This is a genomic window from Agrobacterium tumefaciens (assembly GCF_031801495.1).
Taxonomy (GTDB): domain Bacteria; phylum Pseudomonadota; class Alphaproteobacteria; order Rhizobiales; family Rhizobiaceae; genus Agrobacterium; species Agrobacterium tumefaciens_K.
Window position 1 is genome coordinate 1,511,546 of the sequence record NZ_JAOEGC010000001.1, and the last position, 56,569, is coordinate 1,568,114.

Here is a 56,569-nt window from a genome sequence, read left to right on the forward strand (position 1 = left end):
TGGCTGGACCTGGGCGGCCGGGAAACTTTGCGCTCTTACGGAATTGATCCGGATACGTTTCCGGATCGAGGAACACGCCCAAGTCATGAATTGAAACATGCTTTGTCGGAAGCCATTCCCGCCGAGCATGAATATTTTCTTGCCAGTTTACCCATAGCGCTGAGTGTCGGACGATATCTGTTTGTCCATGCCGGCGTGCGCCCGGGCGTGCCTTTCGATGCGCAATCTGACGAGGATCTGATGTGGATTCGCGAGCCATTTCTAACTCAGGGCCCAAGGTTGCCTGTGACCGTGGTGCACGGGCACACACCGATAGAAGCGCCTCGGTTTGAAAGTGGTCGAATCGGTATCGATACGGGAGCTTTCATCACAGGTCGCCTGACAGTGCTGAAGATCAAGGAGAGCGGCCCGGTCCTCCTCATTTAATATATCCTGCCCTTTTAGGTGGATTGGTAGTGTGAGGATTGTGGAGTAAAGTAAGTCTCCCAAAACGATTTCGGTAAAGGAAATCGAAGCAAAGACACGATCAGGTCGGCAATTTGCTATGTCGGCATCATGGTGAGTTCTGCGTATTTATGGTGCTTGCAGCAGGGCTGTTACGCCGCTTCATTTATAGGCTTCACAATCCTGTAACAACGGCCCTAATATATGAAGTGCAGATGCCGAATCGGTCAGGAGACGCCCTTGACGATTGCAGTTTCACCACAGGCCCTGCCGGCGCTCGTTCTGAACGCAGACTACAGGCCACTGAGTTATTACCCCTTGTCGTTATGGTCCTGGCAGGACGCGATCAAGGCCGTATTCCTAGACCGTGTGAACATTATTGCCGAGTACGATCACGCGGTTTCATCCCCCAGCTTTTCCATGAGGCTGCCGAGTGTCGTCAGCCTCAAGACCTATGTGCAGCCAACCCGCAACCCCGCCTTTACGCGCTTCAACGTATTCCTGCGTGACAAGTTCGAATGCCAGTATTGCGGCTCTCGGGATGACCTGACGTTCGACCACGTCGTTCCGCGCGCCCATGGCGGCGAAACCACCTGGCACAACGTCGTTGCGGCGTGCTCCCCCTGTAATCTGCGGAAGGGCAGCAAGCTTCCGAGACAGGCAGGTATGTTCCCTTACCAGAAGCCTTTTCAGCCGACGGTCCAGGATCTGCACAATAACGGGCGGCTGTTCCCGCCGAACTATCTGCATGAAAGCTGGATGGACTACCTTTACTGGGATACCGAGCTACAACCTTGATTTTTGAGCGTTTCCTTTCGGGAAACGCTCCGGGTTGCAGTCAGGCTTATCCGATCAGGCTATTTTCCGGCTCGCTCCGAAGAATGCGACGGCTGCGAGAGCGACGCTTGCGATAACGTTCCATCCCGCGAAGGACAGGCCGAGCACCCGCAGTGCTGCTTCGTTGCAGGACGGAGCCTTGATGGCATTCAGATTGCCGAGAAGGTCGCCTGCATTGGTGGTGATCGAGGGCGCGCCGGTCGCGCAGGTGATCGGTCCGGCCCAGAAACCCCACTCCACGCCAGCGTGATACACGCCCATACCCGCGCCGATCAGCATAGCGATGCCGATGAGAACGAGGAGCACGCGGGTAATTTGGGCGGGAAGCCTGAAGATGCTTGCTGCGACCGTAAGAATGCCGACCGGGATGGCATAATAATAAGGATCGCGCTGCAAAAGGCAAAGCGCGCAGGGCGTATAACCGCCAATATGCTGGAAACCGAGTGCGGAGCCCACGGTGAAGATCATTCCTGCCGTGACAGCCAGTGCGGCGAGCGTGCGGATGTTGTCTGCGGACGTTGCATTTGCCATGTAATTTTCCTCAAACTTCGCGAAGAAGCGATACCCAGAACGGGATCAAAGAAGGCGGGCGCGATGGCGGAATTAAGTCAGTCATCGACTGGCGCGTCTCCTTGCTAAGTGGAATTGTTTTGCCGGGCATCTTCCCGCCAGGATCGGAAGCGATTGCCTCGACCGTGCCTTCGGGTATGCCCTTCGCCAATCGCCTCTGCCCTGTCGAAAATCGGCTCCGGCAGAACGATTCCATTTAGCAAGGATACGCCCTAGCCGTCTAATCCAGTCTGAAGCCGCTTGCAAACGAAAGCCCCATGACGGTTCGTCGCAGCGTGAGCAAAGTTTCGTGAAGTTGCCGCTTGGCATCGCAAGGCCGCCGGATTGAAGGCGTCATATATTGCTGCCGTGTTCGGCAATGATCGCCATGAACTGCGCGCCGTATTGTGCGAATTTTCGAGCGCCCACCCCCGATATCGCAAGCATTTCCGTTTCGTTTGTGGGCCGATCGGTCGCAAAGGCGATAAGCGTCGTATCCGGGAACACGACGTAAGGTGCGACACCCAGAGACTTGGAAATCGCCAGCCGCTCTGCCCGCAATAGCTGGAACAGCGCTTCGTCTTCTGCCGCCATGCTTGCCCTCGCCGCGGAAGCGGCAGGCTTGCCACGTTCGCGTTTGCGAACGGCGTCGACCGTGTCCCGGCGGAGTATAACCGCGACTTCCTTCTTGAAGACACCATGGGCCGACGGCTCCAGTTTCAGCGCTCCATATTCGTCATGAGCAACGCGGATATAGCCGAGCGCCAGGAGCTGTCTGATGACGGACTGCCATGCATGAACAGACAGTTCCTTTCCAACCCCGAAAACGGCAAGCTCATTGTGTCCGAATTTTTGGGTCCTCTCCGTTTCCTTGCCCAACAGAACGTCGATGACATGTGCCGCGCCGAAGCGTTCGCCCGTGCGATAAACGGCGGCCAGGGCTTTGATGGATGGCTCGCTGCCGTCCCAGGTTTCGACGGGATTGTTGCAGGTATCGCAGTTCCCGCAGCACGCAGAGGTCGCTTCCCCGAAATGCGAAAGGATGGCCTTCCTTCGGCATCCGGCAGTTTCGCAGATGCCTAGAAGTGCGCTGAGTTTGGCTCGCTCGATGCGCTTTATCTCGTCTGTCGCCTGTCCTTCATCGATCATTCTCTGGCGCTGGACGATGTCCTGCATGCCATAGATCATGAATGCTTCCGAGGGCAGACCGTCGCGACCGGCACGGCCCGTTTCCTGATAATAGCCTTCGACGGAGGAGGGGAGGTCAAGATGGGCGACGTAACGCACGTTCGGTTTGTTGATGCCCATGCCGAATGCAACTGTGGCGACCAGGCAGAGGTCTTCCTCCATCCTGAATGCATCCTGATTGTCCGCCTTGATGGCCGGATCCATTCCCGCGTGGTACGGGCGCGCCTTGATGCCGTGATCGTTCAGCCACGCCGCTGTCTCTTCCACTTTCCGGCGTGACAGGCAGTAGACGATGCCACTGGAGCCATCGTGACGCTGAAGGAACCGCAAAAGCTGGGCGCGCGCATTGTCCCGTTCCGCAATATGGTAGCTGATATTGGGACGGTCGAAGCTGTCAACGAACACTGCCGCATTATCGAGGTCCAGTTGGCGGATGATGTCATCACGGGTATGAGGATCGGCGGTTGCCGTAAGCGCAATGCGCGGCACGCCGGGATACAGTTCCTTCAGCTTTCCGAGGCCAAGGTAATCCTTGCGGAAATTGTGACCCCAACTGCTGACACAGTGGCATTCGTCGATTGCGATCAGGGATATCGGTACATTGCCGAACAGATCGGCGAAACCGGGAAGTACGACACGCTCCGGTGTCACGTAGAGAAGCTTGAGCTTTCCGGCGCGAAGCCTGGATCTGACCGCGCGTGATTCCTCCTCGGATTGCTGCGACCAAAGGCACTCGGCCTCGATGCCCAAAGCCTTCAGCTCTTCGACCTGATCCCTCATCAATGCGATGAGCGGGGAAACAACAACCGTCACGCCGGGAAGGCACACACCCGGCAGCTGGAAGCAGAGCGATTTGCCTTTGCCGGTGGGAAAAAGCACCAATGCATCGTTGCCAGCCATGACATGGTGGATCACATCCGCCTGCTTCCCCCGAAACGCAGGATAACCCCAAATCCGCTGGAGTGCATCGAGAAGCTTATCGCTCCCGTTTCCATTGAAAAGAGTATCGGTTGCGGGCGGTCTTTGAGCGTTTTGCATCTGTATGCCATCGAAGGGGTGGTTGCCGGAGCGGCAAGCGAGAAGCCTCGCGGGGACGCGTGGTTTAGCGATCATTCAAGATGGCGCATTTATCACGATTCGGGGACGGAAGCAGTCAAGGAAAGCTATTGCAGGTCGCCATCAGTTTGATCCCGGTCGCCGCAATCTTCTTTGATTTTCTGAAAAATCCAGTAAAATCAATATGATTTCCTGGTAATGGTACCCCAAGCCGGGATCGAACCAGCACTCCTTTCGGAACCGCATTTTGAGTGCGGCGCGTCTACCAATTCCGCCATTGGGGCAACGGTGGTAATGCAACGGCGTCTATCACGCTCCGGGGGCGGCGCGCAACCCCAAAGCGGGTTTATCTGCGCGATTCCCTTTGTTTCTACAGGGCGAAATGAGCCGTCGCCTTATGGCGAAAAAGCAGGGCATTTTATGCCCTTTGTCCATATAGGGACAGTCGCAACCTCGGGTTAATACTATATTAGCAACCATTAATAAATTGGAATATGCGCAATCGCTAATTGAAGTATTATGGTGTTGTGGATTGTCCATGTGGGGGCGCGGGACGGCCTTAAACGCATTCAAGGAGGAAAAGATGCGGTCGCTTTCTCGCAATTTGATGTTGTCCGTCTGTTTGATGCTGCCTATCAGCGCTCACGCGCTCGATATCAGCGTCGGCGGCGAAAATGGAGTGAATGCCAGCGTTGGTGGCAATGGCAGCGGTGGGCTGGGCGTTGATGCCTCGGTTGGCGGCAGCGGTGGCGTCAACGCCAGCGCCAGTGTCGGCGGTAATGGCGGTGGCGGCCTTGGCGCGGATGTGAACGCTTCCGTCGGTGGCAGCAACGGAGTGAACGCTGACGTCAACGCCTCTGTGGGCGGATCGGGTGGTATCAATGCCGGCGTGAATGCCTCCGTTGGCGGCTCCGGCGGCCTTAATGCCAACGTTGGCGCCAATGTCGGTGGATCGAGCGGCGTTGGTCTGGGCGTCGGGGTTGGCGTCGGCGGCACGACGACACCAGGTACTCCGGGAGCGCCGGGATCGGTCAATCCGGGTGGCGTTCCTCCGGGCGTCATTCGCGAAGCCATCCGCTCCTATAACGACATGTCGCGCACCGACCAGATCAAGCTGGCGCGCCGGTGCGTCGATATTCTGGGTGGCGGATACGATGCGGCGCTCACGCAACTGTGCAAGATGATCCGTACGGCATCGCGGTAACGACGGTAAAACCCCAGGATGGGATGGAGGGCGCCGCAAGGCGTCCTCCTTCTTTTTGGGTCCCGGTTACTTGCGACCGAGAGACAAGATTTTCTGGCGAAGACTGCGGGCGAGATTGCGCGTGCTGCGATACATCTCGACATGGCTCGAAACCTGCCGCACGTCGCGGTCGCTGTTCTGGGTCAGGCCGACGATCAACGTGCCCATCTCCTGCCGCTCCTTCCAGAAACGGCTCATGATGGGGTGGTCCGGAACCGCGCAGCTGTCGCTACGAAGGATGTTGGCGTCATCCAGATGCCAGTCGGTCAGTTTCTGGATCAGCAGCTTGCCGGGCGAGTACTTCGCATAGGATTCGTCGAATGCCGTTTTCCACGTGTAAGCCTCCCCCGCCGTCAGGAATACGACGATGGACGCAATGGCTGTACCGTTCAGGTCGATGGTATGGATGCGCACCGCATCGGCTTCGGCAAGGTTGTTGACGGCTTCGCGTGCGAAGGCTGCGCGGTAACGGTCATTGACCAGAGCTGTGCGCTTCTTGCCCTTCCAGCCGCTTGCCTCCAGCGCCAGAAACTCTTCCATCCGGTAACGGATGTCCTTGACCTGTCGGCTGACCGTATAGGAAACCGCCCCCAGCTTTTCGAGCTGCCGCCATTGGCGCCGCATTTCACGCAGGTGATGCGGTGCAAGCGCCTCCTGCAGATAGGTATCTCCGTCCTGCAGGCTTTCCAGCATCGGTCGCTGGTACGTGCCAGTCATGGTCAGAGGCAGGTTGCGGCTCATGGCGATGGCCTTGACGAGCCGCGAGAAGGGGCCGTCGAGCCGGATATCCGGAAGCACCAGCACGTTTGGAAGCCGCATTTCCTTGTCGGAGAGAGCGTCGAACAGATTGTCGATGGTTTCGGGCGCACCTTCAGTGTCGACCAGCGGCGTGCCAAGCGGGCCGAAAGGGTTCGCCCAGATGCGGATGATCGAAGGTCCGATGGAGAAGCCCGGCTTCTCAACCGTAAATGGCATCAGGAGCCGCATGCGGCTTCGAAGGCCGTTCTCGTCCCGGATCAGCGCAAAGCGCACCGATTTGTCTTCCAGACGTGGCATCGCCGGCGCCAGAAGGCGTCCGGTGAAGAAGACATTTGCTTCCATGACACGGTTGGAAAGGTAATCGAGTTCCTCCTGCATCTCGTAGCCAAGCTTGCCCGGATAGATGCAGAACTCCCGTCCGTCGCGTCCGACACGTTTGCTACTGTCCGCCGTTGGTCGATCCCTCGCAGACGAGGCCACAAGCGTCGCGATTCGCGGGTCTTCGAGATCCGGATTCTTGGGGTCGCTGGACATGGCCACCGTTAAACCGCCTTCCGCGTGTCGTTATTCGCCCGAAGATCGCTGAAGGCAAAAAGCACGATCCCGAGTGTGCGGCGAATAGCGACATGCAATAGCACAGCTTCGATCAGCATGGCCATTGCCGCGGCAGCCGCAGCCCCGTCCAGACCATAGACCGGAATGAGTAACATGTTGAGCGCAATGTTGCATCCGAAGATAAGAATATAAAGAAAAACACACAACTTCTGTTTGCCGGCCATGTTGAGCAGCGTTTCTCCCGGTCCTATCGCGGCCTTCGCCAGAAACCCCGCAAACAGGAAGAACATCAGCTCATATCCTTGGGTGAAGGCGGGGCCGAACAGGGATAGAAGAAATGGACCGGCTGCCAGCACCACGAGCCCCATGAAAAGGGAAGGCCAGAAGGCCCAACGCGCGGCCTGGCTTGCAAAGATTGCCAGTCCCGCCTTGTCGTTTGCGGCGATCAGCGCGGCCAGACGCGGGGCGGCGGCGGCCTGCACGGAAAAGAACACGAACTGCATCAGCACGATGGTTTTCGCGGCGGCGAAGTAGATGCCCACCTGATCCGGCGGCAGATAAAGGCCCACGATCACCACATCGGAATTCGTCATCAGGAAGCCGATGCCGTCGATCAGGAACATCGGAAAGGCGAAACGCAACCAGTGACGGAAATGAATGATGCGCGTCGCACTGCGAAAATGCCTGTTGAGGCGCCGGTTCATGAAGATGAAATGGCTGATCGTGGTGACATAGGTTGCCGCCAGCGCCGTCAGCATCGCCGTCGTTGCTGTCTTTTCTGCGCCAAGGCCAATGGCGGCGAGCATGAAAACGAGGATGAGGACCGGTCGGACGATATAGGTCGGGCTGAGAGCAGAGATGGCCCAGCCGTTTGCCCGCGCAGTTCCGTTCAACACGTCGCCGAGTGCCACCATCGGTAGCGTGAAGAGCGCAAGAAACACCGGCACGACGTAATAGGCGGCGATTGTTTCGCCGAAAAAATACAGAAAGGCGACACCGACCAGCGCCACCACACTGGCGGAAAGCATAGCGAAGATGCGCGCCGTGGAGGTAAGGCCCATGATTTTGTCGTTGGCGTCCTCCAGCCGGTATCCCGGAAGGAAACGAATGACCGTGGCGTGGAAGCCAAGGCAGGAGAGATTGCCGAACAGAATGACCAGCACCCAGACGAAGGCGAATATGCCGTATTCGAATTCACCCATCACGCGGGCAAGAATAATCTGGGAAAAGAATGCGATCCCGGCACTGGCAATACGGACGGCGAAGGCGACCAGCGCCATCCGTTGCGCGCGGGCGACGTCGTCCCGGCCAGAGACAATGGCGTAAAGCTTTTCCAGAACCGGCGCGAGTTTTTTCCGCAGGCCGTCTGGCAGGGCTTTTTCCGCCTTGTTCAGGATAGCCAACATCCGCACGCCATCAGTTCCAGTTGAATGGTGGCTCACTGTAGCAGGACCATCCTTAACGAAGGGTTTGGGGGGCTGACTGCGGCGCTGGACGCCTCCTGTCGGTTGGTCTTTGCACGCCGTTGAACAGGAAGAGTGCCATGTCGCTTTTCCGCAGCGCGCCATGCAGCAACAAAGCGATGCCGATCGTCACGATCACGATGATCGCGAATTCGAAAACGGGCGGCAGGCCGACCATGATGAACAGGATGCCGAGCGCATAGATCAGCGGGTGATGCACGAGGTAGATGGTGAAGGACGCATCCGCCAGCCGTTTCACGAAGCGGTTGGGTCTGTCGAGGTAACGGCAGCAGAGGTCCAGCAGGACGCGACTGGTCGCAATCGCAGCGATTGCCGATGCCAACACCTTCCATGCGGAGGTGCCGAAAGGATGCTGCAGCTGCAACACGACCGACGTCGCGATTGCGGTAATGGCGACAATCGCGGTCAACACGCCCGTCTGCCGATAGCGATGGAAAAGCGCCTTGTCACGGTTCAGCATTGCTCCGATCAGAAAGAACGGCAGATAACGCGCGTAAGGGTCCGAAGCGCGATCGTAGAAATCCAGAATGGCGTTGTTCCGGCCTGCGGCCAGCAGCACGGTGCCGTAGATGGCGAGTTCCCACAGAATTGCGAGCAGGCACACAGCTGTGAGAAACGGCACCGGATATGTGTTTTTGACGTCATCGAATGCCTGTCTGATGAGACGGCCGGACCGTCGCTCCAGCACATACATCAGTGTGGCGAGAAGGGCGGAATAGAAGAGAAGGGCAGGCAGGAACCACAGGTGCATGATCCATCTGGAACTTGGACCAAGCCTCTGTGGCAGGCCGGAAATCGCCTCGCCGAACTTCGCCTGTCCTTTCACGACAGCGGCAATGTCCAGCAGGACCAGTTGCAACGGGCCAAGAAGCAGGATGGCGGCGATGAAGGGGATGCCGAGTCGAAGGAGGCGCGATTGCAGCCACGGGCCATTTCCCTTCCGGTCGATGGCCATGGCGGAAAAATAACCGGCGACCAGAAAAAAGGTCGGCATGCGGAACGTGGCGAGCGCGATGCCGAGCGTGGTCAGAAGCGGGCTTGCCTCGAAATCCTTGAGGCTCCAGGGGAGGGCGTCGCTATAGAGCAGAGAGGCGTGGTAGGGAACCCCCAGCAGCATGAGGCCGGCTCTCAAGGGATCCCAGTAGTGTTCGTGCTGTGTGCTGCCCGCCTGCATTTTCACCCCGCGCTGCAACCGGTCTCGCGCGACCGGCGGCATCTCTGCGCGACTATTGGTGGAAAATACTAATAAACAATTCATGCGCCGGATGCAGCGGGAGGTTGTTTCTGGCCGGGAACCAGTCCGAGAACGAGTGCACATCCGGCAATGATTACCACCGCGCCCAGGAGCTGCATGGCGGTGAGCGGTTCGTTCAGGAAAAAGGCACCGACAAGTACGGCAACGATGGTGACGACGAACTCCACGCTGATCGCCTTCGTGGCGCCGATGCTCGATACCAGACGAAAATAGGTGATGTAGGTCAGGCTGCTCATCATCACGGCCAGAAGCACCAGATACCCGTAGTCCGCGAGGCTTGGCGCGACGGGGACCGGAACGGCGAACAGCAGCGGCAGGGTCATCAGGCCACCGGCCAGAAAGGCGCCGATGGTGATCTCCCACGATCCGATGCCCTTGAGGTGATGGCTGGCGTAGTTGCTGCCATACGCGGCGCAGAAACAGGCCGCGATGGCGGCGGCGCAGCCGAGGAGGAAGGGTGCGGTTATTGGAACGGCGGGAAAACCGACAAGCAGAACGATACCGCCGAAACCGAGAACGAGGCCGATCAGACCCTGCGACGTCATGCGCTCCAGACCCCAGACCTGCGAAATCAGCATCGAGAAAAGAGGAATGGTTGCGACGAGGATCGCCGCCATGGCCGTGCCGATCAGCGGCGTGGCGTAGGAAAGGCCGATAAGCTGGCCCGCCACGGTTGTGGCTCCCACAATTGCGAAGGCCTTCCAGCCGGCGGAAAACTGCAGTTTGCGGCGCGTAAGGCGTGCAATGAGAACGAGCGTCAGGCTGGCGATCAGGCAGCGAAGGGTAACCGCGCCGATCCAGCCGAAGGCTGACACGACGTGCAGCAGGAGCAGGAAAGACAGGCCCCAAGCGAGCGCCAGAAAGATGTAGGCTGCGAGATCACCCGGCTTCATGCTTGAACGGTCCGAAAGTCTGTTTCAAAGGGAAGGCGGACGTCTTGCCGCCGGTAAACATTGCAAAAGAAATCGCCCGCAACCAAGGTTACGGGCGATAAACGTTTCGCAGGGCATCAGGCCTGCTCGTAAACACCGTGGCAGTGTTTGTATTTCTTGCCGGATCCGCACGGGCAAAGCTCGTTGCGGCCGATACGGCCCCACGTCACCGGATTGTTCGGATCGCGATTTTCTGCAGGCACGAACGCCGCGGAACCCTGCGCAAGTTCATCTTCGCCCGTCAGCGGGTCGAGATGATGCGCGGTCATTTCCGGAAGCTCGGGCTGCTGCGGCTCCTGCTGCACCAGCTCGACGCGCATCAACTGTGCGGTGACGGCTTCGCGAAGATTGGTCAGCAGCGCCTGGAACAGTTCGAAGGCTTCGGCCTTGTATTCCTGCAGCGGGTCGCGCTGGGCATAACCGCGGAACCCGACGACGGAGCGCAGGTGATCGAGGTTGACGATGTGCTCGCGCCACAGGTGATCGATCGTCTGGAGAACGACGGAGCGCTCCACGTAGGTCATGATATCCTGTCCGAAGCGTTCGGTACGCTCGGCGGCGTATTTGTCGGCCGCCTCGGTGATACGATGCAGGATATCGTCTTCGGCGATGCCTTCTTCCTTAGCCCACTCGTCGACCGGCAGATCGAGATTGAGGAACTGCGCCACGCCCGCTTTGAGGCCCGCGATATCCCACTGTTCGGCGTAGGCATTTTCCGGAACGTGCTTGGCAACGAGCGCTTCGATGACTTCGTGGCGCATGTCGGCGACGGTTTCGCCGATATTGTCGGCTTCCATCAGTTCGAGACGCTGCTCGAAGATCACCTTGCGCTGATCGTTCGTCACGTCGTCGTATTTAAGAAGGTTCTTGCGGGTTTCGAAGTTACGGGCTTCGACCTTCTTCTGAGCGCGTTCCAGAGCCTTGTTGATCCACGGATGAACGATGGCCTCGCCCTCCTTCAGGCCAAGCTTGGTCAGCATCGAATCCATGCGGTCGGAGCCGAAGATACGCATCAGGTCGTCCTGAAGCGACAGATAGAACTTAGAACGGCCGGGGTCGCCCTGACGTCCGGAACGGCCACGCAGCTGGTTGTCGATACGGCGGCTTTCGTGGCGCTCGGTGGCGATGACGTAGAGGCCGCCTGCGGCAAGCGCCTTTTCTTTCAGAACCTTGATCTCGGCGCGGATCGCCTGTTCCTTCGCGTCACGCTCCGGTCCCGGCTCCATGCCTTCCAGCTCGCGCTCAAGGCGCATGTCGACGTTGCCGCCGAGCTGGATGTCGGTACCGCGGCCAGCCATGTTGGTGGCGATGGTGACGGCGCCGGGAACGCCGGCCTGCGAAACGATATAGGCTTCCTGCTCGTGGTAACGGGCGTTCAGAACCTGGAAGTTTTCAAAGCCGGACTGACGCAGCAGGTTTGCCAGCAGTTCGGATTTTTCGATGGACGTCGTGCCGACCAGAACCGGCTGGTTGCGCTCGTGAGCCGCCATGATCTCCACGATGATGGCTTTGTATTTTTCCTCACCGGTTCGGTAAACCTCGTCGTCCTCGTCGATACGCTGGATCGGCAGGTTCGTCGGAACCTCGATAACATCAAGACCGTAGATGTTGCCGAATTCTTCAGCTTCCGTCGATGCCGTACCTGTCATGCCCGCAAGCTTTTCATACATGCGGAAGTAGTTCTGGAACGTGACGGAGGAAAGCGTCTGGTTTTCCGGCTGGATCTGGACCTTTTCCTTGGCTTCCAGCGCCTGATGCTGACCTTCGGAGTAACGGCGGCCCGGCATCATGCGGCCGGTGAATTCGTCGATGATGACGATTTCGTCGTTGCGGACGATGTAGTCCTTGTCGCGGGTGAACAGCTTGTGGGCCTTCAGCGCGTTGTTGATGTGGTGAACGATGGCGACGTTTTCGACGTCGTAAAGCGATTCACCCTTCAACAGGCCAGCCTGGCGCAGAAGGTTTTCCAGCTTTTCGGTGCCGTCTTCGGAGAAGTTGGCAGAACGCTGCTTTTCATCGATTTCGTAGTCTTCCGGTGTCAGCAGCGGAATGAAGGCGTCGATGGTGTTGTAGAGGTCGGAGCGGTCATCCAGCGGGCCGGAGATGATCAGCGGTGTACGCGCTTCATCGACCAGGATGGAGTCCACTTCGTCGACGATGGCGTAGTTGTGGCCGCGCTGGACCATCTGCGCCTTGTCGTACTTCATGTTGTCGCGAAGATAATCGAAGCCAAGTTCGTTGTTCGTCGCGTAGGTGATGTCGCAGGCATAAGCCTCGCGGCGCTGGTCGTCATCCAGACCGTGCACGATGACGCCGGTAGTGAGTCCGAGGAACCCGTAGAGACGGCCCATGATGCCCGAGTCGCGCTTGGCGAGGTAGTCGTTGACGGTAACGACGTGAACGCCCTTGCCCGACAGGGCATTGAGGTACACGGCGAGCGTCGCGACGAGCGTCTTGCCTTCGCCGGTCTTCATTTCGGCGATGGCGCCCTGATGCAGGATCATGCCGCCCGTCAGCTGCACGTCGAAGGGACGCATACCAAGCACGCGGCGCGAGGCTTCGCGGGTGACAGCGAAGGCCGGGATGAGAAGATCGTCAAGCGACTTGCCATCGGCAAGCTGCTGGCGGAATTCAGCGGTCTTTGCCGCGAGGGCTTCGTCGGACAGCGCCTTGGTGGCTTCTTCCAGCGCACCGATGGCTGCAATCTTGCTTCTGAACGAGCGGACGCGGCGATCGTTTGCCGAACCGAACAACTTGCGGGCTATTCCGCCGAGACTGACCATCTTAGTGGCCCTTTCTGAAATTCCGTTTTCTCGGGCTTTACCGCTTTTGCTGGCCAGTATCACCAACAAATGACGGTCTTCGCCCTGAAACGTATCTGGACGCGAGGTTGCGTGACAGATAAGAGGGGGGGCAAATGATGTCAACGGTTCTGCCCGTTACAGAATGGCCACAATCAGGTGTTTGGAAGTTTTTTCAGAGCCGGAAACCATATCTGGAGCCGGCATTGTCTCCGAAAGGTTCAAAATGTTGCGCTATAATAAAATTGCGGCTGCTGTGATTGTGGCTACGCTCGGCCTCCAGCTTCCTGCTTTTGCACAGGAAGACAAGGTTGTCGCAAAAGTCGGCGATCTGGAAATCCACCAGTCCGAACTCGATCTCGCCATGAGCAACCTTGATCCCCAGCTGGCGCAGCTTCCCGACGAGCAGAAGAAGGTTGCGGCCCTTTCCGGCGCGATCGACGTCAAGCTTCTGGTGAAGAATGCCGCTGCCGAAGGTCTGGAAAAGACTGAGGATTTCAAGAAGCGCATGGACTTCATCCAGGATCGCGAGCTGCACAACGCCTATTTCCGCAAGCACGTGGTCGATGCTGTCACCAATGACGAGGTGAAGGCGCGCTACGACAAGGAAATCGCAGCTCTGCCGCAGGAAGAAGAAGCTCACGCCCGTCACATCCTGGTCGCAACGGAAGACGAGGCCAAGGAAGTCATCAAGCAGCTTGATTCGGGCAAGGATTTCGCTGAAATCGCCAAGGAAAAGTCGACCGATTCCAACAAGGATGACGGTGGCGATCTCGGCTGGTTCGGCAAGGGCCGCATGGTTCCGGAATTCGAGGAAGCTGCTTTCGGTCTTGAAAAGGGCGCCTACACCAAGACCCCGGTAAAGACCCAGTTCGGCTTCCACGTCATCAAGCTGGAAGAAAAGCGTATTGCTCCGCCGCCGGCGTTCGAGCAGGTAGAGCCGCAGGTTCGTCAGCTCGTCATGCGCGACAAGTATGTTGCCCTCATCGAAAAGGCCAAGGCCGACCAGAAGGTCGAAATCATGGATGAGGCGCTCAAGAAGGGCTACGACGAAGCCACCAAAGAGCAGCAGCAACAGCAGTAATATTTTGGTTTTCACGGGGCGGCCACGGGTCGCCCCGTTTTCATCTTCTACAGTTATTTTTGAACAACTTCAGGCGCTTAGAATGTCCGTTGCCGTTTCTCCGCTCGCTCCGAAATCCTATCCAGAGATGCCTTCCCTTCGCGGTGTCCGCATGGCGACTGCTGCTGCCGGTATCAAATACAAGAACCGCACGGACGTGCTTCTGATGGTGTTCGACAAGCCTGCGGCGGTCGCTGGCGTGTTCACGAAATCGAAATGCCCGTCCGCACCGGTTGATTTCTGCCGCGCCAATCTGGCGGGCGGCGTCGCGCGCGCCGTTGTTGTCAATTCCGGCAATGCCAACGCCTTTACCGGTGTTAAGGGCAAGGCTGCGACCGAGCTTACTGCAAAATCGGCCGCTGCCGCCGTCGGCTGCTCCGAGGGTGAGGTATTCCTCGCCTCGACCGGCGTGATAGGCGAGCCGCTGGATGCGACGAAATTCGCGGGCGTTCTGGGTGACATGAACGGTTCGGCCACGGCCGATTTCTGGCAGGAAGCGGCCAAGGCCATCATGACCACGGATACCTATCCGAAAGTTGCAACCCGCACCGCCGACATTGGCGGCGTCACGGTCACGATCAACGGTATTGCCAAGGGTGCGGGCATGATCGCGCCTGACATGGCGACGATGCTGTCCTTCGTGGTCACGGATGCAGACATCGAGGCGAGCGCTCTGCAGTCGCTTCTGTCTGCAGGTGTCGGCCCGACATTCAACTCGGTCACCGTCGACAGCGACACGTCCACGTCAGACACCCTGATGCTGTTTGCTACGGGTGCGGCGTCGCAAGACGGCCAGGTGAAGGTAACGAGCGCCGATGACGAACGCCTTGCCTCGTTCCGCGCTGCGCTGAACGACCTTCTCAAGGATCTCGCCCTGCAGGTCGTTCGCGACGGCGAAGGTGCGCGCAAGATGGTGGAAGTAACGGTGACAGGCGCGGAAAACGATGCCGCCGCCAAGAAGATTGCGCTGTCCATCGCCAATTCGCCGCTGGTCAAGACTGCGGTTGCGGGCGAGGACGCCAACTGGGGCCGCGTCGTCATGGCTGTCGGCAAGGCCGGCGAGATGGCTGATCGCGACCGTCTGGCAATCTCTTTCGGCAATGTCCGTGTCGCCGTGAACGGTGAGCGTGATCCGGACTATTCGGAAGCCGAGGCGACCGCCGTTATGAAACAGGAAGACATTCCGGTGAAGGTGGATATCGGTCTTGGCAACGGCACGGCGACCGTGTGGACCTGTGATCTGACCAAGGAATATGTCGAAATCAACGGCGACTACCGGAGCTGACCGTTGGAGCCGAAAAGAATGCAGGAAAACGCCATCAATCTGCCGTTGGTTCGCCGTCTGGAAGCTGTCAGCTTCCGGGCATGGCCCGCCTCGTCCGTTATCTATGACGGCAGCTGGCAGATCCGGCTGACGGGATCGCATCCCTCCAAACGCATCAACAGCGTCGTGCCGCTCGATCCCTCGGATTACGGCAACTGCGCGATCCGGCTGGAAAAGGCGCGCAAACGCTTCGAGGATTTCGGTCGCCCGCTGGTCGTGCGCGAAACGGCGCTTATGCCGCCGCAGCTGGCTGAATTCCTCACTGAAGACGGCTGGACCGTGTTCGAGGAGGTCAAGGTGATGACCGCTGACCTCTCTGATATGGAGCTGCCGGAAACCCTCGTCAGCCTGCCAAGCCACGATATCGGCCGTTTTGTGGAAGCAAGCCTCAAGGTCAGCGGTGGCGATGCCGCGCTGCGCCCGGCTATTGCCGAAATTGTCAGCTCCATCAAGCCGACGCTTGGCCTGTTCATCAACGAGGAGGTCGAGGGCAGCCCGCTTGCGACCGCCATCTGCGTTCAGGACAACGATCTGGCCGGCATTCTTTCGCTGGATGTTGCCGGTGACCGTCGCCGCAGCGGGCTTGGCACGCAGATGCTGTCATCCGCGCTTCGCTGGGCACGCATCAGCGGTGCCAGAAGCGCATGGCTGCAGGTGGTTTCCACCAATGGACCGGCGATCGCGCTTTATGAAAAGTTCGGCTTCACGCAGGCCTATACCTATCGCTACTGGAAGAAGGCAGGGCAGTGATGAGCGCCGTCGAGAGAAAAATCCTTCTCGTGGCGGCCTGCGCGCTTCTGGATCAGGATGGGCGTATTCTTCTGGCCCAGCGTCCGGAAGGAAAGTCGCTTGCCGGCCTGTGGGAGTTCCCCGGCGGCAAGGTGGAGCAGGGCGAAACGCCCGAAGAAACCCTCGTGCGGGAGCTTGAGGAAGAGCTTGGCATCGCGACGAAAGTGGCTTGCCTTGCGCCGCTGACTTTTGCCAGCCACACCTATGAGACGTTTCATCTTCTGATGCCGCTTTATGTATGCCGTCGCTATGAAGGCATTGCGCACGGCCGGGAAGGGCAGGCGATCAAGTGGGTCAAGCCGCAGGCGCTGCGCGATTACCCCATGCCTCCCGCCGATGAGCCGCTGATCCCGTTCCTGCAGGATTTGCTCTAGGGCCGAGATGGGAAAAACCGTTGCGGTTTTCGCCCGCAGCCTCGTTTCAGCCCCCGATGCAGGCTCTTTACCATAACAGCTTCGTGAAACCCCTGTTTTCCACAGGGTTCCCGTATCAAAACGGAGCGGGCGTTAAGAAATCGTTCAGCACCCTCTGGCAATTTCATTCTAAAGAAGCAGTAAACAGGGCAGCATGAGGTTGGCTATGAACGAGGATTTCTGGAAGACGGTGGAAGACCGTCATTCTTATTCCAATAAATCCCGCCGCACGGGCGTACTCAATGTCGCGCTTCTTTTCGGCACGGCTGCCATTGCGCTCTCCCTGATCCTGACCCCGATGCTTGCCGGCAAGTCGGCGACACGGGTCGCCCAGTACCCCGACAGCCTCGACATGATGACCACCGGTTCCATCCTGAAAAACAACACCGATACCGGCAAGACCTATTCTATCCGTCGCAGCATAACCCAGCCGATGCCCGAGATGCCCTGTGTTGTTACGGGTTACAACAACGAGCGCGGTTGCTGATATTCCATCGTTCCCGGTAACGAATTCCAAACGCAACGCCTCTATGATGAGGTTGTTTGTGATCAAGTCTTAGTGTGTTTCGCGGGGGCGGGCCGGATGTTGAACGGGAAAAATCGATTTATGGGCATCGTGCGTCGCCTTTGCTGTAGCGAAGACGGCGCAACCATGGTCGAGTATGGACTGATCACGGCTCTGATTTCAGTCAGCATCATCGCCGGAATGCGCAGCATGGGAACGCAGATGGACGTGATTTTTCAGGCCATCACGGACGCACTCGCCACCTATCTCGGCTAGAAACTGCCTTCCGCTCAGGAAAGCTTGACCTCACTCGTTTTCAGCGCATCGGCAAGGCGCACCTTGGCCGAGCCGGGCTTCAGCGGTTTCTGCTGACTTTCATGCGGCGCCCAGCCTGAAACATAGATGATCGAAAAGGTTGCCCGGATACGTCCGTCGGGATCGGAGTAACGCTCGGCGTAAAGTTCTGCCGCGCGCATGAAAAACGCCCGGTTGAGCGGTGCCCTGCTGCGGGCTTTCAGCGGATTTCCCATGCCCATGGCGCGAAGGTCGCGCATCAGCGGAAAAATCGAATCGTAACGGACCGTATAGGTTTCCGCATCCGTCACCGGCAACGCGAAACCGGCGCGCTGCAAAAGCGCGCCGACATCGCGCACGTCCGCAAACGGAATGACACGCGGGCTTGCCCCGCCGGTCAGTTCGGCCTCGGTCGACAGCAGCACGTCACGCAGTTCCTGAAGCGTGCCGCTGCCGGGGATGGCGGCGAGAAAAAGGCCATCCGGCTTCAACGCCCGGCGGATTTGGATCAGCGCGCCCGGCGTGTCGTTGGTCAGGTGCAGCGCCAGCGGCGAAACGATGAGATTGGCAGACGCTTCCTCCAGCGGCAGATGCTCCATCGAGGCTACCTGCAGCGCTTGCCCGTCCGTGTCGAAACGGGCATCCGTTTCTATGCGGCGAATGCTGTCGACCTTGCCGGTTTCCAAGAGGCGTCTGGCTGTGATGCCGGTCGCGCCGTGCAGCTCGATGGCCGTTTCGAACCGGCGTTCGACGATGGCCAGACGGTCCGAAAGCTCTTCTGCCGCCATGTCGAGAAGAAACAGCGCCTTGTCGTCGCGTCTGCTCCACGCCCTGCGGCGGTTCGTCTCGATCAGGGCTTCGTCAAAAAGAATATCCATCGTCAGCCTGCTCCGGTCTTTCCGTCGTTGTTCCCGGAAAACCGTCTTTCATATTGCTCTCGCAAAGGCACCCGTTCGGGGCTAAAGTCAACCGTATGGGTGCTGGTGAAAGTCTGTTTTCCATGTTCGGGCCTGTTCAGGTGATGGCGCGTTCCGCGCTTCGCTCGGCTTTCCACATCGTTTATCCGCCCACCTGCGCGGCCTGCGGCTGCATGACGGGCGACGACGGGGCGCTTTGCACGGATTGCTGGCTGGATGTCGCCTTCATAGAACGACCCTATTGCGAGGTTCTGGGGCTGCCGTTTTCGAGCGATCATGGCGACGGGGTGTTGAGTGCCGAAGCCATTGCCGAGCCGCCGCCGTTCAACCGCCTCCGTGCCGTGGCCATCCATGAAGGAACCGCCCGCAGGCTCGTGCATCGCCTGAAATATCAGGATCGCACCGATCTCGCCCGATTCATGGCCTCCTGGATGCTGCGTGCAAGCGACGGGACGGTTCTGGCTTGTGACTGCATTTTGCCGGTGCCGCTGCATCGTCGCCGGTTTACACGCCGCCGTTTCAACCAGTCGGCCGAACTGGCGCGGCATCTCGGACAGATCGCCGACCGGCCGCTGCTGGCCGGGACTCTCCTGCGCATCAAGCCGACGGCGCGTCAGGTTGGCCTGTCCGCGCGGGCACGTCAGGACAATGTGCGTGGCGCTTTCGCCATCGCTTCCGGTCGCGAAGCGGACGTGGCCGGAAAACGCGTCGTTCTCGTGGATGATGTTTATACAACCGGGGCGACCGTGGCGGCTGCGACCCGTGTTCTGAAGAAGGCCGGTGCCGCCGATGTGACTGTTTTGACCTTTGCAATGGCTGTTTCCGGCCCTATATGAAACAGGAGTGTAAATGGAACCGGCAGTGTTTGCATGCTGGTTTGTGAGGCTGGAAGACATGGCATCGGTTACGATCTATACGCGAGATTTCTGTGGCTACTGTGCGCGCGCCAAGGCGCTGCTTGACAGCAAGGGCGTGGACTACGCCGAATATAATGCCACCAACACGCCGGAATACCGGCAGGAAATGATCGAGAAATCGGGTGGAACGACGTTCCCGCAGATTTTCATCAACGGGCAGCATGTCGGTGGTTGTGACGATCTGCACGCGCTGGACCGCGCCGGCAAGCTCGATCCGCTGCTGGCCAACTGATCACGACTGGAGGATGCCATGACGTTCAAGGTTGCTGCCATCCAGATGCGTTCCGGCGTCGATCCGATCAGGAATGCCGCCGATATGGAGCGTCTTGTCCGTGACGCGGCCGCTCAAGGGGCGGTTTATGTCCAGACCCCGGAAATGACCGGAGCACTCCAGAAAAACCGGCAGGAACTGCGCGCTGTTCTCAGGGATGAGGACGGCGATGTCATCGTGGCAACGGCGGCGCGGCTCGCCCGTGAACTGGGCATCTATGTTCATGTCGGATCGACGGCGATTGCCCGGACGGATGGCAAGATTGCCAATCGCGGTTTCCTGTTTGCGCCGGACGGAACACGGATCTGCACCTATGACAAGATCCACATGTTCGACGTTGATCTCGATAACGGTGAAAGCTGGCGCGAAAGTGCGGCCTATGAGCCGGGTGCGGAGGCGCGTGTCGCCGAGTTGCCGCTGGCGAAATTCGGCTTTGCAATCTGTTACGATGTGCGTTTCCCGCAGCTTTTCCGCGCCGAGGCCGTGGCCGGCGCCGAGGTGTTGACCGTTCCCGCTGCCTTCACCCGCCAGACGGGCGAAGCGCATTGGGAAATCCTGCTGCGCGCCCGCGCCATCGAAAACGGCGCTTTCGTCATTGCCGCTGCACAGGGCGGCGTGCATGAGGATGGGCGCGAGACATTCGGCCATTCCATCATTGTCGATCCGTGGGGCAAGGTTCTGGCGATCGCTGGCGGTGCCGGTGAGGAGATCATCTTTGCCGAAATCGATCCGTCTCTTGTCGCGTCCGCGCGTGGCAAGATTCCCAATCTCAAGAACGCCCGCGAGTTCAGGCTGGATACGGTCGTCACCGAACGCCCGGCCGGAGGAGAAGCGGCGTGATCCGGTATGCTTTGGCCTGTGAAAAAGGCCATGAGTTCGAAGGCTGGTTTGCAGGCAGCGATGATTTCGACAATCAGCTCGCGCGCGGTTTCCTGTCCTGTCCGGTGTGCAATTCGCTGAAGGTTTCCAAGGTGTTGATGGCGCCATCGGTATCGACGGCTCGAAAAAGGGACGAACGGCAGACGCTGGCCATGGATACGGCGCGAAAGGAAGCCATCAGCAAGATCAAGGAGGCGGTTGCCAATATCCGCGCCAATTCCGAAGACGTCGGTGACAGATTTCCAGAAGAGGCCCGCAAAATCCATTACGGTGAAGCCGATCAGCGCGGCATCATCGGTCAGGCATCGGTTCAGGACGCCAAGGCGCTGCTGGACGAGGGCATCGAGATCGCGCCGCTGCCGGTGTTGCCCGACGACGTGAACTGAGCGCTCGGTGCGGGTTGCTATCTACAATTTCGGAATACAGATCGCTCCATCCGGCGATCCAGCCGTTGCCGGGTTTGCCCGCCGCGAGCCGCTGAACTTCGCCGCAGCCGAGCGCGCTGAAGGTTTCATCGCAAGGTCCGGTTATGAAGGCGAACCCGGACCTCAAAGCTGGGGTGCCCATGTCTCCCCGCGATTTCTGACCGGAAATGCTACCCGGAGCGGCGTTTCATCCTTCTCGCTGTGGCGTGATCTGGAATCGCTGATGGCCTACACCTATTCTGGCGTGCATGCAGAGGCGCTGAAACACGGTAGCAAATGGAACATTCCGCAGCAATGGCCGGCACTCGTTCTATGGTGGGTCGATGCAGCGCATCAACCGACATGGGCGGAGGCGGTCGAGCGATTTGAGTATCTGCACGACAAAGGGCCGTCATCCTACGCCTTCAGTTTCAAGCGGCCTTTCGCGCCCGACGCACAGCCGTATGAAATCGATCGCGCCAAGGTAAAGGCGATTGCCGAGAGAAACGCCGCCGGTCAGGTTGAACTGCTGTCGGCGGTGCGTGAAATTCCGGTCTGAATGGCCGCCTATGCCGGACGCTTGGCCAGCATCATGTAATTCACATCCATGTCCGGCGAGAGGTTCCAGCGGTCCTGGAGCACGTTGTAAAAGACGCCGGTGCGGTGAACGATATCCATGCCGCTGGCAACAATCGGCCGTTCCAGCTCTTCCGGGCGCACCAGCTTTTCGTATTGGTGGGTGCCGCGTGGCAGCCAGCGCAACACGTTCTCGGCGGCGAAGATGGCAAGCGCGCGGGCTTTCAGCGTACGGTTGATGGTGGCGGCGAACATCAATCCACCCGGGCGCACCATCTTCGCGCAGGTCGTGACGAACAGGTCGACATTGGCCACATGCTCGACGACCTCCATATTCAGCACGACATCGAAGGTTTCGCCCGCTTCCTGCAGCTGCTCGGCTGTCACGGCGCGATAATCGACCGTGACGCCGCTCTCCTGCGCGTGGGTGGAGGCAATGCCGATGTTCCTTTCGGATGGATCGGCGCCCACGACCTCTGCCCCCATGCGCGCCACCGGCTCTGACAGAAGGCCGCCGCCGCAGCCGATATCGAGGACACGGATGCCATCGAGCGGGCGATGCGCCTTCGGATCGCGGCCAAAATTTTCACAGATGCGGTTGCGGATATATTCGAGACGGACGGGATTGAACTTGTGCAACGGCCGGAACTTTCCGGTCGGGCTCCACCACTCCGCCGCCATTGCCGAGAAGCGGTCAACTTCGCTCTGGTCGACAGTCGTTTTTGCGGTTTCGCTCATGGGTATGCTCCGTTTTTTTCCAATGACTGAAGTCGGATGATTGCCCATTGAAGTCAAGGCCGGTGGCTTCCCCTGGGCGACAAAATATCGGCGATATCTCGTCGCATGGAACTCGGATGAGCCCTGCCTGGTTTCATGCTGCGTTCATGGTCGAACGCGTATTTTCGCATCTGGCAGCGCGCATGCGCAATCGCTGCCCACTGGCGATGGTGAAGCTGAAGAAGGTAAGGCGCTGCCTTGCCGGAGGAGAAAGACGTGAAGAAAAAACTGTTAGGCGCTATCGCGATGCTGGCGATGCTTGCTGCTCCGGCGCTTGCCGAAGCTGCGACGCGCGGCTTCGCGACGGCCAATGTGAATATGCGCTCGGGTCCGAGCACGGCCTATCCGGCTGTCGTCGTCGTGCCGAACGGCGCTCCTCTGGTGGTCAATGGCTGCCTGTCGGATACGCCTTGGTGCGACGTATCGTTCGCGGGTGGTCGCGGCTGGGTCGCCGGACGATACATCATGACGACCTATCGTCAGAACCGTGTTTATGTCGAGCCGCGTTATTATCGCGATCTCGGCGTTCCGATCATTACCTTCGAGGTCGGGCGTTACTGGGACCGCTATTATCGCGACCGCGACTTCTACCGCGACCGCGACCGCTGGCGTCGTCCTCCGCCTTCCGGCGGGTATTGGAACGCTCCGCCGCCGCGCGCTGACTGGGATCGTCCCCGCCCGCCGCGTGACGAATGGCGCGATCCGCGTCAGGGTGGCGGTCCGAACGATGGGCGCTGGGAACAGCGTCATGGCGACTGGAATCAGGATCAACGCCCGCGCCGTGATGAATGGCGTCGTAGCGAGCAGCGCGGTGACGACCGCAGCCAGTATGATCAGCCACGTGGCCGCAATGTCATGCAGTGGGACGACGGCAATGACGACCAACCGCGCATGAGGCGGATGCCTTGCAGCCCGGACGATCCGAATTGCGGTAACTGACAAGCAGCAAAGGTCCGGTGCGAGGTGCCGGACCTTCTGCATTTGTGCACCGCATCCTTGAAATGACGCTCGCCATTACGGTCGGGGCGTGCCCTATTCGGCGGCGATGGCCTTCTTGGCGCGGGTCTTGGGAACTGCGGCCGAAGTTTCTTTAGCGGTTGTTTTCGGGGCTGCTTTCTTGCGGGCGGCTGGCTTGGTCGCCTCGGATGTCTTCAACAGCGCGTATTCGCCTTTTGCCTGCTCCCAATGATCCGCGTCGCGGCCGTGCGGCTGGCCTTCCTTTTCCCAAAGGGTGTAGGCCCGTTTGCTGATCCACTCATGTTCCGAAACCTGCATGCTCGTCTCCCGTTGCTGTTAACAGCGCCTGTGAAAGGCGATACGTCGCGTTGGTCCGGCACACGCTCGACAGGAATCAATGCCGGCATTTCCAGATGTCATTACATGCCATGATCGCCAAGGCGTCAAGCAAACATGCTGCATTGCGAAAGCGGATTTTCGGTATTTATTGCCGTTCAAAGCCTTTTGAATGAAAGGCGTTCCTACATGGAAAGATCACCGTTGCGTGATCGGGCCGCGGCGGCCAGAATGAGGAAAACAGATCGGAAGGGAGAGGCCGGTGAATGTTCCAACGGACGCGGCTGAGAATGTCGTGGAAAGTGTCGTGGTCGAAACGCGTGGTCACGCAGGTCACATTCGCCTCAATCGCCCTAAAGCCATCAACAGCCTGACGCTTCCGATGGTTCATGCCATGAGCGAGGCGCTGGCAGGATTCGAGGACGATGCCGATGTGGCCTGTGTCGTGCTGTCCGGCGAAGGGGAACGAGGCCTCTGCGCGGGCGGTGATGTCCGCATCATCCATGATCTGGGCAAGGCGGGTGACCCCGATGTGCTGCGGTTCTGGCGCGACGAATTTCCGCTCAATTATCGTATCGCCCATTTTTCCAAACCCTATGTTGCCCTGATGGACGGTATCGTCATGGGCGGCGGTGTCGGCATTTCGGCGCATGGCAGTCACCGCATCGTTACCGAACGTACCCGGTTGGCAATGCCGGAAACCGGGATCGGTTATTTCCCCGATGTCGGTGCAACATGGCTCCTTCCGAAAGCGCCGGGCGAAACCGGCACGTGGCTCGGCCTGACGGGCAACATCGTCACCGCCGCCGATGCCATCCACGCAGGCCTTGCCGACTGGTTCGTCCCTTCCGAGCGCCTGCCCGGGCTCGTCGCCGAACTGGCTGATGTGGCTGACGCGGATGCCGTGGAAATCGTGATCCGCAAACACATAGGCGATGCAGGTGGAAGCACCGTTGCCGCCAATCGCGAAAAGATCGATGCGGCATTCCGCTTCGATAGCGTCGAGGAGATCATCGAGGCTCTGCGACACAATACGGATGTGTTCTCACGCGATACTCTGGAGATTTTGCATAAGCGGTCGCCAACCAGCCTGAAACTGACGTTGCGGCTTCTGCGCCTCGGTCGTGAAAGCTCCAGTCTGATGGAATGTCTGGAGCGCGAGTTCGCAGCGGGCGCTGAAATATTGCGCGGTCACGATTTTTATGAAGGTGTGCGCGCTGCCCTGGTCGACAAGGACCGCAATCCACGCTGGTCGCCTGCGACGCTGGATGAAGTGACGGAGGAAGATATCCGCCTCTATGTGACGGAGCACACCGGAAGGTTGTTTCCCGAACATCGTCTCTGATATGTGTTGCGGCGCAAAAGAAATCCGCCTGCAACTACCGGGCGAAATATCGTTCTTCCTTTTTTCCGTTTTCGGATGGAATTTCCAATCCGGAGCCGTGGAACGCATGACTGTTCCTCGCAGCTTTCGCCGTTGACCGATATTTTGTCGGCAATTCGATTTCTCGGGGGTATTCATGAAGCGTCTTCTCATCATCGGCACGGCCATCGCCGCCCTTATCTCGGGCGTTGCGCATGCCCAGTCGCCAACCACCATCCTCAACGCGTCCTACGATATCGCCCGCGAAATTTTCGCGGCCGAAAACGAGGCGTTCGTGAAACTGCATCCGGGCATTAAGGTTGACCAGTCGCATGCCGGCACCTCCAAGCAGGCCCGCGCCATCGTCGAAGGTCTGGAAGCGGATGTCGTTACCTTCAATCAGGTCACGGACGTCGATTTCCTGGTAAAGCAGGGCTTCGTGTCCGACGACTGGCAGAAGGATTTCCCGAACGACGCATCGCCGTTCTATTCCTTCCCGTCCTTCCTAGTGCGCGCTGGAAACCCGAAGAACATCAAGGATTGGGACGATCTTGCCCGCGACGATGTGAAGCTCGTGTTCCCGAACCCGAAGACCTCCGGCAACGCCCGCTACACCTATCTCGCCGCGACCGCTTACGCCAAGGAGAAGTTCAACGGCGACGAGACGAAGATCAAGGAATTCGTCAAGAAAATCTTCGACAACGTTCCGGTTTTCGACACCGGGGGGCGCGCTGCCACGACCACTTTCGTCGAGCGTGAAATTGGCGACGTTCTGATCACTTTCGAAGCCGAAACCCGTGGCATTGCCAAGCAGTACGGTAAGGAAAAGGTCGAGGGCGTCGTTCCCTCCGTCAGCCTGCTGGCCGAATTTCCTGTCGCCGTCGTTGACAAGGTTGTCGACAAGCGCGGTTCGCGTGATCTGGCCAAGAGCTACCTTGATTTCCTCTATACGGAAGAGGGCCAGCGTATCGCAGCCGAGTTCGGCCATCGCGTTCATGACGATAAGGTCGCCGGGGAATTCAAGAGCGAGTTTCCGGCAATTCGTCTGGTCAACGTCAACGACGTTTTCGGCGGCTGGGAAAAGATCCAGAAAGAGCACTTCGCCTCCGGCGCCACGCTTGATACGCTTTACGGCAGCCGTTAATCGATAATCGCTGAAAAAATGAGAGGCCCGACGGGAAACCGTCGGGTCGCTTTTTCATGAATGGGGGCAAGGGTTGAAACGAAATGTTCTGCCGGGACTGAAACTGTCCCTTGGCGTCACCCTCACTTATGTCGCCATCATCGTCTTCCTGCCGCTGGCGGCGCTGGTGTTCAAAGCGGCAAGTCTCGGGCCTGCCGAATACTGGTCCATCATCTCCTCGCCGCGTGCCGTTGCGAGCTACCGCGTCACAGTTCTCTGTGCACTGGCCGCGACGCTGTTCAACGTGGTTTTCGGGCTGGCGCTGGCCTGGGTTCTGACACGCTATCGTTTTCCCGGCTGGCGCATCGTGGATGCCATCGTCGATCTGCCCTTCGCATTGCCGACGGCCGTTGCAGGTATCGCGTTGACGACGCTTCTGGCGACGAACGGCTGGTTCGGGTCGTTGCTGGCGCATGTCGGTGTCAAGGTGGCCTATACGCCGCTCGGCATCATGGTGGCTATGGCCTTTACCAGCCTGCCTTTCATTGTCCGTACCGTGCAGCCGGTGCTGGAGGATCTCGATCCGGCATTGGAGGAAGCGGCGCAGTCGCTCGGGGGTTCCGATCTTGCTATCTTCCGCAAGGTCATCCTGCCGCTGCTCGCCCCGGCGCTGCTGGCGGGTCTTTCGCTGTCCTTTGCTCGCTCGCTCGGTGAATTCGGCGCGATCATCTTCATCGCCGGCAACCAGCCGATGTCGACGGAGATCACTGCCTTGCTCGTCTTCATCCGGCTGGAGGAATACGATTATCAGGCGGCGGCGGCGATTGCCTCCGTGCTGCTCATCACGGCTTTCGTCATGCTGGCTGTGACCAATTTTCTGCAAGCGCGCGCGCTTCGCTACACGGCAAAGGGCTGATCGATGCGTGCTCATTCCGCTCACCGAAAGCCCCCGCGTGTCGGCGACGCCCCCTGGGTGCGCCGCAGCCTTATAGCCTTCGTGCTGACGGTTGGCGCGCTGCTCGTCGTGGCACCCCTCATCATCATCGGCGTCGAAGCCTTCAAGCAGGGCTGGAAAGCCTACGTGGCAACGATTGCCCATCCCGATACCCATCACGCGATCATGCTGACGGTGGTGACGGCGTTGATCGCCGTACCGGTCAATACGGCTTTCGGCGTTGCTGCCGCATGGTCGATCACCAAGTTCGATTTTCCCGGCAAACGGTTTTTGCTGGTGCTCATCGAGATTCCGTTCTCGATTTCGCCGATTGTCGCCGGTGTCGCCTACCTGTTCGTTTATGGCCTTCAGGGGCTGTTTGGACCATTCCTCGATGCGCATGACGTGAAGATCCTGTTTGCGCTGCCGGGTATCGTCATTGCTTCCATGTTCGTGACCGCTCCTTTCGTCGCCAGAGAATTGATCCCGCTGATGCAAGCGCAGGGGCGCGATCTTGAAGAAGCGGCGACCTCGCTTGGTGCTTCCGGCTGGCGCACATTCTTCTCGGTGACGCTGCCCAACATCAAATGGGCGCTGCTGTACGGCGTCGTGCTCTGCAATGCCCGCGTCATGGGTGAGTTCGGTGCGGTGTCCGTCGTGTCCGGCAACATCCGCGGCCAGACCAACACCCTGCCGCTTCACATCGAACTGCTCTACCACGATTACCAGACGGCGGGCGCTTTCGCCTCGGCCTCCATTCTTGCCCTGCTCGCCGTCGTCACCATCATCGCCAAGGTGGCGCTTGAACGGCGCGGTGCTGGCCGTGGGCGCAAAAAGACAAACGGCGCTGCCGCCGCTACGGAGACTTGATCCATGAAAATCCGCCTCGAAAACGTGGTGAAGAGCTTCGATACCTTTCGCGCCGTGCGCGATGTGTCGCTTGATATCGAAAGCGGTGAGCTGCTGGCGCTGCTCGGCCCCTCGGGCTCCGGCAAAACGACGATCCTGCGCATGGTGGCGGGGCTGGAATATACCGATGGCGGTCGTATCTTCTTCGGCGATCAGGACGCTACCGATATTCCGGTGCGCGATCGCGGCGTCGGTTTCGTTTTCCAGCATTACGCGCTCTTCCCGCATATGACGCTGCATGAAAACATCGCCTTCGGCATGAAGGTGTCGAAGGTGAAGCGCGACACGGCCACCATCGACGCCCGTGTCGAGGAGCTGTTGCGGCTGGTCAGGCTCGACGGTCTGGGGAACCGCTTCCCGGCGCAGATTTCCGGTGGGCAGAGGCAGCGTGTGGCGCTGGCACGTGCTCTCTCCGTTGATCCCAAGGTACTGCTGCTCGATGAGCCTTTCGGAGCGCTCGACGCCAATGTGCGCCGCGATCTGCGCCGCTGGCTGCGCGAAATTCACGATGAGCTTGGCATCACCACCATTTTCGTAACCCACGATCAGGAAGAGGCGCTCGATCTTGCTGATCGCGTGGTCATTCTCAATCAGGGTGAAATCGTCCAGCAGGGCACGCCGAAAGAGGTCTGCCGCCAGCCGAACAGCGCTTTTGTCATGAAGTTTCTGGGCGATGCCAACAAGGTTTCCGGCGTGGCGCGCAGCGGCAAAATCTTCGTCGGTGAAAGCGAACTGCCCTTCGCCTACGGGCAGGCTGACGGGCCGGTGGATATCTATGCGCGCCCCGGCGATCTGGAATGGGAAGACCTGCATGACGGCATTCCCGCAAGCGTGATCCGCGTTCTCGACAGGGCAGGCGAGAGGCGGGTGATCGCCAGCACGGATAGCGGCGACCAGTTGGAATTCGACGTGCCTCCGGAAAATACCGTCGAAGCCGGTGAGCGAGGCGCGATCGTCATCCGCCGCGCCAAGATTTTTCCGGCTGCCTGAGATCAGGCCAGCAGTTCAAACGATGCTGCCGCTACCTTACGGCCGTTGACGAGAAGCTCGACTTTGTGACGGCCGGGATAGTGCTTGCGGGTGGTGAAATCGCGGATGGCGCGGCCGATGGACAGCGTACAGCGCTCGCCCGGCTGCAACTCGATTTCCTTCCACTTGAACACCTTGGGGGAGGCGTCGCCGCTTTTTTTGACGTAATGGACGGCGTAGTCGATCACCAGTTTCTGCCGACGGTTTGCCGTGGACGCCATGGATGCCGAAATGCGCACGGTGTTGCCCAGTGTGATCCTCTGCGGTGATACTTCGAAACTCTCCAGCGCGATCTCCGCTTCTTCATGTGCGCCCAGGTGGGCAAGAGCTGTGGCATCACCCTTCTTGATAAGCGTGCGTAGCGCCTGTCGGACGATCCAGTCGGTGTGTTTATGACCTTTTGGCCAGTCCTCAATCAGCCGGAACACGAAGTCCGGGTTGTCCTTGGTGATATCGTTGAGGTGATTGGCGACGGATTTGCGCACATACAGAGCATCGTCGCTTTTCATGTTGGCTAGGATGGCCCGGACGGGCGAGGGGTCATCTATGAGCGGCTTGAGCTGAAACGACCATGGCAGGCGGGGACGGCAGCCTTCGCTCGCCAGCCGCCGAACATGCTCGTTTTCGTCACGTGACCATGTTTCCATCACCCTGAGCGTGCGGGACATGTCCTGTCGCAGAAAATGCCGGACGGCGAATTCCGACGAGCCGAAGCGGGTGAAGTGGCGCAGCGCCTGCATGGAAAGATCGAAGTCATCAAGGCCGTAAAGTGCCACATATTCCGGCAGAGAAATTGACGCGAAGCCATGGCCGATGCGTGGCGCAAGCGCAGTGATGATGTCGATGTTGCGGGCGTAATCACCGGGAAGCGTGGCATGAAGGCTCGTCGCCACCTGTCGCATCCGCTGCATGATGCCAAGTGCATCGAGATCGGCGGTCGCCAGCGCCATGAAAGCGGCAGTATCGAAAGGCGCATGCACCGCCTTCGTCTGGTCGGCAATATGCTGAAGGCGTTCGCGATTGAAGATTTCTTTCAGCGCCGGTGCCGATGTGTCTGCCGTTTCGCTCACGCCGTCTTCCTTCTGCGAAAGTTCACTTTTTGTTCTTTTATGAAAAAGTAAGGTGCGGCGCAAGAGCAATGAGTTTTGGCTGATCGTGATTTTAGACGGATTACTCTTCCGTCATGCCGGACGGGATGCCTTTCGATCAAGGACTTGATCGCGCTGCACCCCGGCTCAAGGCCGGGGTGACGGTGTTTTGGTGCTCCGGGCTCGCGCCGGAATATCAGTTCATCTGGCTGACGAAGCGGGTTTCCAGATAGGCCTGAACGGCTTCAGAACCGCCTTCCGTGCCGTAACCGGAGTCCTTTGTGCCGCCGAAGGGGACTTCCGGCAGGGCAAGGCCATTGTGGTTGATCGTCAGCATACCGGCCTCGACCTGATGGCTCAGCGCATGCGCGGTCTTCACCGAACCGGTGAAGGCGTAGGATGCAAGGCCGAAGGGCAGGCGGTTGGCTTCGGAAATGGCATCGTCCAGCTTGGAGAAGCGGTTGATGATGGCGACCGGGCCAAACGGCTCGTCGTTCATGATCTTCGCCGTCGTCGGAACGTTGGCGAGAACCGTCGGCTCGAAGAAGTTGCCCTTGTTGCCGATGCGGCGACCGCCGGTCTTCAGTTCACCGCCATGCGAAACCGCGTCATTGATGAGCTCTTCGAGTGCGGGAATGCGGCGTTCGTTTGCGAGCGGTCCCATGCCCACGCCCTCCTCGAGACCGTTGCCGACCTTGATGGCCTTTGCAGCCTCTACGAAACCTTCAACGAAGCGGTCCGCGACGCCTTCCTGCACGAGGAAGCGTGTCGGGGCGACGCACACCTGACCGGCATTGCGGAACTTCGACATCGAGGTGACCTCGATAGCCTTCTCGATATCGGCGTCATCGAAGATCATGACCGGCGCATGGCCGCCCAGTTCCATCGTGGCGCGCTTCATATGTTTGCCCGCAAGGGCAGCCAGATGCTTGCCGACCGGCGTGGAGCCGGTGAAGGAAATCTTGCGGATGATCGGATGCGGGATGAGATATTCGGAAATTTCCGACGGCACACCGTAAACGAGGCCGATGACGCCAGCGGGAACGCCGGCATCCACGAAGGCGCGGATGAGTTCCGCTGGGGATGCCGGTGTCTCTTCCGGCGCCTTGACGATGATGGAGCAGCCGGTGGCCAGCGCCGCGGAAAGCTTGCGGACGATCTGGTTGATCGGGAAGTTCCATGGCGTGAAGGCGGCAACGGGACCTACCGGGAACTTGATGGCAAGCTGCGAAACGCCGGTGGCGCGCGCCGGGATGACCTGGCCGTAGGTGCGGCGGGCTTCTTCGGCGAACCAGTCGATGGTGTCGGCGGCGCCCAGAATTTCGGTTGCCGATTGCGCAAGCGGCTTGCCCTGTTCACGCGTCATGACATAGGCGATCTGGTCCTTGCGCTCACGCAGGATATCGGCGGCCTTGCGCATGATCTTGGAGCGTTCGAACGGCGAGGTATCGCGCCAGATCTTGAAACCCTTGTCGGCGGCCGCAAGCGCAAGATCGAGATCGGCTTTCTCCGCATGCGCAATGGCGCCGATGATTTCGTCGGTTGCGGGATCTGATACGGCGATCGTCTTTCCGGAAAGGGCGTCTTTCCATTCGCCATCAATGAGGAGTTTGATGTCGGGATAGGTGTGCATGATGTCCACTTTCGTTCTGGGAGCTGTAGACAGGGCCGGGGAGAACGCCGGCTCTCGAATGGTGCGCCTCTGAGGTAGGATAGATGGTGCCGACAATCAACGGTTTGACAAAATTAATAGGGAGCATGATCCGCCATTGAGGCTTTCCCTCGGCTCCGGATAGGCTGCCGGATTTGCCGTAACTGGCGCCAAACTTTTTTTGTTGCGACAAAATTGACCCCCTTCGAAAAAATACAAAAATAGTCAGTAATCCAACTAATTTGTAAGAGATTGTTTATGCTTGGAAATCATACTGGTTACGCGGTGGTTGTGTTTTTTTGTGATTAAACGCTCCGGTTTGGGGGCGCTTTTCATGGGGCTTTGCCCGAAGACGATACACCGCGTCCCAATGATTGGGTTCTCAACGTGCTCTGTCCGCTTGACACAGACGACCTTCGGCACGGGAAGGGCGGTCTATCTGTTCTGGGAATAGAAAATGACACTTTTGGAAAACACGCGAATCCGGACGAAGATTCTTGGGATCATCCTGTTGATGTGCGTCGCGGGGCTTGGGGCGGTGGCCCACATTTCCACGCAATTCAATGCATCCGACAGGGTTTATTTCGACTTCATCAGCAAGGATAACAGGGCTACGGTGGAACTGGCGCGCGCCAACCGCAATCTGGCCGGGCTGGCTTATACTGCCTACCAGATCAAAAATTACGATCCGCAGCACGAGCGTTATCAGGTGATCTACAAGGATTATGCGCCGACGAAGGCTTTCGTGCTGAACCAGCTTTCCGCAGCGGCCACGCTGCTTCCGGAATACACCGAAAAGTTCGACGATTTTCTGGCTCGAGCACGCGTTGTCGTTTCCCTGACGGACGAGGCTGTCGCACTTGCGTCGCGTGGCGAGGCGGATCAGGCAAAAACGACGCTGGAGAAAGCGGATGCGCTCATCATGCCGCTGAGCGACGATCTGGTCGCTTTCCTGCTTGAGAGGATGGCTGAGGTCGAGACGCAGAGCAAAACGCTGACTGCGCATAACGGCAGTCTGATCGCCTATACGCTGGGTGGCGTTGGGATTTTATTCCTCGTCGTCATTGCCGCAGCACTTTTCGTGACGTCTTACGGCATCACCACGCCGATCATGCGTCTTCGCCAGAGCATGCTGTCGCTGACCGCCGGTGATACGGCCTCCGAGATCGAAGGCATGAGCCGAAAGGATGAAGTTGGCGAAATGGCGAAGGCCGTGCAGGTGTTCCGCGAAAACGCCATCGAGCGGGCGCGCCTAGAGCAGGCAACCGAAGCCAACAGGACGCTTTCGGAAAAAGAGCGCATTGAACGCGAAAAGCAGAAGGCACAGGATGCTGCAGACGTGCAGTTCGTCGTCGACAACCTGGCCACCGGTCTGTCGAAACTTTCCGATGGCGATCTGGCTTACCGCATCACGCAGCCCTTCACGCAGAGCCTGGACGCCGTGCGCGGCGATTTCAACCACTCCGCTGAAAAGCTGCAGACGGCGCTTGTGCAGGTGTCGCAGAACGCTCGCGGCATCGATGCCGGGGCTAACGAGATCAAGGCTGCTGCCGATGATCTGGCCAAACGAACGGAGCAGCAGGCCGCTGCCGTCGAAGAAACCGCTGCGGCACTCGAGCAGATCACCACAACGGTGAAAGATTCCTCACGGCGCGCACAGGAAGCCGGTTCGCTGGTTGCGAAAACGCGGCATGAAGCCGAAAAGTCCGGCGAAGTTGTGCGCCGTGCCGTTTTGGCCATGGAAAAGATCGAGAAGTCATCAAGCGAGATTGGGAGCATTATCGGCGTGATCGACGATATTGCGTTCCAGACCAACCTGCTGGCCTTGAACGCGGGCGTTGAGGCGGCGCGTGCCGGTGAAGCTGGCAAGGGTTTTGCGGTCGTCGCGCAGGAGGTTCGCGAACTGGCCCAGCGCTCCGCAAACGCTGCGCGGGAGATCAAGACCTTGATCACCACATCCAACGGACAGGTTCAGGAAGGCGTGGGTCTGGTCGACGACACCGGCAAGGCGCTGGAAAAGATCGTTGTCGAAGTGCAGGAAATCAACCGGCATGTGGCGGCTATCGTGGAATCCGCGCATGAGCAGTCATCCGGACTTCAGCAGATCAATACCGCGGTCAACCAGATGGATCAGGATACGCAGAAGAATGCGGCCATGGTGGAGGAATCCACGGCTGCGAGTCACGGTCTGGCGAGGGAAGTCGCTTCTCTCAACCAGTTGCTCGGTCAGTTCAGGCTCGGCAATCAAACGCATTCTTCGGTAAACCTTGCGCGACCGAATGAACGGCCAGTCGCGTCACCGGCCCGCGCTCTGGGCCGCCGGATCGCTTCGGCGTTCTCCGGCAATGCCGCGCTCGACACAAGCAAGGACGACTGGCAGGAATTCTGACATGCAGGCGTGATACGACACTCTGAACAATCTCCGGGCGCGATCAGCGCCCGGAACCGTCTCGGGGATCAGAAAAACGCCTGAATGCCGGTCTGGGCGCGGCCGAGGATCAGCGCGTGGACGTCGTGCGTGCCCTCATAGGTGTTGACGGTTTCCAGGTTCTGCGCGTGACGCATGACGTGGTACTCGATCTGGATGCCGTTGCCGCCGTGCATGTCGCGGGCCTGACGGGCGATATCCAGCGCCTTGCCGCAATTGTTGCGCTTGATGATGGAGATCATTTCAGGCGCCATGCGGTGCTCGTCCATCAGGCGCCCGACGCGGAGCGATGCCTGAAGGCCGAGCGCGATTTCCGTCTGCATGTCGGCCAGCTTCTTCTGGTAGAGTTGCATGCCAGCCAGCGGCTTGCCGAACTGCTTGCGGTCCAGGCCATACTGGCGTGCCCGATGCCAGCAATCTTCTGCGGCACCCATCACGCCCCAGGAAATGCCGTAGCGGGCGCGGTTGAGGCAGCCGAACGGGCCTTTCAGGCCGGACACATTCGGAAGCAGCGCATCTTCGTCCACTTCGACGCCGTCCATGACGATCTCACCGGTGATGGAGGCGCGCAACGAAAGCTTGCCGCCGATCTTTGGCGCGGAAAGCCCTTTCATGCCCTTTTCCAGCACGAAACCGCGAATTTCGTTGTTGTGCGCCTCCGATTTTGCCCAGACTACGAAAACGTCGGCAATCGGCGCGTTGGAAATCCACATCTTCGAGCCGCGCAGACGATAGCCGCCTTCGATCTTTTCGGCGCGTGTCTTCATGCCGCCGGGGTCGGAACCGGCATCGGGCTCCGTCAGGCCGAAGCAGCCGATCAGTTCGCCCGAAACGAGGCCAGGCAGGTACTTGTCCTTCTGCTCCTCGGAGCCATAGGCGAAGATGGGATGAATGACGAGCGAGGATTGCACGCTCATCATCGAGCGGTAGCCGCTGTCAATCTTTTCCACTTCGCGGGCAACGAGGCCGTAGGCGACATAGCTTGCTTCCGCCGCACCGTATTTTTCAGGCAGGGTCACGCCGAGAAGGCCGGTCTGGCCCATGAGGCGGAAGAGTTCCGGTTCGGAGGTTTCGGAAAGATAGGCTTCCTGCACGCGTGGCAGCAGCTCGGATTTGCCGAAGGCGGCCGCGGTATCGCGGATCATCCTTTCGTCGTCCGTCAGTTGGTCTTCCAGCAGAAAGGGATCCTGCCAATTGAATGCCGCACGTTCGCTCAACTTTATGCCTCCGAAATTGTTGGCCGGATTATTGGTGCTTCGCTGCTGACGCACAAGTTATGTTTACTCATCTTCGCATTACCAGTAGTAATAGGCGATGACCTCGCTTAACCGGAAGCTTCTGCCGTCCACCAGCGCACTTGCTGCGTTCGACTCGGTTGCTCGACTGGGTAGCTTTTCGCTCGCGGCCGATGAGCTGGCGCTGACGCAGGGCGCTATCAGCCGTCAGGTTATGTCGCTGGAAGAGCAGCTTGGTGTCCGTCTGTTCGAGCGCGGTGCGCGCGGCGTGCGCCTGACATCCGAGGGGCAGATTTACGCGAAATCGATTGCCGCAGCCCTCGGAGAAATACGCTCGGCCTCGCTACAGGTCATGACCAAAACGCATGGCAACACGCTCAATCTCGCCATGCTGCCTACCTTCGGCACGCGCTGGCTGTTGCCCCGCATTCCTGATTTTGTCGCCAGCCACCCGGAAATCACCATCAATTTTGCCACCCGCATCGGTCAGTTCGATTTCGAGCGGGAGCAGATCGACATGGCGATCCATATCGGGCAAGCGGACTGGCCGGGGGCGGAGAGCACTTTTTTGATGCAGGAGATGGTGGCGCCCGTGTGCAGCCCGGATTTTCTGAAAAACCATCCGGTGCCAAAGGGCGAGGATCTGGCCACACTTCCGCTGCTGCATATGGCTTCGCGTCCCGGCGCGTGGGACCATTGGTTCCAGAGCCTCGGGTTGACGATCGTGTTGCCGCAGGGCATGCGGTTCGAGCAGTTTTCTAGCGTTGCGCAGGCATGCATCGCCGGGCTTGGCGTTGCCTTGATGCCGCTATTCCTGATCGAGAACGAGCTGAAGTCGAAGCAGCTGGTCAAGGCGTTCGATCACCCGGCGAAGAGTCCCAGTTCCTATTATGCCGTCGCGCCATTGTCGCGCACCGGCCACGGCCCGGTGGTGCTGTTTCGCGACTGGCTGGTGCGTCAGGTGGAAGCCTATCGGGTTTCCAGCGATCCTTCACTGCATAAATAATCGTATTTTCCTGTGGGCTTAGGTGTTCCGGTCCGGTTTTCCCCGGATGCCGACTCGACATGAGGCGATGGGTGGACTATCGTGATTAAACGTTTAATCACATAAGTTTCGGATCGACATGGCTTCTCCACGGCCTGCCACCAACCTGAGCGCGATCGCAGCGGCACTCGGCGTGTCTGCCGCAACCGTGTCCAATGCGTTGTCGGGCAAGGGTCGGGTGTCGGCCGAACTGGTGGAGAAAATCCGCAGGACGGCAAGCGAACTCGGTTATGTGCCCAGCCTCGCGGGCAGGGCGCTTCGTACCGGACGCAGCGGGGTCCTCGGCCTCGTCCTGCCGGATATCGCCAATCCCCTCTTCCCGCAGATCGCGCAGGCGATTGAGAAAGCTGCCGTCGCCGCCGGTTACGGCGTGCTGATCGCCGATAGCCGCGGTGAGATTTCCATGCAGACGGACGCCATCAACCGGCTGATCGAGCGCGGTGTCGACGGCATGGTCATCGTTCCCCGTCGTGGAACGCGCATCGCCAATGTCGACTGTCCCGTAGCGGTCATCGACAGTCCGTCGACCCCTGGCAATACGGTTGCCGCCGATCACTGGCACGGCGGGCAGCAGATCGGCCGGTATCTTGCCGACCTTGGGCATCGCAAGGTGGTCCTGATCGGCAAGAACCGCGATTCCAACGTGCAGAACGACCGGCTTGGCGGCATTCGCGATGGCTTCGGCAAGTCCGGCCTGATCGAGACGGTCTGGATCGACGGGATCGAGGAAAAGAACGGTGCCGGATGCCGTCTTGGTCTTGCCGGCAAGGTGGCGGATGGCTTTACCGCCTTCGCCGCGGTTTCCGACCTTCATGCCCTGCGTGCCTTGACCGAATTGCAGCGCGAAGGCGTCGACGTGCCGGAACAGGCAAGCGTCACCGGTTTCGACGACCTCATCTTTTCCGCCGTGGTGACCCCGCCTTTGACCACGATGCGCATGGATATGGTGCGTATCGCCGATCTTGCCATCGATGCGCTGCTGCGCGTCATCGACGGCGAGGAGGGCGAAGCCGTTTCCGTGGCCAGCGATATTTCCAAGGTGCCGATGGAGCTGATTGTTCGCGCCTCCACCGGCAACGCATCGCATAAAGCAACTGAAGCCAAAAACACGACAGCAGGAGAACTCACGCCATGAAAAAGATCATTCTTGCATCGGGCACCGCCCTGATGCTGACGATGGGCGCCGCACAGGCGCAGGACAAGACCCTGACGATTTCCGTCTATGCCTTTGCGCAGGACGAATTCAAGGAACTGGTCTACACCCCGTTCGAAGCCAAGTGCGGCTGCAAGCTGGTCGTGGAAACCGGCAACAGCGTCGAGCGTCTGGCCAAGATGGAAGCCAACAAGGCCAATCCGGTCGTTGATCTCGCCATTGTCTCCATGGCGGATGCTCTCTCTGCCGCCCGCAAGGATTTGATCCAGAAGATCGATGCCAGCAAGGTTCCGAGCATCGCGAACCTCTATGACATCGCCAAGGATCCGAACGGCGACGGCATGAGCGTCGGTGTGAACTTCTACGCCACCTCCATCGTCTACCGCACCGACAAGATGAAGATCGATAGCTGGGCCGATCTCCTCAAGGACGGTATCGTCGATCACGTCGCCTTCCCGAACGTTACCACCAACCAGGGTCCGCCGGCACTCTACATGCTCGGCAAGGCCATCGGCAAGGATACGCCGGATCTCGCCGGCGCGATCGAGGCCGTGGGTGAAAAGAAGGACGATATCGTCACCTTCTACGTAAAGTCCTCTCAGCTCGTGCAGCTGATGCAGCAGGAAGAAATCTGGGCGGCACCGATCGGCCGCTTCTCCTGGGCGCCTTTCACCAAGCTTGACCTGCCTCTGGCATGGGCAACGCCGAAGGAAGGCCAGACCGGCGGCATGAACGTGCTGGTCGTGCCGAAGGGCACGAAGAACGAAGACCTTGCGTTGCAGTTCATGGATTTCTGGCTCTCCACCGACGTCCAGAAGGCGCTGGCCGAAAAGCTGGTCGACAGCCCGACCAACAAGGAGGTCAAGGTGTCCGACGAAGTGGCCAACAACATCACCTACGGCGATGAGACGGCAAAGAGTCTCCAGCTCATTCCGTCGGACGTGACGCTCGACAACCGCGACAAGTGGCTGTCGGAATGGAATGCCAAGGTCGGTCAGTAAGCCGCCGTCAATCTCGCGTTACGGAGCGGGTGGTTCCGGGCATTTGGCTCGAGAACCACACTGTTCCCGGAAAAGCGGTTCGGTCGTCCCCAGCCGCTTTTCCACAATATCCAAGCGGAAGCTGGCTCTCCGGCCTCCATCACCACCGGTGAGCGTCCGCGCTGCCGTTCAGGGAATAAGTGAATGTTTCAGAACCGGGCCGAAGCGCTGGCGCTTGCATTGCCCGCGGCTGTTTTCGCAGCGGCGGTCTTTCTTGTGCCGGTGTTCATGCTGCTGTCGGAAGGGTTTCGCACCGCCGATGGGTGGACGCTTTCCGCCTATGCCGCCTTCTTTTCCGAACCGCTCAACCAGACCGTTTTCCTGCGCACGCTGAAACTCGGCGCAATCGTCACGGTGGTGTCGGCGGTCATCGGATATGCGGCCGCTTTCGCCATCGTCAATCTGCCGCCCGGTTCCAAGGGTCATGTCGTCAATCTCGTCGTTCTGCCGCTTATGATCTCGCCGGTGGCGCGCACCTATGCGTGGATCGTCATTCTGGGGCGTACCGGCATCGTCAATCAGGCGCTTCAGGCGGTTGGCCTCAGCGATGCGCCGATCCGCATCCTGTTTTCCGAAACGGCGGTCTTCATCGGCCTGCTCCAGCTTTTCCTGCCGCTGATGGTGATTTCGCTCATCAGCGCGCTTGAGAACATGCCGAAGGATACGATTGCGGCGGCCCGCGTGCTGGGCGCCAATTGGTTTCAGGTGTTCTGGAAAGTTATTCTGCCGCTGACGCGGGAAGGGCTGGTGGTTGGCGGAACGCTGGTCTTCACCGGTTCGCTGACCGCCTACATCACCCCCGCCATTCTTGGCGGCTCCAAGGTTCTGATGCTGGAAACGCTGCTTTACCAGCAGGTCACTGTGTCCAACAATTTCGTGGCCGCCAGCGTCATCGCCTTCATCCTCATCGTCATGAGCTTTGCCGCCAATATCCTGCTGAAGCGCATCGCCACCGCAAGGAACAAGAAATGACCCGGCAGCTCTTCATTCCGCTCACGCTTCTTCTGGTGATCGGCTTCCTGATCGGGCCGTTCCTCATCATCGTCGCCGCGTCCTTCTCGGCGGGCGATACGCTTGCCTTTCCGCCGCAAGGCTTTTCGCTGAAATGGATCGCCAAGGTCTTTACGGTGGAAAGCTTCCGGGAAAGTTTCGCCATGTCGATGTTCCTTGCCATCGGCGGCACATTCACGGCGCTCATCCTCGGCATTCCGGCGGCTTACGCCATGTCGCGCTACAAGCTGCCGTTTTCCGAAACGGTGCGCACTATTGTCTCAGCACCGATCATCGTGCCGGGTATCATCGTCGGTCTGGCGCTGTTGCGTTACTTCGTCGTGCCCTTCGGCATCGGCATCTCGCTGGCGCTGTTTCTGGCGCATACGGCGCTGATCCTGCCCTATGCGGTCAGGGTCGTGTCCGCCAGCCTCAACAACCTGCGCTCCGATATCGAGGAAGCCGCCGTGCTGCTCGGTTCATCGCGTCTCGGCGCGTTTTTCCGCGTAGTTTTGCCGAATATCCGCGGCGGCATCCTGTCTGCCTTCATCCTCGGTTTCGTGACGAGTTTCAATCAGGTGCCGGTGTCGCTGTTCCTGTCGGGTCCCGGCGTGCGCACCCTGCCCATCGACATGCTGGGCTACATGGAAATCGTCTTCGATCCGTCCGTGGCAGCGCTTTCCTCGCTGCTCGCCTTCCTCTCCATCGGCATCGTTTTCATGGCCGAACGTTTCCTGGGGTTCTCCCGTTATGTCTGACGCAAATTATCTCTCGCTTCAAAAAATGTCGCTGGCATATGGCAGCAATATCGCCGTCAAGGATCTCGACCTCGATATCCGCAAGGGTGAGCTTCTGGCGCTGCTCGGCCCTTCCGGCTGCGGCAAGACGACGACCATGCGCGCCATTGCCGGCTTGATGCCGGTGGCGGGCGGTCGTATCGATCTGGATGGTGTGGATATTACCCGTGTTGCCGCCAACAAGCGTGCCGTCGGTTTGGTGTTCCAGTCCTATGCGCTGTTCCCGCATCTCTCGGTCTATGAAAACGTCGCTTTCGGCCTCAAGCTCAAGGGCATGAACGGCAAGGCGCTGGACGACAAGGTTGCTTCCGGCCTGAAGTCGGTCGGCCTGTCCAGCTTCGCCTCGCGCAAGCCTGCGGAGCTTTCCGGCGGCCAGCAGCAGCGCGTGGCGCTGGCGCGTTCCATGGTGATGGAGCCGAAGGTACTGTTGCTTGACGAGCCGCTGTCGAACCTCGATGCGCGTCTGCGCCTTGAAATGCGCACCGAACTGCAGCGCGTGCAGAAGGAAACCGGCGTGACGATGATCTTCGTCACCCACGACCAGATCGAGGCTCTGGCGCTTGCCGACCGGATTGTCGTCATGAAGGGCGGCAAGATCGAGCAGATCGGTACGCCGGAAGAGATCTACAACGCACCTGTTTCGTCCTTCGTGGCGGATTTCGTCGGCTTCGAGAATATCTTCGCGCTGGAAAACGGCGCGCTGAAAACCGCAAACGGTGCGACACAGCTTACCGGACCAGTCCCTTCAGCATCCGGACTGGCCTGGCGGCCGCGCATGGTAACCCTCGGTTCAGGTCCTTTCGAGGGAACCGTGCGCGGCACATCCTTTGCTGGAAACACGCGTGAATATCTCCTGGATACACCGCTTGGTCCCATCAAGGCGGAAACCGACGCGGCGCTGACCGCCCATGCCATCGGTGATCGCCTTGCCTTCGACCTGCCGGTCGAAAAAGCCGCCAGTCTCAAGGTGTTCAACTGACCATGGGTGTATGGATCGATACCGACATGGGCTTCGACGATATCGCCGCCATCATGGTGGTCGATGCCGCCGGGCTTGAGATCGACGGCGTTTCTCTGGTCTTCGGCAATGCGACGCTGAACGACGTCTGCCGCAATGCCGCCGGTGCCGTGGCTGCCTTCGGCTGGACGTTTCCGATCCATAAGGGCCGCGAGCAGCCGGTGTTCGGTGCGCTCGAAACCGCGCAGTCGATTCTCGGCGATAGCGGTATTCCGACCGTTGGCCTTTCGCTGCCCGATGCAGACGCCCTGCCTGACAGCAATGCCTTTCTCGCCTTGTGCGACTGGCTGGCGGATGGTGCCGGTGAAAAGCGCATTCTGGCGCTTGGGCCGCTGACCAATATCGCTGCACTCTGCCTTGCGCGTCCCGATCTTGCCGCGAAGATTTCCGACCTCACATGGATGGGCGGCGGCGTCACCTCCGGCAATCATACGGCGTCCGCCGAATTCAACGCCTTTGCCGACCCGGAAGCGGTTGCCATCGTGCTGTCGCAGGGTCTGCCGTTGCGCATGGTCGATCTCGATACCTGCCGCAAGGTTCTGACATCGCCTGCTGAGGTGCTGCCTATCCGCAATGCCGGGGGCAAGAACGCGGCGTTGATCGCCGATCTGCTGGAAGGTTTCATCAATATAGCCATCAGTCGCGGCAGGCCCGCCATGTCGCTTTACGATCCGGTTGCCGCCGTTGCCTTCACCTCCGGCCTGATCGGCTGGCGGCATGCGCGCATCGATGTGGAAACCGCCGCGACGCTGACGCGGGGACGGACGGTCGTGGAAACACGGACCGGCAAGACTGAAGCGTTCAATGCGCATTTCGCCGAAACGGTCGAAGCGGATGCCACGAAGGCTACAATCCTCGAGGCGCTGCGCCGGGAGGCCGCCCGATGAGTGGCGCAGCTTTCACGCCGGAACCGGCCGATCTGGACCACGAATCCCTGCGCACCCGCGCCGTCGCCGCGGCAAGAGGCGACGCCCCTTTCGATATCCTCATCACCGGCGGAACGCTGGTCGATGTCGTGACCGGCGAACTGCGCGCTGCCGATATCGGTGTCGTCGGTTCTCTGTTTGCCAGCGTTCATGCGCCCGCCAGCCGTAATGACGCTGACCGCACCATCGATGCTGCCGGTGCCTATGTTTCGCCGGGCCTGATCGACACCCACATGCATATCGAAAGCTCGATGATAACGCCTGCGGCCTATGCTGCGGCTGTTGTCGCACGTGGCGTCACCACCGTCGTCTGGGACCCGCATGAGTTCGGCAACGTGCATGGTGTCGATGGCGTCCGCTGGGCTGCAAAAGCCATTGAAAACCTGCCTTTGCGCGCCGTTCTTCTCGCGCCGTCTTCGGTGCCATCCGCGCCGGGGCTGGAACGCGCCGGTGCCGATTTCGATGCCGCCGTGCTTGCCGATATGCTGGCCTGGCCGCAGATCGGCGGCGTTGCGGAAATCATGAACATGCGCGGCGTCATTGAGCGCGATCCGCATATGAGCGGCATTGTGCAGGCGGGGCTGTCCTCCGGCAAGCTGCTGTGCGGCCATGCACGCGGCCTCAAAGGTGCCGACCTCAACGCCTTCATGACGGCGGGCGTTTCCTCCGACCACGAACTGGTGTCGGCCGATGATCTGATGGAGAAGCTGCGGGCTGGATTGACCATCGAGCTGCGCGGTTCGCACGACCATCTGCTGCCGGAATTCGTGGTCGCGCTGAATGCGCTCGGCCATCTGCCGCAGACGGTGACGCTCTGCACCGACGATGTATTTCCCGACGATCTGGTCAATGGCGGCGGTCTGGATGATGTGGTGCGCCGTCTGGTGCGTTACGGGCTGAAGCCGGAATGGGTGCTGCGCGCCGCGACGCTGAATGCCGCGCAACGCCTCGGTCGGTCTGACCTCGGCCTCATTGCTGCGGGTCGTCGCGCCGACATCGTCGTGTTTGAGGATCTGGGCAGCTTTACTGCCCGCCACGTTCTAGCCAGTGGCAAACCAGTCGCGGAAAAGGGCGTTATGCTGGCAGCCGTTCCCGCTTGCGATACGGCAGCGCTCGAAGGCTCTATGAAGCTGCCATTGCGCAAGCCGGATGATTTTCGCGTGGCATCGACTGGAAGTCGCGTGCGTCTGGCCACCATCGACCGCCCTCGTTTCACCCAATGGGGCGAAGTGGAAGCGGATGTGCAGGACGGTTTCGTTGTTCCGCCGGACGGGGCGACGATGATTTCCGTGACCCACCGTCACGGCAAGGCGGAAGCCGTCACGAGAACCGGTTTCCTGACGGGTTGGGGCAAATGGAACGGTGCCTTCGCCACAACGGTCGCGCATGACAGCCACAACCTCACGGTCTTCGGCGGCAATGCCGAGGATATGGCAATTGCCGCCAATGCGGTGATCGAGGCGGGCGGTGGCATGGCGGCTGTTTCGAACGGTAAGGTAACTGCGCTGCTTACCCTTCCGCTCTCCGGCCTCGTATCCGATGCGCCGCTGGAGGAGGTAGCAAAAGCCTTCGAACATTTGCGTGCCGCTGTCGGCGATATCGTGGAATGGCAGCCGCCTTACCTCGTTTTCAAGGCATGTTTCGGCGCAACGCTTGCCTGCAACATCGGCCCCCACCAGACGGACATGGGCATCGCCGATGTGCTGACTGGCGCGGTGATGGAAAGTCCGGTGATTGCGGTGATCGAATAACAGTGGCCCGCGATCTGCGGGCTGCGATTTATTCCACCTTGGGCCCGTCAGGCGTCTGTGTTTCACGCGCGGCAATGCGCGCTGCCATCACGAAATTCTTCACCACGGGCGATGTCGTTCCGCGCCGATAGGCGAGCGATATGGAAAGCTGTGGCGGCGGGCCGCTGGAGGGCAGCAGGACGATGTTCTGCATTTTGACCTGGGCGACGGATTCCGGAACGAGGGAAACCCCGAGTTCGGCCGCGACCAGCGACAATATCGAGACGATTTGCGGTGCAGCCGGCCCGAGACGCGGCGTGAATCCAGCCTCCTCGCAGGCTTTTATCGACGCATCGTGAAGGCTGGTGCCGATGCTGCGTGGCGTCAGAATGAAAGGGTCGTCGCGCAGTTCTATCAGGTCTATGGCGGTTCCGCGCCGCGCCAGTGGATGGGATGCAGGCAGGGCGACCAGAAGCGGTTCGTCAGTGAGTACTTCCTCGAGCAACGTATCAGGGTCGGATTGTGAGGGGCGCAGCAGCGCCACGTCCAGCCGATCTTCAAGCAGGGCTGGTGTCAGCGCGAGAGCGGCTGCCTCCATCACCTGAAGTTCTACGTCTGGGTATCTGCGTCTGTAAGTGCGAATGCAGGCCGGAACCAGAGGATTGAGCGCTGCAGTACCGGTAACGCCTATTCTCAGGATACCGGTTTCACCGGCCGCCGCCCTGCGTGCAAGCCGGATACCTTCGCTCACCTGATGCGGAACGTTTTCCACGGCGGCGCGAAAGGCGTGCCCTGCCGGTGTCAGTTCGGCGCCGTGGGAGAGACGGCGAAACAGCCGTGTGCCGATTTCCTGCTCCAGAACCTTGATCTGCTGGCTGAGAGGCGGTTGGGCGATGCCAAGCTGCTCGGCGGCGCGCGTGAAGCTTCCCTCACTTGCGATAGCCAGAAAATAACGGATGTGCCGCAGCTCCATGATATTAGATCCAGATATGATGTCAGCGTCATCCATATATTAGATTGAAGAAGCGCGATGCGCTATGGGTAAGTCCGAAAAGGACAAACCCGATGCGCCAGCTCAAAAAACAGGACTTCACACCGCCCGTTGTCATGACGGAGGACCCTCCGGACGTGCTCTGGATAAAACACGGAAGCAGCCAGTTTCGCCACGCGAGCTGGGCGCTGTTTCTGGCGGGCTTCGCCAGCTTCTCGCTGATCTACTGCGTTCAGCCGCTGCTGCCTGAATTCCCCGCGGAATTCGGCATCAACCCCGCCACGGCATCGCTCGCTTTGTCGCTGACGACGGGAACGCTTGCATTCGCCATTCTTCTCAGCGGAGCCTTCGCTCAGCTCTTCACCCGCCGCCGTCTGATGTTCACATCGATGACGCTTGCGGCAATCTGCAATCTCATCGCCGCCAGTACGCAAGGCTGGGGCTGGCTGCTTGCCGCCCGCGCGCTGGAAGGCTTCATGCTCGGCGGCGTTCCCGCTGTCGCCATGGCCTATCTTGCCGAGGAGATCGAGCCTTCCAGTCTCGGCAAGGCGATGGGGCTTTATGTCGGCGGCACGGCCTTCGGCTCCATGGCGGGACGTGTCGGCATGGGGCTGGTGTCCGCCTATACGTCCTGGCAGGTGGCGATGTATGCGTTGGGAGCGGTCTGCATTCTCGCGGCAATCGGTTTCGTGCTGCTGCTGCCGCCGTCCCGGAACTTCCGGCCGCAGCGCATGCGGCTCACCGCGCATCTGAAAATCTGGCGGCAACACCTTCAAAACCCGGAGCTTTTGCAATTCTACATCATCGGCGCTATGCTCACGAGCGTTTTCACGACCGTCTTCAATTACTGTGCGTTTCGCCTTGTCGAGCCGCCTTACTCGCTTGGCCGCACGGCGGTCAGCATGATCTTCCTGACCTTCGCGCTGGGGATTTTCGCATCGTCTTATGGTGGTGCGCTTGTCGACCGTTTCAGCCGGCGCATCATGCTGCTCGTTGCCTTCTTTACCATCCTTGCCGGCATCGTGCTGACGTTTTCGTCCAGCATCGTGGTCATCGTGGCGGGCATTGCAGCCATCACGGTCGGGTTCTTCATCGGCCATTCGGCCGCCAGCAGCGGCGTCGGCGCGAACGCCGGTTCTGCCAAAAGCCACGCCTCTGCGCTCTATCTCCTGTTTTATTATTGTGGGGCAAGCATCACCGGCTGGGCTGGCGGCTGGTTCTGGATCCATGCTGGATGGCCGGGTATCATGGCCATCACGTCGGGCTGCGCGCTGATCGGTCTTATTGCCAGCCTGCGCCGTTCCGGCGCGACAAAGCCCCGGATAATCTGATCGCTTCGGATCGCGTTTATTCCGCTGAGAGTTCCTGTTCCACCAGTGTCGCCCAGAAGGCGACGCCGGAGATGATTGAACCGTCGTTGAAGTCGTAGGAGGTGTTGTGGTGCAGTGCGCCATCCACCGCCGGGCCGTTGCCGAGCCATACGTAGCAGCCGGGTGCCTCGCCAGCAAAAAACGCGAAATCATCGCCTGCCGTGGAAGGCGGGAAGGTTGTGCGCGCCTTGTTGCCGAATACGGATTTTGCTGCCCGCAGCGCCCGTTTCGTGGCATCGGCGTTGTTGATGACCGGCGGAATGCGGCGGATGAATTCGTATTTCGCCTCGATACAGAACATCGCGGCCGTTCCCTTCGCCAGCCTGCCGATTTCCTCTTCCAGCTGGTTGCGAACATCCGAGGCATAGGCGCGGGCCGTGCCACCAATCTCCACGACATCGGGAATCACATTCAACGCTTTGGGGTCGCCCGCCTGCACGGAACAGGCACTGACCACGGCGGGCTGCAAAGGGTCGACCACACGGCCGACGATTGTCTGGAGGGAGGCGAGAAAGGTGCCAGCCGCCGTCACCGGATCGCGACCGAGATGCGGTTTGGCGCCGTGCGTTCCAACACCCTTGAAGGTCACGCGCCAGCTGTCCGAGGAGGCAAGCTGCGGACCTTCGACAACGGCCATCTCGTCGGTCGCCAGCCCCGGCATGTTGTGCAGACCATAGACGGCATCGCAGGGGAAAAGCTCGAAAAGCCCGTCTTCCACCATCTTCTTCGCGCCGCCGCGTCCCTCTTCGGCGGGCTGAAAGATGAAATGCACGGTGCCGGAAAAATCGCGGGTCCTGGCAAGATAACGGGCCGCGCCGAGCAGCATGGACGTGTGGCCGTCGTGGCCGCAGGCATGCATCTTGCCTGGAAATTTCGACTTGTAGGGACGGTCGGAGACTTCCGGCATGGCCAGCGCGTCCATATCGGCCCGAAGACCGATTGAGCGTGTACCGTTGCCAACCTGTAGCGTGCCGACGACGCCGGTGCCGCCCAGACCGCGATGCACCTTCAGTCCTGCCCGTTCGAGAAGGTCCGCGACGATGGCGCTCGTTCTTTCCTCTTCGAAGCCGAGTTCCGGATGAGCGTGCAGGTCACGGCGCAGCTCCGTCAGAAATGGCAAATCCTCGCCGATCCGGTCCAGCAGTCTCATGGCAGGTTATCCTTGAATATGAGGAAAGGCCGCGCCATAGGTGGGCCTCTCCGAACGCATGTTGCTCCACGTCTTTCTAGCCCAAAGAGCATTCGAAATGAACCCGCATGCATGTCTTCGGTTGTTGAAATACAGGTATATGCTGGGCGTGACCGGTTTCAATGGAAGCTGACGCGCCCGCAGGACAAGGAAAGACCGATGCAGCCTTCCATTCTGCCCCACGAATTCTGGCAGGACATTCTTGAGCCCGGCACATGCGAAACGACTGGTACGCATTCGGCATTCTTTCCGGCTGAACTTCAGGACGGACGGCAGATCCGCCTGCCGATTCGCCCGCTTGCCGATGGCGAACACGCGCTGGCGTCGCTGATCGTCAATCAGGCGTCCTTCGAGGTCGTCGAGGCGCTGGCTGCCGATCTTGCCGGGAAGCTGCGGCCGTTCCAGCCGGAGGTGGTGGTGGGACTTCCGACACTCGGGCTGACGCTGGCCTCTGCCGTCGCCCGTCATCTCGGACACAGTCGTTACGTGCCGCTCGGCACGTCGCGCAAATTCTGGTATCTGGATGAGCTGTCGGTGCCGATGTCTTCCATCACCACCAGACAGGAAAAACGGCTCTATATCGACCCGCGCATGCTACCGCTCCTTGAAAACCGCCGTGTTGCTCTGGTGGATGACGTGATCTCCAGCGGTACATCCATCATCGCCGGTCTGTCGTTGCTGTCCGCTTCCGGAATCGAGCCGGTCGTGGTCGGCGCAGCGATGCTGCAGTCGGATCGCTGGCGGGAAAAACTGGCTGCGGCAGGCCCACAATGGCCGGAACGCGTTCGCGGTGTTTTTGCGACGCCGATTCTCAGAAAAACCGAGGGCGAATGGCAGGCTTGACGATCCTCAAGATCGGCGCTGATTAAAGTGTGATAATTTCAACGCCGTCTGTTTTCCGTCTTGCGAAGCTTCGAAAGATCGTCCTAAGATTGTCTCCGACAGACTATGAGCGCCGTCAGCATCTGCTGCGGTTGCTTTTCGCGCGGTGTCATTCCGGCGTCTGCCGTCCCCATCTTATCGCTACCGGTTTATTTGGAATTTCCTCCCATGCATGCAGTTTTCGACGGTCATAATGATGTGCTGCTTCGGTTGTGGCGCAACAGCAAGGCCGGTGCTGACCCGGTGGTGGAATTCCGCGATGGAACACGTGAAGGCCATATCGATGCGCCGCGTTCGCGGGCCGGAGGTCTGGCTGGCGGCATCTGCGCCATCTACATTCCGTCTGGCGATCTCATCCTTCAGGAACCGGACGAAAACGGCCATTACGTAACGCCGCTCGCCGCCCCGCTGGAGCGTCAGCCCTCGCTTGATGTTGCCATCGAGAAGGCCGCCATCGCCCTGCGGCTGGATCAGGCCGGTGCGTGGAAGCTCTGCCGCTCGACGGCGGATATCCGTAAGGCCATGGCCGACAACATCTTCGCCGCCGTGCTGCACATGGAAGGTTGCGAGCCCATCGGCCCCGATCTCGATGCGCTGGAAGTGTTTTATGCTGCCGGTCTGCGGTCGCTCGGTCCGGTCTGGAGCCGCCACAATGTTTTCGGTCACGGCGTTCCCTTCGCTTATCCCATGTCGCCGGATACCGCGCCGGGCCTGACAGATGCCGGTTTTGAACTGGTGAAGCGTTGCAATAAGCTCGGCATTCTCATCGATCTCGCGCATATCACCGAAAAAGGTTTCTGGGATGTGGCCAGGACCACCGATCAGCCGCTGATCGCCAGCCATTCGAACGTCCACGCCCTCACGCCGGTTGCCCGCAACCTCACCGACAGGCAGATGGATGCGATCAAGGAGAGCAGGGGGCTGGTCGGCCTGAACTATGCCGTGACGATGCTTCGCCCCGACGCTCGCGACGATGCCAACACGCCGCTGTCGGATATGGTGAAGCACATCGACTACATGGTCGAGCGTATGGGCATCGATTGCGTGGCGCTCGGCTCGGACTTCGACGGCGCCACCGTGCCGGTCGGCATCGCCGATGCAAGCGGCAATCACAATCTGGTTGCGGCGCTGAAATCGGCGGGCTACGGTGATGATGACCTAGCGAAAATCTGCCGGGAAAACTGGCTGCGCGTCCTATCCCAGGCATGGCACGAAGCCGCCTGAAACCGAGTGAAATCAATCCAATAACAAAAGGGGAGATCTTATGATCAAATCGCTCAACAAATCCATGCGCATTCTCGGCACCAGCGCGGCGCTGTCGCTGCTGATGCTCTCTGCTCCACAGGCTTTTGCCGCAACGCCAGCCGATACGCTGGTCGAAGGCTTCGCCATCGACGATATCATCTCGCTCGATCCGGGTGAGGCGTTCGAGCTCTCTGCAGCCGAAGTCACCGGCAACACCTACAGCAAGCTGGTTTCCATCGACCTCAACGACACCTCCAAGGTTGTCGGCGATCTGGCCGAAAGCTGGACGACCTCCGAAGATGGCCTGACCTATACCTTCAAGCTGAAGTCCGGCCTGAAGTTCGCTTCCGGTAACCCGATCACGGCTGAAGACGTCGCGTTCTCGTTCGAGCGCGCCGTCAAGCTCGACAAGTCGCCTGCATTCCTGCTGACGCAGTTCGGCCTCAACGGCGATAACGTCACGGAAAAGGCAAAGGCGTCGGATGAGAGCACTTTCGTTCTGACGGTCGACAAACCATACGCACCGAGCTTCGTGCTGAACGTGCTGACGGCAACCGTTGCCGCCGTGGTGGACAAGAAGCTCGTCACCGAGAAGGCGCAGCCCGTTACCCCGAGCGCCGATTACAAATACGATAACGATTTTGGCAATGCGTTCCTGAAGACCGGTTACGCGGGCTCCGGCCCGTACAAGATTCTCGGCTGGAAGGCCAACGAGGCTGTCATTCTGGAAGCCAACCCGAACTACTATGGCGAAGCGCCGAAGCTGAAGCGCGTTGTCTACCGTCACATGAAGGAGAGCTCCGGCCAGCGCCTGGCGCTTGAGAACGGCGACATCGACGTTGCCCGCAACCTCGAGCCGGGTGACATGGAAGCCGTTTCCAAGAAGGAAGGCCTGGCCGTGACCTCCGCGCCGAAGGGTACCGTCTATTACTTCAGCCTCAACCAGAAGAACGAGAACCTGAAGAAGCCGGAAGTCGTCGAGGCGTTCAAATACCTCGTGGACTACGATGCGATTGGCGCGACGCTCATCAAGGGCATCGGCGAAATCCACCAGACGTTCCTGCCGAAGGGCCAGCTCGGCGCGCTTGACGAGAACCCCTACAAGCTTGACGTCGCCAAGGCCAAGGAACTGCTGGCGAAGGCTGGTCTGAAGGATGGCTTCACCGTCACCATGGACGTGCGCAACACGCAGCCGGTCACCGGCATTGCCGAAAGCGTGCAGCAGACGCTGGCACAGGCTGGCATCAAGCTGGAAATCATTCCCGGCGACGGCAAGCAGACGCTGACCAAGTACCGCGCCCGCACGCACGACATCTACATCGGCCAGTGGGGTTCGGACTACTTCGATCCGAACTCGAACGCGGAAACCTTCACGATCAACTACGACAACTCCGACGAAGGCAAGAACAAGACGCTTGCTTGGCGTAATGCCTGGGATGTTCCGGATCTGACCAAGGAAACGCAGTCCGCGCTTCTGGAGAAGGACAGCGCCAAGCGTGCCAAGATCTATGAAGACCTTCAGAAGAAGGTTCTGGAAACGGGTCCGTTCGTCGTGATCTTCCAGCAGACCGAAGTGGCTGGTTACTCCGCGAAGCTGAAGGGTCTGAAGCTCGGGCCGAGCTTCGACACCAACTTCGTCTACACGATTTCCAAGGAATAGTCCGGCTGGACCGGTCCCTTGGGTATCGTTGAATGAGTACCGTTGAAGCGAACACCAGGGCGAGGCGGCGCGGCAAAAGCCGCGCCAACGCCCGCCTGAAAGCCGTTCTCGGCTTTGCACTCACCGTCATCACCACCTTTCTGGGGTTGCTGGCGGTGACCTTTTTCATTGGCCGTGTCGTTCCCATCGACCCGGCGCTGGCTATCGTCGGTGACCGTGCCCCCGCCCATGTGGTGGAAAGGGTGCGCGAACAGCTCGGCCTCAACCTGCCGCTCTGGCAGCAGTTCTTTATCTATCTGAAACAGGCACTTTCGGGCGATTTCGGAATCTCCGTCCTCACCACCAATCCGGTGATGGAAGACATCAAACGCGTTTTTCCGGCAACCATCGAGCTTGCCACGCTCGGTACCATCATCGGTGCGGTCTTCGGCATTCCGCTCGGCGTTCTCGCCGCCGTCAAGCGCGGCAGCATTGCCGACCAGATCGTCCGCGTCATCGGCTTGATCGGATATTCCGTGCCGATCTTCTGGCTCGGCCTTCTGGCGTTGCTGGTGTTTTATGCGCGCCTGCAATGGGTGGCCTATCCGGGGCGCATGGATATCGTCTACGAATTCTCCTTCACGCCTGTCACCGGCTTCTTCATGATCGACGCGATCTGGCAGCGGCAATGGGACGTGCTGTGGGATCTGTTCCGCCACATCATCCTGCCCGCCTGCCTGCTCGGTTACTTCTCGTTGGCCTATATCAGCCGTATGACTCGTTCCTTCATGCTGAACGAGCTGAGCCAGGAATATATCGTCGCGGCCCGCGCCAAGGGTCTGTCGGAAACCCGTATCATCTGGTTCCATGCACTGCGCAATGCCGCCGTGCCGCTGGTGACGGTGATCGCGCTTTCCTACGCCGGTCTGCTGGAAGGTTCGGTATTGACCGAAACCATCTTCGCCTGGCCGGGGCTCGGGCTTTACATCACCAATTCCCTGCAGAATGCGGATATGAATGCCGTTCTCGGCGGCACGATCGTGATTGGCGCCATTTTCGTCGGCATCAATCTTTTCTCCGATCTGCTTTACAGGACGCTTGATCCAAGGACGCGAAGCCGATGACGACTTCGACCGAAACATTGAAACCATACAGCCGGGCATGGCTGCTTTCAGACCGCCCGGCCTCGCGCAAACAGGCACGGCTCGGCCGCGCCTATGTCATCTGGCGGCGGTTTTCCGAAAACCGTCTGGCGCTTCTCGGCCTCGGCATCATTCTCGCCCTGCTGTTCGTCGCGCTGTTTGCCGATGTGCTGGCGCCGCACAATCCGGTGCAGGGCGATCTGCGAAATTCTCGGCTTCTGCCGCCCGGCACGGCCGGTTACTGGCTCGGCACGGACGATCAAGGCCGCGATATTCTCTCGCGTCTCATTCACGGCTCGCGGCTGACCCTGTTCGTCGTGCTTCTGGTGGCGGTCATCGCTGCGCCCGTCGGGCTGATCGTCGGAACCGTCTCCGGTTACGCCGGCGGCTGGGTGGATGCATTCCTGATGCGCATCACCGACATTTTCCTTGCCTTCCCGAAGCTCGTTCTGGCGCTGGCGCTGGTGGCGGCGCTCGGACCCGGCATTGAAAACGCGGTGCTTGCCATCGCGCTTACCTCATGGCCGCCTTACGCCCGTATCGCGCGCGCAGAGACGATGACCTTCCGCAACTCGGACTTCATCGCTGCGGTGAAACTCATGGGCGCATCGCCGCTGCGCATCGTGATGAAACACGTCATGCCGCTCTGCCTGTCGTCGCTCATCGTGCGTGTCACGCTGGATATGGCGGGGATCATCCTCACCGCTGCCGGTCTTGGTTTCCTTGGCCTTGGCGCACAGCCGCCGCTTCCAGAATGGGGCGCGATGATCGCTTCCGGGCGTCGTTTCATTCTCGACCAGTGGTGGGTAGCGGCCATGCCGGGTGCCGCGATCCTGATCGTCAGCCTCGGTTTCAACCTGCTTGGCGATGGTCTGCGCGACGCACTGGACCCCAAGGAGGCGGGCCAATGAGTGTACCGCTTCTCACCGTCGAAAACCTGCGCGTCAGCTTCCCCACCCGCACCGGGCTGGTGGAAGCGGTGCGTGGTGTTTCCTTTACGCTCGGACGTGAGCGTCTCGGCATCGTTGGCGAGTCCGGTTCCGGCAAATCGCAGACCGGCCGCGCGATCATGGGGCTGACGCCGAAGGCAGCGCGCATTGAGGCCGATGCGCTGCGTTTCGGTGATATCGATCTGCTGAATGTTTCTGCAAGGGAACGCCGCATCATGCGCGGCAAGCGCATGGCGATGATCCTGCAGGACCCGAAATATTCGCTGAACCCGGTCATGACCATCGGTCGCCAGATCATGGAAACGCTGCGCACGCATGAGAATATCGGCTCGTCTGCAGCGCGCAAGCGTGCACTCGACATGCTGGAAGCGGTGCAGATCCGCGATCCCGAACGCGTGTTCGACCTTTATCCGCATGAAGTATCCGGCGGCATGGGCCAGCGCGTCATGATCGCCATGATGCTGGTCTGCGGCCCGGAACTTCTGATTGCCGATGAGCCGACCTCGGCGCTGGACGTGACGGTGCAGCTCGAAGTGCTCGACATTCTCGACAAGCTGGTGCGCGATCGCGGCATGGGGCTGATTTTCGTGAGCCACGATCTGCGTCTAGTCTCTTCGTTCTGCGACCGCGTTCTGGTCATGTACGCGGGCAAGGTCGTGGAAGAACTTGCGTCGGCCAATCTGAAGGAAGCAAAGCATCCCTATACGCAAGGTCTGCTGAACTGCCTGCCGGAAATCGGCGGACACCGGCATCCGCTGCCCGTTCTGGATCGCAAGCCGGAGTGGCGCGCATGACGACAGTTCTTTCCGTTAAAGAAATGGTCGTTGATTTCGACGGCTATCTTGCGCTCGATCACGTCAGCATCGATGTGGCGCAGGGCGAATCCTTCGGCATCGTCGGTGAATCCGGCTCCGGCAAATCGACGCTTTTGCGCGCTGTTGCCGGTCTGAACCACTTCGAAAGCGGCACATTGATGGTGGAGGGACGCTCCTACACTGGCAAGCGCCGCGACAAGAGCTTTTACCGCGATGTGCAGATGGTGTTTCAGGATCCTTACGGTTCCCTGCATCCGCGCCAGACGGTGGACGCCCTGCTGCTCGAACCGCTGCTGATCCACGGCCTCGACAATAAAGAGCAGCGCATTGCGCGGGCACTGGACGAGGTAGGGCTGGGTTCCGGTTTCCGCTTTCGTTATTCGCATCAGCTTTCCGGCGGCCAGCGTCAGCGCATCGCCATAGCCCGTGCCCTGATCGTCGAACCGAAAGTGCTTCTGCTGGATGAGCCGACGTCGGCGCTGGACGCTTCCATCCAGGCCGAAATCCTCAACCTGCTGGAACAGGCGCGCAAGGATCGTAATCTGACCTTCGTCATGGTCAGCCACGATCTCGGCGTCATCAGCCACATGTGCGACCGTCTGGCTGTGATGAAAAGCGGCACGGTGGTGGAAATGCTGGCGGCGGAAGCGCTGGAAAGCCGCAATTTTACCGCGGATTATACGCGGCAATTGCTGGTGGCGAGCGAAGGCTTCAAACGCGATTGATGCGTGACGGTGACGTTGCTACAAACGCCCTAATTCCCGTGCTCGTCACAGGAATCCAGCTGCCGCACGTCCGTGTGGCAAAAGGACTTTTTCAGCCCAAAGACTTGGGCTGACTGGATCCCTGTGACAGGCACAGGGATGAGGGGTGGATGTAGCCATGCAGTTGCGCGCATTGATGTATTTCGATGAACTCGTCCGCACCAATTCCATGCGTGCGGCGGCAGAAAACCTGAACGTCGCGCCAACGGCGGTGAGCCGACAGATCGAAAATCTCGAATATTATTTCGGTTCTCCGCTCGTGGAGCGCTCCAGCCGTGGCGTGAAGCTCACGGCTGCGGGCGAGTTGCTGGCGGCGCGCGCTGGAAAGACGCTGCGCGAACTCGATCACGTTCATCAGTTGATCGACGATCTCAAGGGCTTGCAGCGCGGGCGCGTGACGATCTATGCCAACGGCGCGACGGTCGCGAACTTGCTGGCACCTGTACTGGCGCAGTTCAGCCTGAGATATCCCAAGCTCCGTTTTGCGGTGAACATCACCAGCGCCCGGCAGGCGCTGGACGCCTTGGGAGCGGCGGAAGCCGATCTCGTGGTCAGCCTGTTTGCGCCCAAGGTATCGGGTGTAAAGGTCCGTTCCCGCACCCGTATCAGCTACGATGTTATTCTGCCTGCGGGCCATCCGCTTGCGGCGCAGGCGGAGATTTCGCTGAAAGAACTGGCGTCCCTGCCGCTTGCCCTGCCGGACACGAGTTTTGCGGCGCGACAGGCCTTCGACGCGCTGTTTGCCGATGCCGGTGTTGAACTCGATCCTGTTTTTATCACCAGTTCGCTGGAAATGCTGAAGGAGCTTGTGCTCGGCAATGCTGCTGCCACGCTTCTGCCGTCGCTTACGGTGGCGCGGGAAATCCGCAGCGGCCAGATGATCGCCGTTCCGCTTGCCGGAAAAAAGGGTATTCACACCCAGATCGAACTGTGCGTGGCGCCAGACCGGCAGCTTTCCTTCGCCGCCTCCAAGCTTGCCGATTTCATCGAGCGCTTCATGCGCGAGGCGACTGCGGGTTGAGATCACCCGAGCTTTTGCTTCTCCCGAACGCCTCTGAAACTATTTCAGGCGTCTCCTCGTCTTTTGCTGCGTCCCCATTGAGGGCGCCGAGCCTTAAAGGGCGCAACCTGCGTCTGGGCTATCGGAAGGAGGAGAATTTGTCATGTCCAATCTCGCAATTCGTCTCGCCACCTGTGCAGCCATCGTCGTGATGGCCGGTTCAACCGCTTATGCCGCAAATCCCAAGGTCGGAGGAGCAGCGATGTATGAAAACAAGAACATCGTTGAAAACGCCGTGAACTCCAAAGATCACACCACGCTGGTGGCGGCGGTGAAAGCGGCGGGTCTGGTGGAAACGTTGCAGGGCAAAGGGCCGTTCACCGTTTTCGCGCCCACCAATGAAGCCTTCGCAGCACTGCCGAAAGGTACTGTCGACACGCTTCTGAAGCCCGAAAACAAGGCGCAGCTGACCAAGGTTCTGACCTGCCACGTCGTTGCGGCAGATGCCCTGTCCAGCGCAATCGAAAAAATGATCAAG

Annotated in this window: 54 protein-coding genes and 1 tRNA gene (2 of these 55 cut by a window edge); 39 read left to right on the forward strand and 16 right to left on the reverse strand. The window is 59.7% G+C overall.

The window, feature by feature from the left end; translation table 11 throughout:
• A protein-coding gene (locus N7578_RS07065; RefSeq protein WP_311109568.1) for a metallophosphoesterase family protein crosses the window boundary here: on the forward strand, positions 1 to 426 show its 3' portion. 366 nt of this gene lie to the left of the window's left edge; 426 of the gene's 792 nt are visible here — the last part of the coding sequence; its start codon lies beyond the left edge, outside the window; its stop codon occupies positions 424 to 426.
• 258 nt (positions 427 to 684) lie between these two features.
• On the forward strand, positions 685 to 1,242 hold the full coding sequence (locus N7578_RS07070) for an HNH endonuclease (RefSeq protein ID WP_311109569.1): 558 nt from the start codon (positions 685 to 687) through the stop codon (positions 1,240 to 1,242).
• 54 nt (positions 1,243 to 1,296) lie between these two features.
• On the opposite strand, the gene N7578_RS07075 is transcribed toward N7578_RS07070, so the two are convergent.
• From N7578_RS07075 to N7578_RS07085, 3 genes are all read right to left on the reverse strand, one after another.
• The gene (locus tag N7578_RS07075) at positions 1,297 to 1,812 is read right to left on the reverse strand and encodes a disulfide bond formation protein B (RefSeq protein WP_311109570.1); all 516 of its coding nucleotides are present in this window, start codon (positions 1,810 to 1,812) and stop codon (positions 1,297 to 1,299) included.
• 372 nt (positions 1,813 to 2,184) lie between these two features.
• Positions 2,185 to 4,056 (reverse strand): DNA helicase RecQ, encoded by a 1,872-nt coding sequence (gene recQ / locus N7578_RS07080; RefSeq protein WP_311109571.1) that lies wholly within the window; start codon positions 4,054 to 4,056, stop codon positions 2,185 to 2,187.
• 217 nt (positions 4,057 to 4,273) lie between these two features.
• A tRNA-Leu gene (locus N7578_RS07085) sits at positions 4,274 to 4,358 on the reverse strand.
• 299 nt (positions 4,359 to 4,657) lie between these two features.
• Between N7578_RS07085 and N7578_RS07090 the strand changes: the two genes are divergently transcribed.
• Positions 4,658 to 5,278: a hypothetical protein gene (locus N7578_RS07090; protein ID WP_311109572.1), complete on the forward strand. Its 621-nt coding sequence runs from the start codon at positions 4,658 to 4,660 to the stop codon at positions 5,276 to 5,278.
• Between the two features lie 66 nt (positions 5,279 to 5,344).
• Here N7578_RS07090 and N7578_RS07095 read toward each other — a convergent pair whose 3' ends face one another.
• The 5 genes from N7578_RS07095 to secA all read right to left on the reverse strand — a co-directional run bounded on the left by N7578_RS07095 (position 5,345) and on the right by secA (position 13,085).
• Positions 5,345 to 6,610, reverse strand: coding sequence for a GNAT family N-acetyltransferase (locus tag N7578_RS07095; protein ID WP_311110080.1), 1,266 nt, complete (start codon positions 6,608 to 6,610; stop codon positions 5,345 to 5,347).
• 8 nt (positions 6,611 to 6,618) lie between these two features.
• On the reverse strand, positions 6,619 to 8,043 hold the full coding sequence (gene uppV, locus N7578_RS07100) for a Wzx-type polysaccharide biosynthesis protein UppV (RefSeq protein WP_311109573.1): 1,425 nt from the start codon (positions 8,041 to 8,043) through the stop codon (positions 6,619 to 6,621).
• 46 nt (positions 8,044 to 8,089) lie between these two features.
• Positions 8,090 to 9,289: an acyltransferase family protein gene (locus tag N7578_RS07105; RefSeq protein WP_311109574.1), complete on the reverse strand. Its 1,200-nt coding sequence runs from the start codon at positions 9,287 to 9,289 to the stop codon at positions 8,090 to 8,092.
• A gap of 80 nt (positions 9,290 to 9,369) precedes the next feature.
• Positions 9,370 to 10,263, reverse strand: a complete 894-nt coding sequence (locus N7578_RS07110; RefSeq protein WP_311109575.1) for a DMT family transporter — start codon at positions 10,261 to 10,263, stop codon at positions 9,370 to 9,372.
• A gap of 116 nt (positions 10,264 to 10,379) precedes the next feature.
• Complete coding sequence (gene secA / locus N7578_RS07115; protein ID WP_311109576.1) at positions 10,380 to 13,085, reverse strand: preprotein translocase subunit SecA; 2,706 nt, start codon at positions 13,083 to 13,085, stop codon at positions 10,380 to 10,382.
• Positions 13,086 to 13,329: 244 nt separating this feature from the next.
• On the opposite strand from secA, the gene N7578_RS07120 reads away from it, so the two are divergent.
• The 6 genes from N7578_RS07120 to N7578_RS07145 all read left to right on the forward strand — a co-directional run bounded on the left by N7578_RS07120 (position 13,330) and on the right by N7578_RS07145 (position 17,533).
• Positions 13,330 to 14,187, forward strand: a complete 858-nt coding sequence (locus tag N7578_RS07120) for a peptidylprolyl isomerase (protein ID WP_311109577.1) — start codon at positions 13,330 to 13,332, stop codon at positions 14,185 to 14,187.
• 82 nt (positions 14,188 to 14,269) lie between these two features.
• Positions 14,270 to 15,511, forward strand: coding sequence for a bifunctional glutamate N-acetyltransferase/amino-acid acetyltransferase ArgJ (gene argJ / locus N7578_RS07125; protein ID WP_311109578.1), 1,242 nt, complete (start codon positions 14,270 to 14,272; stop codon positions 15,509 to 15,511).
• Positions 15,512 to 15,529: 18 nt separating this feature from the next.
• Positions 15,530 to 16,300 carry a GNAT family N-acetyltransferase gene (locus tag N7578_RS07130; protein WP_311109579.1) on the forward strand — a complete coding sequence of 257 codons (771 nt, stop codon included), beginning with the start codon at positions 15,530 to 15,532 and terminating at the stop codon, positions 16,298 to 16,300.
• Complete coding sequence (gene mutT, locus N7578_RS07135; RefSeq protein WP_311109580.1) at positions 16,300 to 16,713, forward strand: 8-oxo-dGTP diphosphatase MutT; 414 nt, start codon at positions 16,300 to 16,302, stop codon at positions 16,711 to 16,713. The genes N7578_RS07130 and mutT overlap by 1 nt, the downstream gene beginning before the upstream one ends.
• A gap of 205 nt (positions 16,714 to 16,918) precedes the next feature.
• The gene (locus N7578_RS07140) at positions 16,919 to 17,239 is read left to right on the forward strand and encodes a hypothetical protein (RefSeq protein WP_311109581.1); all 321 of its coding nucleotides are present in this window, start codon (positions 16,919 to 16,921) and stop codon (positions 17,237 to 17,239) included.
• Positions 17,240 to 17,359: 120 nt separating this feature from the next.
• Positions 17,360 to 17,533, forward strand: coding sequence for a Flp family type IVb pilin (locus tag N7578_RS07145; protein WP_311109582.1), 174 nt, complete (start codon positions 17,360 to 17,362; stop codon positions 17,531 to 17,533).
• Positions 17,534 to 17,547: 14 nt separating this feature from the next.
• Here N7578_RS07145 and N7578_RS07150 read toward each other — a convergent pair whose 3' ends face one another.
• Positions 17,548 to 18,429 carry a methyltransferase domain-containing protein gene (locus N7578_RS07150; RefSeq protein WP_311109583.1) on the reverse strand — a complete coding sequence of 294 codons (882 nt, stop codon included), beginning with the start codon at positions 18,427 to 18,429 and terminating at the stop codon, positions 17,548 to 17,550.
• Positions 18,430 to 18,524: 95 nt separating this feature from the next.
• On the opposite strand from N7578_RS07150, the gene N7578_RS07155 reads away from it, so the two are divergent.
• From N7578_RS07155 to N7578_RS07175, 5 genes are read left to right on the forward strand one after another with little or no spacing between them, the layout of a single operon-like run.
• A complete protein-coding gene (locus tag N7578_RS07155) occupies positions 18,525 to 19,304 on the forward strand; it encodes a ComF family protein (protein WP_422646673.1) in 780 nt (259 codons plus the stop codon).
• A gap of 58 nt (positions 19,305 to 19,362) precedes the next feature.
• The gene (gene grxC, locus N7578_RS07160) at positions 19,363 to 19,617 is read left to right on the forward strand and encodes a glutaredoxin 3 (RefSeq protein ID WP_311110081.1); all 255 of its coding nucleotides are present in this window, start codon (positions 19,363 to 19,365) and stop codon (positions 19,615 to 19,617) included.
• Between the two features lie 18 nt (positions 19,618 to 19,635).
• Positions 19,636 to 20,496 carry a carbon-nitrogen hydrolase family protein gene (locus tag N7578_RS07165; protein WP_311109585.1) on the forward strand — a complete coding sequence of 287 codons (861 nt, stop codon included), beginning with the start codon at positions 19,636 to 19,638 and terminating at the stop codon, positions 20,494 to 20,496.
• Positions 20,493 to 20,921 carry a DUF1178 family protein gene (locus N7578_RS07170; RefSeq protein WP_311109586.1) on the forward strand — a complete coding sequence of 143 codons (429 nt, stop codon included), beginning with the start codon at positions 20,493 to 20,495 and terminating at the stop codon, positions 20,919 to 20,921. Before N7578_RS07165 ends, N7578_RS07170 begins: the two co-directional genes overlap by 4 nt.
• 7 nt (positions 20,922 to 20,928) lie before the next feature.
• Positions 20,929 to 21,498, forward strand: coding sequence for a DUF3291 domain-containing protein (locus N7578_RS07175; protein ID WP_311109587.1), 570 nt, complete (start codon positions 20,929 to 20,931; stop codon positions 21,496 to 21,498).
• Positions 21,499 to 21,506: 8 nt separating this feature from the next.
• Here the strand turns inward: N7578_RS07175 and ubiG are convergent, their stop codons facing one another.
• Positions 21,507 to 22,253: a bifunctional 2-polyprenyl-6-hydroxyphenol methylase/3-demethylubiquinol 3-O-methyltransferase UbiG gene (gene ubiG / locus N7578_RS07180; protein WP_311109588.1), complete on the reverse strand. Its 747-nt coding sequence runs from the start codon at positions 22,251 to 22,253 to the stop codon at positions 21,507 to 21,509.
• A 255-nt stretch (positions 22,254 to 22,508) separates the two neighbouring features.
• Here ubiG and N7578_RS07185 point away from each other — a divergent pair, with 255 nt between their 5' ends.
• Positions 22,509 to 23,231 carry an SH3 domain-containing protein gene (locus N7578_RS07185; protein WP_311109589.1) on the forward strand — a complete coding sequence of 241 codons (723 nt, stop codon included), beginning with the start codon at positions 22,509 to 22,511 and terminating at the stop codon, positions 23,229 to 23,231.
• A 93-nt stretch (positions 23,232 to 23,324) separates the two neighbouring features.
• Here the strand turns inward: N7578_RS07185 and N7578_RS07190 are convergent, their stop codons facing one another.
• Entirely contained in the window at positions 23,325 to 23,567 is a 243-nt protein-coding gene (locus N7578_RS07190) for a DUF2934 domain-containing protein (RefSeq protein ID WP_311109590.1), read from the reverse strand.
• A gap of 280 nt (positions 23,568 to 23,847) precedes the next feature.
• Between N7578_RS07190 and N7578_RS07195 the strand changes: the two genes are divergently transcribed.
• From N7578_RS07195 to N7578_RS07215, 5 genes are all read left to right on the forward strand, one after another.
• Complete coding sequence (locus N7578_RS07195) at positions 23,848 to 24,930, forward strand: enoyl-CoA hydratase/isomerase family protein (protein WP_311109591.1); 1,083 nt, start codon at positions 23,848 to 23,850, stop codon at positions 24,928 to 24,930.
• A gap of 175 nt (positions 24,931 to 25,105) precedes the next feature.
• The gene (gene cysP / locus N7578_RS07200; RefSeq protein WP_311109592.1) at positions 25,106 to 26,092 is read left to right on the forward strand and encodes a thiosulfate ABC transporter substrate-binding protein CysP; all 987 of its coding nucleotides are present in this window, start codon (positions 25,106 to 25,108) and stop codon (positions 26,090 to 26,092) included.
• A 73-nt stretch (positions 26,093 to 26,165) separates the two neighbouring features.
• Positions 26,166 to 26,987, forward strand: coding sequence for a sulfate ABC transporter permease subunit CysT (gene cysT, locus N7578_RS07205; protein WP_311109593.1), 822 nt, complete (start codon positions 26,166 to 26,168; stop codon positions 26,985 to 26,987).
• Between the two features lie 3 nt (positions 26,988 to 26,990).
• Positions 26,991 to 27,875 (forward strand): sulfate ABC transporter permease subunit CysW, encoded by an 885-nt coding sequence (gene cysW, locus N7578_RS07210; protein ID WP_311109594.1) that lies wholly within the window; start codon positions 26,991 to 26,993, stop codon positions 27,873 to 27,875.
• A gap of 3 nt (positions 27,876 to 27,878) precedes the next feature.
• Complete coding sequence (locus N7578_RS07215) at positions 27,879 to 28,904, forward strand: sulfate/molybdate ABC transporter ATP-binding protein (protein ID WP_311109595.1); 1,026 nt, start codon at positions 27,879 to 27,881, stop codon at positions 28,902 to 28,904.
• Between the two features lie 2 nt (positions 28,905 to 28,906).
• On the opposite strand, the gene N7578_RS07220 is transcribed toward N7578_RS07215, so the two are convergent.
• Positions 28,907 to 30,013, reverse strand: coding sequence for a DNA alkylation repair protein (locus tag N7578_RS07220; RefSeq protein WP_311109596.1), 1,107 nt, complete (start codon positions 30,011 to 30,013; stop codon positions 28,907 to 28,909).
• 214 nt (positions 30,014 to 30,227) lie between these two features.
• Positions 30,228 to 31,664: an NAD-dependent succinate-semialdehyde dehydrogenase gene (locus tag N7578_RS07225; RefSeq protein ID WP_311109597.1), complete on the reverse strand. Its 1,437-nt coding sequence runs from the start codon at positions 31,662 to 31,664 to the stop codon at positions 30,228 to 30,230.
• A 475-nt stretch (positions 31,665 to 32,139) separates the two neighbouring features.
• Here N7578_RS07225 and N7578_RS07230 point away from each other — a divergent pair, with 475 nt between their 5' ends.
• Complete coding sequence (locus N7578_RS07230; protein ID WP_311109598.1) at positions 32,140 to 34,071, forward strand: methyl-accepting chemotaxis protein; 1,932 nt, start codon at positions 32,140 to 32,142, stop codon at positions 34,069 to 34,071.
• A 68-nt stretch (positions 34,072 to 34,139) separates the two neighbouring features.
• Here N7578_RS07230 and N7578_RS07235 read toward each other — a convergent pair whose 3' ends face one another.
• A complete protein-coding gene (locus N7578_RS07235) occupies positions 34,140 to 35,327 on the reverse strand; it encodes an acyl-CoA dehydrogenase (protein WP_311109599.1) in 1,188 nt (395 codons plus the stop codon).
• 97 nt (positions 35,328 to 35,424) lie between these two features.
• Between N7578_RS07235 and N7578_RS07240 the strand changes: the two genes are divergently transcribed.
• From N7578_RS07240 to N7578_RS07275, 8 genes are all read left to right on the forward strand, one after another.
• Complete coding sequence (locus tag N7578_RS07240; RefSeq protein WP_311109600.1) at positions 35,425 to 36,351, forward strand: LysR family transcriptional regulator; 927 nt, start codon at positions 35,425 to 35,427, stop codon at positions 36,349 to 36,351.
• A gap of 118 nt (positions 36,352 to 36,469) precedes the next feature.
• Positions 36,470 to 37,525, forward strand: coding sequence for a LacI family DNA-binding transcriptional regulator (locus N7578_RS07245; RefSeq protein WP_311109601.1), 1,056 nt, complete (start codon positions 36,470 to 36,472; stop codon positions 37,523 to 37,525).
• Entirely contained in the window at positions 37,522 to 38,544 is a 1,023-nt protein-coding gene (locus tag N7578_RS07250) for an ABC transporter substrate-binding protein (RefSeq protein WP_311109602.1), read from the forward strand. The genes N7578_RS07245 and N7578_RS07250 overlap by 4 nt, the downstream gene beginning before the upstream one ends.
• 183 nt (positions 38,545 to 38,727) lie before the next feature.
• The gene (locus tag N7578_RS07255; protein WP_311109603.1) at positions 38,728 to 39,555 is read left to right on the forward strand and encodes an ABC transporter permease; all 828 of its coding nucleotides are present in this window, start codon (positions 38,728 to 38,730) and stop codon (positions 39,553 to 39,555) included.
• Positions 39,552 to 40,331, forward strand: a complete 780-nt coding sequence (locus N7578_RS07260) for an ABC transporter permease (protein ID WP_311109604.1) — start codon at positions 39,552 to 39,554, stop codon at positions 40,329 to 40,331. Before N7578_RS07255 ends, N7578_RS07260 begins: the two co-directional genes overlap by 4 nt.
• Entirely contained in the window at positions 40,324 to 41,349 is a 1,026-nt protein-coding gene (locus N7578_RS07265) for an ABC transporter ATP-binding protein (RefSeq protein ID WP_311109605.1), read from the forward strand. The genes N7578_RS07260 and N7578_RS07265 overlap by 8 nt, the downstream gene beginning before the upstream one ends.
• A gap of 2 nt (positions 41,350 to 41,351) precedes the next feature.
• The gene (locus N7578_RS07270) at positions 41,352 to 42,275 is read left to right on the forward strand and encodes a nucleoside hydrolase (protein ID WP_311109606.1); all 924 of its coding nucleotides are present in this window, start codon (positions 41,352 to 41,354) and stop codon (positions 42,273 to 42,275) included.
• Entirely contained in the window at positions 42,272 to 44,065 is a 1,794-nt protein-coding gene (locus N7578_RS07275) for an adenine deaminase (RefSeq protein WP_311109607.1), read from the forward strand. The genes N7578_RS07270 and N7578_RS07275 overlap by 4 nt, the downstream gene beginning before the upstream one ends.
• A 28-nt stretch (positions 44,066 to 44,093) precedes the next feature.
• Here N7578_RS07275 and N7578_RS07280 read toward each other — a convergent pair whose 3' ends face one another.
• Complete coding sequence (locus N7578_RS07280; RefSeq protein WP_311109608.1) at positions 44,094 to 45,017, reverse strand: LysR family transcriptional regulator; 924 nt, start codon at positions 45,015 to 45,017, stop codon at positions 44,094 to 44,096.
• Between the two features lie 92 nt (positions 45,018 to 45,109).
• Here N7578_RS07280 and N7578_RS07285 point away from each other — a divergent pair, with 92 nt between their 5' ends.
• Positions 45,110 to 46,366, forward strand: a complete 1,257-nt coding sequence (locus N7578_RS07285; protein ID WP_311109609.1) for an MFS transporter — start codon at positions 45,110 to 45,112, stop codon at positions 46,364 to 46,366.
• Between the two features lie 16 nt (positions 46,367 to 46,382).
• On the opposite strand, the gene N7578_RS07290 is transcribed toward N7578_RS07285, so the two are convergent.
• Entirely contained in the window at positions 46,383 to 47,555 is a 1,173-nt protein-coding gene (locus tag N7578_RS07290; RefSeq protein ID WP_311109610.1) for a M20 aminoacylase family protein, read from the reverse strand.
• 198 nt (positions 47,556 to 47,753) lie between these two features.
• On the opposite strand from N7578_RS07290, the gene N7578_RS07295 reads away from it, so the two are divergent.
• The 9 genes from N7578_RS07295 to N7578_RS07335 all read left to right on the forward strand — a co-directional run.
• A complete protein-coding gene (locus N7578_RS07295; RefSeq protein WP_311109611.1) occupies positions 47,754 to 48,437 on the forward strand; it encodes a phosphoribosyltransferase in 684 nt (227 codons plus the stop codon).
• Between the two features lie 207 nt (positions 48,438 to 48,644).
• Positions 48,645 to 49,700: a dipeptidase gene (locus N7578_RS07300; RefSeq protein ID WP_311109612.1), complete on the forward strand. Its 1,056-nt coding sequence runs from the start codon at positions 48,645 to 48,647 to the stop codon at positions 49,698 to 49,700.
• A 40-nt stretch (positions 49,701 to 49,740) separates the two neighbouring features.
• Positions 49,741 to 51,381, forward strand: coding sequence for an ABC transporter substrate-binding protein (locus tag N7578_RS07305; protein WP_311109613.1), 1,641 nt, complete (start codon positions 49,741 to 49,743; stop codon positions 51,379 to 51,381).
• Positions 51,382 to 51,413: 32 nt separating this feature from the next.
• Positions 51,414 to 52,484: an ABC transporter permease gene (locus N7578_RS07310; RefSeq protein ID WP_311109614.1), complete on the forward strand. Its 1,071-nt coding sequence runs from the start codon at positions 51,414 to 51,416 to the stop codon at positions 52,482 to 52,484.
• Positions 52,481 to 53,413 carry a nickel transporter permease gene (gene nikC, locus N7578_RS07315; protein WP_311109615.1) on the forward strand — a complete coding sequence of 311 codons (933 nt, stop codon included), beginning with the start codon at positions 52,481 to 52,483 and terminating at the stop codon, positions 53,411 to 53,413. The genes N7578_RS07310 and nikC overlap by 4 nt, the downstream gene beginning before the upstream one ends.
• Complete coding sequence (locus N7578_RS07320) at positions 53,410 to 54,246, forward strand: ABC transporter ATP-binding protein (RefSeq protein WP_311109616.1); 837 nt, start codon at positions 53,410 to 53,412, stop codon at positions 54,244 to 54,246. Before nikC ends, N7578_RS07320 begins: the two co-directional genes overlap by 4 nt.
• Entirely contained in the window at positions 54,243 to 54,992 is a 750-nt protein-coding gene (locus N7578_RS07325) for an ABC transporter ATP-binding protein (RefSeq protein WP_311109617.1), read from the forward strand. Before N7578_RS07320 ends, N7578_RS07325 begins: the two co-directional genes overlap by 4 nt.
• A 157-nt stretch (positions 54,993 to 55,149) precedes the next feature.
• On the forward strand, positions 55,150 to 56,052 hold the full coding sequence (locus tag N7578_RS07330; RefSeq protein ID WP_311109618.1) for a LysR family transcriptional regulator: 903 nt from the start codon (positions 55,150 to 55,152) through the stop codon (positions 56,050 to 56,052).
• A 142-nt stretch (positions 56,053 to 56,194) separates the two neighbouring features.
• On the forward strand, positions 56,195 to 56,569 hold the 5' portion of the coding sequence (locus tag N7578_RS07335; protein WP_422646674.1) for a fasciclin domain-containing protein. It continues 183 nt past the right edge of the window; the window shows 375 of its 558 coding nt (coding positions 1–375); its start codon is at positions 56,195 to 56,197; the stop codon falls past the right edge of the window.

Coding starts and splice junctions, on each gene's coding strand:
- N7578_RS07150 (WP_311109583.1), bottom strand. CDS start 18,429: ATGGATATTCTTTTTGACGAAGCCCTGATCGAGACGAACCGCCGCAGG.
- N7578_RS07285 (WP_311109609.1), top strand. CDS start 45,110: ATGCGCCAGCTCAAAAAACAGGACTTCACACCGCCCGTTGTCATGACG.
- N7578_RS07095 (WP_311110080.1), bottom strand. CDS start 6,610: ATGTCCAGCGACCCCAAGAATCCGGATCTCGAAGACCCGCGAATCGCG.
- N7578_RS07105 (WP_311109574.1), bottom strand. CDS start 9,289: ATGCAGGCGGGCAGCACACAGCACGAACACTACTGGGATCCCTTGAGA.
- N7578_RS07165 (WP_311109585.1), top strand. CDS start 19,636: ATGACGTTCAAGGTTGCTGCCATCCAGATGCGTTCCGGCGTCGATCCG.
- N7578_RS07145 (WP_311109582.1), top strand. CDS start 17,360: ATGGGCATCGTGCGTCGCCTTTGCTGTAGCGAAGACGGCGCAACCATG.
- N7578_RS07075 (WP_311109570.1), bottom strand. CDS start 1,812: ATGGCAAATGCAACGTCCGCAGACAACATCCGCACGCTCGCCGCACTG.
- ubiG (WP_311109588.1), bottom strand. CDS start 22,253: ATGAGCGAAACCGCAAAAACGACTGTCGACCAGAGCGAAGTTGACCGC.
- argJ (WP_311109578.1), top strand. CDS start 14,270: ATGTCCGTTGCCGTTTCTCCGCTCGCTCCGAAATCCTATCCAGAGATG.
- N7578_RS07240 (WP_311109600.1), top strand. CDS start 35,425: ATGACCTCGCTTAACCGGAAGCTTCTGCCGTCCACCAGCGCACTTGCT.
- N7578_RS07190 (WP_311109590.1), bottom strand. CDS start 23,567: ATGCAGGTTTCGGAACATGAGTGGATCAGCAAACGGGCCTACACCCTT.
- N7578_RS07215 (WP_311109595.1), top strand. CDS start 27,879: ATGAAAATCCGCCTCGAAAACGTGGTGAAGAGCTTCGATACCTTTCGC.
- N7578_RS07155 (WP_422646673.1), top strand. CDS start 18,525: ATGGGTGCTGGTGAAAGTCTGTTTTCCATGTTCGGGCCTGTTCAGGTG.
- N7578_RS07120 (WP_311109577.1), top strand. CDS start 13,330: ATGTTGCGCTATAATAAAATTGCGGCTGCTGTGATTGTGGCTACGCTC.
- N7578_RS07290 (WP_311109610.1), bottom strand. CDS start 47,555: ATGAGACTGCTGGACCGGATCGGCGAGGATTTGCCATTTCTGACGGAG.
- N7578_RS07280 (WP_311109608.1), bottom strand. CDS start 45,017: ATGGAGCTGCGGCACATCCGTTATTTTCTGGCTATCGCAAGTGAGGGA.
- N7578_RS07320 (WP_311109616.1), top strand. CDS start 53,410: ATGAGTGTACCGCTTCTCACCGTCGAAAACCTGCGCGTCAGCTTCCCC.
- nikC (WP_311109615.1), top strand. CDS start 52,481: ATGACGACTTCGACCGAAACATTGAAACCATACAGCCGGGCATGGCTG.
- N7578_RS07245 (WP_311109601.1), top strand. CDS start 36,470: ATGGCTTCTCCACGGCCTGCCACCAACCTGAGCGCGATCGCAGCGGCA.
- N7578_RS07110 (WP_311109575.1), bottom strand. CDS start 10,263: ATGAAGCCGGGTGATCTCGCAGCCTACATCTTTCTGGCGCTCGCTTGG.
- N7578_RS07265 (WP_311109605.1), top strand. CDS start 40,324: ATGTCTGACGCAAATTATCTCTCGCTTCAAAAAATGTCGCTGGCATAT.
- N7578_RS07230 (WP_311109598.1), top strand. CDS start 32,140: ATGACACTTTTGGAAAACACGCGAATCCGGACGAAGATTCTTGGGATC.
- cysW (WP_311109594.1), top strand. CDS start 26,991: ATGCGTGCTCATTCCGCTCACCGAAAGCCCCCGCGTGTCGGCGACGCC.
- mutT (WP_311109580.1), top strand. CDS start 16,300: ATGAGCGCCGTCGAGAGAAAAATCCTTCTCGTGGCGGCCTGCGCGCTT.
- secA (WP_311109576.1), bottom strand. CDS start 13,085: ATGGTCAGTCTCGGCGGAATAGCCCGCAAGTTGTTCGGTTCGGCAAAC.
- N7578_RS07300 (WP_311109612.1), top strand. CDS start 48,645: ATGCATGCAGTTTTCGACGGTCATAATGATGTGCTGCTTCGGTTGTGG.
- N7578_RS07330 (WP_311109618.1), top strand. CDS start 55,150: ATGCAGTTGCGCGCATTGATGTATTTCGATGAACTCGTCCGCACCAAT.
- grxC (WP_311110081.1), top strand. CDS start 19,363: ATGGCATCGGTTACGATCTATACGCGAGATTTCTGTGGCTACTGTGCG.
- N7578_RS07305 (WP_311109613.1), top strand. CDS start 49,741: ATGATCAAATCGCTCAACAAATCCATGCGCATTCTCGGCACCAGCGCG.
- N7578_RS07275 (WP_311109607.1), top strand. CDS start 42,272: ATGAGTGGCGCAGCTTTCACGCCGGAACCGGCCGATCTGGACCACGAA.
- N7578_RS07250 (WP_311109602.1), top strand. CDS start 37,522: ATGAAAAAGATCATTCTTGCATCGGGCACCGCCCTGATGCTGACGATG.
- N7578_RS07295 (WP_311109611.1), top strand. CDS start 47,754: ATGCAGCCTTCCATTCTGCCCCACGAATTCTGGCAGGACATTCTTGAG.
- N7578_RS07260 (WP_311109604.1), top strand. CDS start 39,552: ATGACCCGGCAGCTCTTCATTCCGCTCACGCTTCTTCTGGTGATCGGC.
- N7578_RS07325 (WP_311109617.1), top strand. CDS start 54,243: ATGACGACAGTTCTTTCCGTTAAAGAAATGGTCGTTGATTTCGACGGC.
- N7578_RS07140 (WP_311109581.1), top strand. CDS start 16,919: ATGAACGAGGATTTCTGGAAGACGGTGGAAGACCGTCATTCTTATTCC.
- N7578_RS07310 (WP_311109614.1), top strand. CDS start 51,414: ATGAGTACCGTTGAAGCGAACACCAGGGCGAGGCGGCGCGGCAAAAGC.
- N7578_RS07225 (WP_311109597.1), bottom strand. CDS start 31,664: ATGCACACCTATCCCGACATCAAACTCCTCATTGATGGCGAATGGAAA.
- N7578_RS07130 (WP_311109579.1), top strand. CDS start 15,530: ATGCAGGAAAACGCCATCAATCTGCCGTTGGTTCGCCGTCTGGAAGCT.
- N7578_RS07255 (WP_311109603.1), top strand. CDS start 38,728: ATGTTTCAGAACCGGGCCGAAGCGCTGGCGCTTGCATTGCCCGCGGCT.
- recQ (WP_311109571.1), bottom strand. CDS start 4,056: ATGCAAAACGCTCAAAGACCGCCCGCAACCGATACTCTTTTCAATGGA.
- cysP (WP_311109592.1), top strand. CDS start 25,106: ATGAAGCGTCTTCTCATCATCGGCACGGCCATCGCCGCCCTTATCTCG.
- N7578_RS07270 (WP_311109606.1), top strand. CDS start 41,352: ATGGGTGTATGGATCGATACCGACATGGGCTTCGACGATATCGCCGCC.
- N7578_RS07090 (WP_311109572.1), top strand. CDS start 4,658: ATGCGGTCGCTTTCTCGCAATTTGATGTTGTCCGTCTGTTTGATGCTG.